We start from the raw sequence: 41,902 nt of genomic DNA on the forward strand, positions 1-41,902 counted from the left end.
CTGTGGGTGGGGTTGTCGTTCCAGCAGCCCCTTTCTCTCGAGTGCGCGGACCACTTGTGAGGTCATCATGGGGTCTGCCTCTCGCGCCGGCCACGCTGATCTCCCCGAGCGTCGCGGCCAGCATGCTGGTGTCCGCTGCTTGCCCCGGTGTCAGGATAAACGCGAGAGCGCGGCCTTTCCCATCACAGACCAGGTGATTCTTGGTCGTCAGCCCGCCACGCGAGCGGCCGATCGCGTGGTCAGGCGGCTCCTCGCCGAACTTCTTGTAGTTCGACGGATCCCCCTGTGGTTCGCGGGAGGGTGGCGCCGTGCTGGTGTACGCGGACGATCGTGGAGTCGATGGACGCGACCCAGTCCAGGTCCCCGGTCTGCTGAGCGAGGGACTGCACTTTCTCCAGCAACCGTGCCCAGACACCCTGATCGGCCCATCGGTTGAAGTTCTTATAGATCGTGTTCCAGTTCCCGAACCGCTCCGGCACATCCCGCCACGGCGCACCCGTACGGAAACGCCACGCCGTCGCCTCGACCACCGTGCGGCGGTCCACCGGCGGACGCCCCGTCGCCTTCACCTTCGGGAACAACGGACCGATCACAGCCCACGCCTCATCCGAGATCACATCACGCGACACCACTCAAGACTCGCCGACCGATCCATCAGAAGGCTTTAGCAACACGGCCTAGTAGAGCAGCGGCGAGCCGCGGCACCGTATCGGGCAGCGTTTGGTTGCCGCGATCAGCGATTTGGGCTGCTCGTTGCGTTTCCGCCATTCGGGTCACTGGATACTGCCCAGCAATCGGGCACGCGGTGGACCGACCGACCCGCGCTCGATGATCGCCTGCGGGAGCGTGTGCCGCACCGCGGGTCGCGCGTCGCCCTCAATCCGCTCGATCAGCAGACGTGCCGCCATCGCGCCAAGTTCGCGCTCCGGTTGCGAGATCACTGTGATCCCGGGTTCTGTGACGGATGTCCAGGGGGCGTTGTCGAAGGCGACGAGAGAGATATCGTCGGGGATGCGCAGCCCAATGTCACGGATCGCGCGGAACGCATGGATCGCAATCACGCTGTCAGAGGCGATGATGGACGTGACGGCAGAGTCGCCGGTGATTAGCTCGGTGACGGTGCGGCCGATGCCGTTGAGTTTCGCTCCGAGCCGTACGAACGCCAGGGGATCCGGGACGCCAGCTGCACGCAGCGCGGTACCGATGCCGCCTACACGATCGTCGATCACCGATGACGCGAGCCCCGGGCTGAACCGTAGGGAGCCATGCTCATCCCATACGGCGCGAGTCTCGACCGGCTCCAGGTCATTGAGAGTCGACACGTACGCGATGCGGCGGTGTCCGGCATCCAGGAGGACCTGGGCGAGACGTCGCGCGCCGGCGCGGTTCGCGGCGATCACGGCTTCGGCGTCGAAGTCGTAGACCACGCGGTCGAAGAACACGACGGGGCGGCCGGCGTCCGTGATGGGCGTGTAGTTCGAGGCGCGCAGCGACGATGCCGGCGCGATGAGCAGTCCGTCGACGCGTTTCGACAGCTGCACCTCGATGGCCGTCTCCTCGGCGTCGGGCTGCTCGCCGGAGTTCGAGAGGATCAGGTCGTAGCCGGCTGCGTCGGCGACGTCGGATGCTCCGCGGGTGGCCTGTGCGAAGGCGGGGTTCTCGATGTCGCCGACGATGATGCCGATGGTGTTCGAGCGTCCGGTGCTCATGCTGCGGGCGACCTCGTTCGGTCGATAGCCCAGTTCAGCCGCGGCATCGCGCACCCGCTGCCGCACCTTCGCGCTCACTGCGCCGTACTCGCCGAGCGCCCGTGCAGCGGTCGCTTTCGCGACTCCTGCCAGCGCTGCGACGTCGGCCACGGTCGCCCCGCGTCGCCCCTCACTCTGCGCACTCACCGAATGCACCCTCCCTCTTGACGCGGACTCTCAGCATATTGACGAGTCCTGCCGACGCGTGTACTCTCCTGGAAACACCCAATTGAGACCGGTCTCAATTTACACCGAGATCCTCTCACCTCCCCCACCCCGACACAGCAGCCCCTTCGAGAGGAGCCACATCGTGGCCATGAAATCCTTCCGCCGTATCGCGGTCGCCGCCGCAGTAGCCGGCGTTCTCGCCCTGACCGGATGCGCCCAGAGCGGCGCCGCCTCGTCCGGCGACGACGCCGGCGAAGAGAACCCGTACGGCCTCGTCACCCCCGGCCAGATCCGCGTGGCGAGCCTTGGCGATGCCAAGCCGTACACCTTCACCGACGAGAGCGGTGAGTTCACCGGCTTCGACGTCGAGCTCTTCACCGACGTCGCCGAGCGCATCGGCATCGACGACGTCGTCTTCACCGGCCAGGACTTCTCCGGCCTGCTGTCGGCCGTCGCGAACGGCCAGTTCGACGTGGGCGTCGCCGCGATCGGCATCACCGAGGAGCGCGAGCAGACGGTCGACTTCTCCGAGGGCTACCTGGCCGGATACCTGACCGTCATGGCCAGCCCCGACAGCGGCATCACCGACGAGGACAGCCTGGCTGGCAAGCGTCTCGGCGTCGTGCAGGGCACTCTGCAGGAGGCGTACGCGGTGAAGAACTTCACCGACACCGAGCTCGTGCGCTTCCCCGACAACAACTCCGCGATCTCGGCCGTCAACAGCGGCTCGGTCGACGCGCACTTCCTCGACTTCGAGGCGGCGAAGGAGTACGCCGAGCAGTACGGCCTGGAGAACGCCATCGACATCCCGTCGTTCGACGCCCCGGCCGGCTTCGCGATCGCGCAGGGCAAGGACGAGTTCCGCGACGCTCTGAACGAGGCGCTGCACGCCGCGATGGAGGACGGCACCTGGAAGGAGCTGTACGAGAAGTGGTTCCCGGGCTCCCCGATGCCCGACCAGTACCTGCCCAGCGACGAGCAGGGCGAGGGCGACGGCGAGTAATCGCCTCGCCGGTGCGGGGCGGATGCCGCAGCATCCGCCCCGCACCCCGAACAGGAGATCCCCATGGACTGGCTCGACAAGATCATCAAGACGTTCCTCGATTTCGAGGCGATGTGGAAGGTGATGCCGCAGCTGCTGGGCACCGGCCTGGTGAACACGCTGATCATCTCGATCGCCGCCACCGTGCTCGGCATCGTGATCGGCATGATCCTCGCCGTGATGGGCGTCGCCCGCACCCCGTGGCTGCGCGTCCCCGCCCGCATCTACACCGACATCTTCCGCGGACTCCCCGCGATCCTCACCATCCTCCTCATCGGGCAGGGCTTCGCCTGGCTGAGCCGGCAGATGTTCGGCCCCTCGCCCTACCCGCTCGGCATCCTCGCCCTCAGCCTCATCGCCGGCGCCTACATCGGCGAGATCTTCCGCGCCGGCATCCAGGCCGTCGACCGCGGCCAGCTCGAGGCCTGCCGCGCCCTGGGCATGACCTACGGCTCCGCCATGCGACTCGTCGTCGTGCCCCAGGGCATCCGCCGCGTGCTGCCCGCCCTGGTGAACCAGTTCATCGCGATCGTCAAGGACTCCTCGCTGGTGTACTTCCTCGGGCTCCTCGTCTCCGAGCGCGAGCTGTTCCGCGTCGGCCAGGACGCCGCGGTGCTCACCGGCAACCTCTCGCCGCTGGTGATGGCGGGCATCTTCTACCTCGTGATCACCGTTCCGCTCACCCACCTGGTGAACTACTTCGACAACCGGTTCCGCACCGGCCGCCGCAAGCCCACTCCGCCCAAGAGCGGCCTCGAGGAGGTCGCCGAGCAGTCCCTCAGCCCGGTCTACACCCGAGGAGAGAACACATGACGTACACCTCGCCCCAGCCCGTCACCGAGGGCCGCTTCTACGAGGGCTCCCGGCTGCAGATCGAGAACCTCCGCATGGCCTACGGCGACATCGACGTCATCAAGGACGTCACGATCACCGTCGAGCCCGGCACGACCACCTGCATCATCGGCCCCTCCGGCTCGGGCAAGTCCACGCTGCTGCGCGGCGTGAACCGCCTCCACGAGCCGAAGGGCGGGCGCGTGCTCCTCGCCGACGACGACGCCCTCACCCTCAAGCCCGACGTGCTGCGCCGCCGGGTCGGGCTCGTCTTCCAGCACTTCAATCTCTTCCCCGACCACACCGCCCAGCAGAACGTGGCCCTCGCGCTGCGCAACGTGAAGCGGATGCCGAAGGGAGAGGCCGAGCGCATCGCCCTGGCCCGCCTCACCGAGGTCGGCCTCGCCGAGCGCGCCGACCACCGCCCCCGCGACCTCTCCGGCGGCCAGCAGCAGCGCGTGGCGATCGCCCGGGCGCTCGCCATGGAGCCCGAGGTCATGCTCTTCGACGAGGCCACGAGCGCCCTCGATCCCGAGCTCGTCAAGGGCGTGCTCAACCTCATGGCCGAGCTCGCCCAGCGCGGAATGACCATGCTCGTGGTCACCCACGAGATGGGCTTCGCCCGCAAGGTCGCCGACCAGGTCGTCTTCATGGACGAGGGGCGCGTGGTCGAGGCCGGCACCCCTGAGCAGATCTTCGACGACCCGCAGAGCGACCGCCTGCGCCTGTTCCTCTCGGAGGTGCTGTGATGACGGATGCCGTCGCGCGGCCGATCCGCGCCGCCGTCGTCGGTTTCGGCGTCTCCGGCCGCGTGTTCCACACGCCGTTCCTCGAGGCCGACCCCGCGTACTCGCTCGACCTCATCGTCACGGGGGACGCGGAGCGCGCGGCCGAGGCGGCGCACCGGCATCCGTCGGCATCCGTCGTCGCGACCGCGGAGGACATGCTCGCGCGCGCCGCCGAGCTCGACCTCGTGGTGATCGGCACCCCGCCGGCCACCCACGCGGGCATCGCGACGGCCGCGCTCGACGCCGGCCTCGACGTCGTCGTCGACAAGCCGTTCGCGGTGACCTCCGCCGAGGGGCGCGCGCTCATCGCGCACGCCGAGCGTCTCGGCCGGCGGATCACCGTGTTCCAGAACCGGCGGTGGGACGGCGACTTCCGCACGATCCGCGAACTCGTGGAGACCGGGCGGCTGGGAGCCGTGCGCCGCTTCGAGTCGCGGTTCGAGTGGTACAAGCCCGAGATCCGCGCCAGCTGGAAGGCGGAGGCGACCGCCGCGGACGGCGGCGGCATCCTGTTCGACCTCGGCACGCACCTCATCGACCAGGCGGTGCAGCTGTTCGGGCCGATCGCCGACGCCCGCGCCGAGCTCGCCGTGAACCGGCCGGGCGGGCTGGCCGACGACGACGCGTTCGTGGCGCTGCGGCACGAGTCCGGCACCATCTCGCACCTGTGGATGAACTCGCTCGCCCCGCAGTTCGGCCCGCGGTTCCACGTGCTCGGCTCCCGCAGCGGGTACACGAGCCACGGACTCGACGGGCAGGAGGCCGCCCTCGCTGCCGGGGCCTCGCCCGCGGACGAGGACTACGGCGTCACGCCGGCGGACCGCTGGGGCGTGTTCGGCGTGGAGGGCTCCCTGGAGCCGCTGCCCACCCTCAGGGGCGACTACGGCGCGTTCTACCGCGCCCTCGCCGACAGCATCCGCGGGGACGCCCCGCTTCCCGTCGACGCGGCCGACGCGGTGGCGGTGCTCGAGCTCATCGAGCGCCTGCACGCCGAGACGCCGCTGCGCCGGGCTGACCACTCCGACACGAATGAAGGACAACGATGACCAACTCTCTCCACGTCGCCGTCATCGGCGCCGGGATCCTCGGCACCTCGACCGCGGCGCACCTCGCGCGCGGCGGCGCCCGGGTGACGCTCGTCACCGCGGGCAAGCCCGCGGACGGCGCCTCCGGCCGCTCGATCGCCTGGCTGAACTCGTCGGGCGCCCGCTCGGTCGAGTACCGGTACCTGCGCCTCATCGGCCTGGACCGCTACCGCACCTGGCGCGAGCGGCACCCGGAGAGCAGCGCCTACCTGCGCTTCGACGGCGCCCTGAAGTGGGGCGGTGAGGACGAGAGCTTCCGCGACACGTTCGACTACGAGCGCGCCGGCGGCTACGACTCGATCTGGCTCTCCCGCGAGCAGGTCGCGGCGCTGACCCCCGACGTGAACGCCGACGCGGTCGCCGCGGAGGGCGCCATCTACAACAGGGGAGAGGGCTGGGTGAACCTGCCCGACCTCGTCGCCGCGCTGCTGGCGCAGGCCACGGCGGACGGCGCCGAGCTCATCGAGGATGCCGGCGACGCGCGCGTCGACGTGCAGGACGGCCGGGCCGTCGGGGTCGTCCTCGGCGACGGCACGCGCATCGCCGCCGACCGCGTCGTGCTGGCCACGGGCGGCCACGTGCCCGCGCAGCTCGCCGCGCTCGGCGTGGAGGTGCCGGACGCCACCCCCGCCGCCTTCGTCGTCATCACCGAGCCCGTCGAGCCGCGCGTGCGCACGGTGCTGAACACCCCGCGGGTGGCCGTGCGCCCGATGCCCGACGGACGGCTGGTGCTCGACGCCGACTGGGCGGAGAAGTCGATCGTCGTCGAACCCGACGGCTCGCTGACCGTGCCCGAGGCCTCTGTGCAGGGCCTGCTCGAGGAGGGGTCGCGCGTGCTGGCCGGGAACCCGGTGCTGCGCGCCGAGCGGGTGGCCGCCGGCCTCAAGCCGATCCCTGGTGACGGCGAGCCGGTCGTCGGCGCGGTCTCCGCGATCGACGGGCTGTACACGCTCTTCACGCACTCGGGTGCGACCCTCGGCCTCATCCTCGGCGAGCTCGTCGCCGAGGAGGTCCTCACCGGCCGCCCGTCTCCCGTGCTGGACGCGTTCCGCCTCGACCGGTTCGAGGCGGGCGCCGAGCTCGGCGAGGTCGGCATCGGCGCCTGGGCGCCGGTCACCCAGTAGCCGCGAAGACCCTGCTCCCGTCGCAGAAAGGCTCGCCATTCTTCCCGAATGGCGAGCCTTTCTGCGACCGGAGCGAGGGGGCGGGGGCCTCAGAGGGCGGCGATCGCGGCGAGGGAGCGCTCGAGAGCGGGGCGCGGGTCGAGCGCGTAGGAGCCGTCGCCGAAGAGCTCGACGGTGGCGAGACCCGCATAGCCGTTGCGGGCGAGGGCGTCCGCGATGTCCCGCAGAGGGAGGATGCCGTCGCCCCAGGCGAGGTGCCCGGTCGGCGCCCCGTCGATGAGGTGCACGTGCCGCACGCGCTCGCCGAGGGCCGCGAAGTACGCGTCGACCGTGTCCCCGGCCGCATGCGCAGCCACCGTGTCGAGAGCCACGCCGAGGTTCGCCGCCCCCACGTCGTCGAGCATCCGCGCCGCGTCGGCGGCGGAGTTCACGAGATTCGACTCGACGCGCTGCAGCGGCTCCAGCACGCAGTCGACCCCCAGGCGGGCGGCGTACGCGGCAATCTCGCCGACGGCATCCACCGCCCTCGTCCATGCGGCCTCCCGCGGCTCGTCCTCCGCGCCGCGCCCCGAGGTGAGGAACAGCATGCCGGCGCCGAGCTCGACCGCGAGCTCGGCGGCCCGGCGGAACATGCTCACGCTCGCCGCGCGCACGCGCGCATCGGGCGACGCGATGTTCACCGGGTACATCACCTGCTCCGGCGTGAGGCAGGCGATCTCCAGGCCCCGGGCGGCCGCGGAGCGACGGATGCCGCGAGCCTCCGCATCCGTCATCCACGGCACGTGCGCGTGCGGGGCGATGCCCCACAGCTCGATCTTCGTCCGCCCGAGCGCGGCCATGTCGTCGAGGCACCGCTCCAGCGCGTGGTGCTGGTAGGAGAAGTTCGAGCCGGTGACCCGATCGATCAGCGGCGGCGCGCTCACTTGCCCATGCCCTCCGCGAGTCCCTTCACGAAGTGCCGCTGGCTGGCGAAGAACAGCACGATCACGGGGAGGGCGGCGACCGCCATGCCCGCGAACACGACCGGATAGTCGGTGCCGTGCTTGCTCATCAGGCTGGTGAGGCCGACGGGCAGCGTCTGGATCGACGTGCCGCTCGTGAACACCATGGCGAACAGGTACTCGTTCCACGCGAACAGCACGTGCAGCAGGATCGTCGAGATGATGATCGGCCGGCACATCGGCAGGATGATCCGCCAGAACGTCGTCCACCGGCTCGCGCCGTCGACCTCGGCCGCCTCGTCGACCTCACGCGGCAGGTCGATCATGTACGAGCGGATGAGGAACGTCGTGAACGGGATCCGGAACGCCGTGTAGAGGACCAGCAGCGCCCAGAACGTGTTGTACAGGCCCATCGACTGGAACATCCGCACGAGCGGGACCAGCGCGACGGCCGGGGCCAGCATGAGGCCGCCGAGGATGATGCCGGAGATCGTGCGCCCGAACGGCATCCGCACCCGGGTCAAGCCGTAGGCCGCCCACGCGCTGATGAACACGGTCGTGATGGTCGACGTGACCGTGACGAGCACGCTCGCCGTGAGGTAATCGCTCACGCCGCGGTTCCACGCGTCGACGTAGTTCTGCCACTCGAAGCTCACCGGGAGCGCGAACGGGTTGCCGAACAGCTCGGCGTTCGTCTTGAAGCCGTTCAGCACCATCCACAGCAGCGGGTAGAGCACGACGAGGACGAGGCCGAGCAGGAACGACCAGATGAAGATGCGCGCGACGGCGCCGACGAATCCGATGCGGTTCATCAGAACTCCACTCTTCTGCGGCGGGTGTACCAGAGCTGGGCGAGGGCGATGAGCATCGTCACGACGAACAGCACGGTGGCGATGGCGGCGGCGTAGCCGAAGTCGTTGCGGACGAATCCGCTGCGGTACAGCCAGCTGGCGAGTACCTGCGTGGAGTTGTTCGGGCCGCCGGAGGTCATCACCATGACCTCGTTGAACACCTGGAACGCCCCGGACATGGTGACGATCATCATGAGGCCCGTCATCTCGCGGACCAGCGGCACGGTGATGTGGAGGAAGCGCCCGAAGGCGCCGACGCCGTCGAGGCTCGCGGCCTCGTAGAGCTCGGAGGGGATCCGCTGGATGGCCACGGCGAACAGGAGCGTCGAGTAGCCGAAGCCCTGCCACTGGCTCATCGCGATGATGGACACCATGGCGGTGGACTCCTGGCCGAGCCACGGCTGGGCGAGGTCGCCGAGCCCGATCGCGCCGAGGGCGTGGTTGAGCAGGCCGAGCTTCGGCTCGTAGATGAAGTAGAACAGCAGGCCTGCGACGGTCAGCGAGATCGCCGAGGGGATGAAGTAGATCGCCCGCAGGGCCTTGCGCCACCGCGTGCTGCGCAGGCTCTCGATCATCGCCGCGAGGATGAGCGCCCCGCCGACCTGGAACACGATGGAGAGCACCGCGTAGAGCACGTTGTTCCCGAACGCCGACCAGAAGATCGGGTCGCCGACGAGCTTCTCGTAGTTCTCCAGCCCGACGAACTCCTGGGTGCCGGTGTAGATGTCGGACTCCTGCGTGGAGAACACGAAGTTCTGCACGAGCGGGAGGTAGACGAACACGCCGAGCACGACGAGGGCGGGCAGCACCCAGGCGAGACCGGCGATCCTGCTCAGGCGCGACCGGCTCCGGTTCGGCACCGGTCGGCGCCCGCGGCGCACGGTGACGACGGCTTCGGTGACCGTCGGGGGCAGGCGGTAGCCCGCCCCCGACCGCGCCTCACTTCGCGTCGTGGTTCGCTGCGCGAACACTCTCGAGCACTTCCTCGGGGGTGGCGCTGCCGCTGATCAGCGCCTCGCCGCCGGCGAGCCAGGCGTCGGCGACCTCGGGAACGGTCACGGTGTCGAGCCAGACCACGAGCTGGGACGCCTCGTTGACCTTCGTGATGCCCTCGAAGACCGCCTTGCTGGAGGTCTCCTCGGTGACCGCGCCGACGACGGCGCTCGGCTGGCCGTAGGGCGGCGAGGAGAGCGTCTGGGCGTTCTCGGTGGACGTGACGAACTTCATGAAATCGACCGCGAGCGCGGCCTGCGGCGACTTCGCGTTGATGAGGTAGCCCTCCGGCGAGCCCACGATCGCATCCGGGTCGCCCGCGGCGTCGGCGGGAGCGGGCAGCGGGAAGATGCCGAAGTCCTCGGCGGTGACCTTCGCGCCCTCGACGGTGATCGAGTCGAACTCCAGCACCTCCTGGTAGTACATCGCCGCGCGGCCTCCCGCGAGCGCCTCCTGTGCGGTGGTGTACAGCACGCCGTTGGTGCCGGTGCCCGAGTCGGTGCAGGTGGTGACCAGCTCGCTGAACTGCTCGAGCGCCGTCACGTAGCCGGGGTCGTCCCAGGTCGCCGTCTCGGGGTCGAAGTCCGCGTGCAGGACGTCGGACGGGACGTTGTAGGCGAACAGCTGCTGCAGGTAGTGCAGCGCCGGCCAGCCGTCCTTGTTGCCGAACGCGATCGGCTCGTAGCCCGCGTCGCGCAGCGGCCCGCAGGACTCGATGAGCTCCTCGAAGGTCGTCGGGACCTCGATGCCGGCCGCCTGGAACGCGGCCTTGCTGTAGCCCATGAACTTGCCGTTGTTGTAGAGCGGGATGCCGTAGTGCTTCCCGTCGAACTCGAACGCCGACAGCGACGCCTCGCCGAAGGTGTCGCCCCACTCGGTTCCCGGGGCGATCACCTCGGAGAGGTCGGCCGCGATGCCGCCGCGCACGAAGTTCTCGGCCCAGTTGCCCGTCCACGTGAAGAAGATGTCGGGGAGGGCCTGGGATGCCGTCAGGGTCTTCGTCTTGTCCTTGATGGACTGATCGGTCTCCTGGATGAGCTCGATCGTGACGTCGGGGTGGAGCTCCTCGTACTCGGCTGCCAGGTCTTCGAAGTACGCCTCGAGCGGCTCGCCGCCGAACTTCGTCAGGATGCTGAGTTCGCCCGAGAACTCGGGCTCCGCCGTGACGTCGGCCGCGGGCGCGGCCGGGGTGCTCGCGCAGCTCGCGAGGGTCAGTGCGGTCGCGGCCGCGGCCACGACGGCGAGGGTGCGTGGAGTGCGCATGTCTTGCCTCTCTTCGAGGGCGATCGAGGCCGCCTTCGGGCGACGACCGATCCGCCGTTGGATTTCGGTGCCTGGATGGCGAGTGTAGCCAAAACCTGATACCGGTACCAGCCCCATTTCGGAATCCGGTCTTCTTTCCGGCGGAAACGCGCTTGATTTTGCGAGGATGTTGACCAAGAGGCGGATGCTGTGCAAGCATGACTGCCACCTGATACCGGTACCACACCCACTCGCCGCGGAAGGCTCGGACGCCGACCCGCGCTGGAAAGGAACTCCTGATGCTCGGCTTCGACGAAACCGCCTTCCGCTCGCAGACGGCCAGTGCCGTCGCCCTCCGTCCCCAGATCGAGCAGCTCGTCGACGACCTGCTCGCGAAGGGCATCGACAACGTGCTGCTGGTCGGCTCCGGCGGCACCTACGCCCAGGCCTGGCCCTACGAGCTGTTCGCCCGCGAGCGCTCGACCCTGCCGGTGCGCGCCGTCATCGCCGCCGAGCTCGTCGTCGCCGGCGACGCCCTGCTCGGCGAGCGCACCGCCGCCGTCTTCACCTCGGTCTCCGGCACCACGGAGGACGTGATCTCGGCGATCGAGTTCGTCCGCGGGGCCGGGGCGACCACGATCGCCTTCACGGGGCACGGCGACTCCCCGATCGCGCTCGGCGTGGACCACGCGCTCATCTCCGAGCCGAAGACCTGGCCGTTCGACATGCAGCTGCTGCTGCTCGTCGGGCGCCTCCTCGAGCGCCGCGGCGAGTTCGCCGGCTACGCCTCCCTCGCCGACGAGCTCGTGAACCTCCCCGACGCGCTGGTCGCCGCCGCCGAGCAGGCGGAGCCCCTGGCCGCCGCGTTCGCCGAGGCGCACAAGGACACCGACTACTACTTCCTCATCGGCGGCGGCCCGCTCTGGGGCTTCACGTACCTGTACTCGATGTGCATCCTCGAGGAGATGCAGTGGCTGCGCACCACCCGCGTGCACAGCGCCGAGTTCTTCCACGGCTCCCTCGAGCTCCTCGAGGAGCACACGTCGGTGCTCGTCTTCCAGGGCGAGGACCGCACGCGTCCGCTGACCGACCGCGCCGAGGCGTTCGCCAAGCGCATCACCGACGACGTCACCGTGTTCGACACCCGGGACTACGCGCTCGAGGGCTTCAGCCCGGAGAATCGCGCCCTGATCGCGCCGATCGTCCTCGACACCGTCATGGGCCGCGTCAGCAAGCACCTCGAGCGCGTGCGCGACCACTCCCTCGACCTGCGCCGGTACTACCGCGTCATGGCGTACTGAGCCGGACGGGAGTGACCATGCGAGTGCTCGGCTTCGGCGACAACATCATCGACCGCTTCCTCGACCGTGGCATCGACTACCCGGGTGGGAACGCCGTCAATGTGGCCGTCTACGCGCGCCGCCGCGGCGCGCACGCCGAGTATCTCGGGGTGTTCGGCGAAGACGACGCGGGCTCGTACCTGCGGGCGTCGATCGAGGACGCCGGCGTGCCGACGCCCCGGAGCGTCGTCCGCAGGGGGGAGTCGGGGGTCTCCTCCCTGCGGGTGGTCGACGGCGATCGCACGTTCCTCGGCTGGAACGGCGGCGGCGTCACCGTGCGCGAGCCCATCGACCTCGACGAGGGGCGGGAGGAGTACGCGGCCGGCTTCGACGTCGTGCACTCCAGCGTGTACTCGCGGGTGGAGACCGAGCTGCCGCGGCTGCGCCGCCACGACGTTCTCGTGAGCTTCGACCTCTCCAGCGAGCCCGAGTTCCGCGCGGCGGAGTACCTCGACCGGGTCGCGCCCTTCGCGGATCTCGTGCTGCTGTCCTGCGCGGACCTCGACGAGGAGGCGTCCTTCGCGCTCCTCGACGAGGCCGTGCGACGAGGGGCCGGGCTCGCCCTGGGCACCCGCGGCGTCGAGGGAGCCGTCGTCACCGACGGGGAGGTGCGGCTCTCCGCACCCGCGAAGCTGCTGGACGGGGGCGCGCCGATGGTGGACACGATGGGATGCGGCGACGCGTTCGTCGCCGGATTCCTGGTGTCGCTGCACGGCGACGGCTGGCGCCGCGACCGCCGCCCGGATGCCGCCGCCCTGCACGCGGCGCTCCGCGCCGGCGCCGACGCCGCGCACGACCAGTGCTTCGTCGAGGGGGCGTTCGGCCGCGGGCGGCCGACCCCGGCCACGGCTAGCATGAGGTGAGCCGATCGAAAGGGGCGAAGCGGGTGACGAACGAGCGTGCCGCGCCGCCCACCATCTCCGAGGTGGCCGCCGAGGCCGGAGTCGGCAGGGCCACGGCCGCACGCACGCTCGGCGGCTACGGCTATGTGAGCCCCGAGCTGCGCGAGCGCGTGCTGGCCGCGGCCGCCCGCATCGGATACCGCGCGAACGCGGTCGCCCGCAGCATGTCCACCGGCGTCACGCACACGATCGGCGTGATCGTCGCCGACATCGCGAACCCGTTCTTCGGCGGGGTCGTCCGCGGCATCTCCGACGCCGCGCGTCCGCGGGGCTTCGACGCCCTCGTGCTCAGCACCTACGAGAAGCTGTCCGAGGAGGTCGCCGCCGCCGACGTGCTCATGGACAAGCGCGTCGACGGGATGATCATCGCCTCGGCCGCCCTCGATCCGGCATCCGCCGACCACATCCTGCAGGCGCGCGCCCGCGGCATCCCGGTGATCCTCGTCGACCGCGTGATCCCGGGGCTCCACCTCGACGCCGTCGTGATCGACAACCGCACGGCCTCGCGCGAGGCCGTGGCCCGGCTGATCGCCGCGGGGCACCGCCGGATCGGGTTCGTGTGGGGACCGCCGGTGGCGGAGCGGCCCACGCGGCGCCGCGACTTCGTCGACGTGGGGGCGGGGAACCTCTCCACCGACGGCGACCGGCTGCAGGGCTACCTCGACGCGCTCGACGACGAGGGCATCGCCTTCGATCCGGAGCTGGTGATGGTCGGCTTCAAGAACGAGGAGCGCGCGGAGGAGGAGGTGCGGCGGATGCTCGCCCTCCCGGATCCGCCCACGGCGCTGTTCTGCACGGAGACGGATGCCGTGACCGGCGCGCTGCGCGCCATCCGCGGCGCGGGGCTGCGCGTGGGGGAGGACGTGTCGCTGATCGGCTTCGACGACAGCTCCTGGGCCGCGGTGATGGAGCCGCCGCTCACGATGATCGAGCAGCCCATGCTCGCCCTCGGCGCGCGGGCCGCGGAGGCCCTGTTCGAGCTCATCGACGGAGAGGCGGACGGGGTGCGCGTGCACACCCTGGAGACCCGGCTGATCGAGCGGGCGTCCGTGACGAGGCCGCCGGCCTCCTGAGCATCCGCGCCGGCGCTCCCGTATGAGTTCCCGCGGTCTGCGGCAGGGGGACGCGCCAGGAACTCATACGGGAGCGGTGAAGCGGCTCAGGCCGCGACGGCGGCGCGGAGCCCCTCGATGAGCGGGGTGGTCGGGCGGCCGATGAGGCGCGCGAGCGTGCCGTCGGTGTCGGCGAGGGCGCCGTCGCGGATGCCGGCGTCCAGGGCCGCCACGAATCCGGCGGTGCCCTCGTCGAGGCCCGCGGCCTGCAGTGCGGCGATCTGCTCCTCGGTGGTGAGCGGGCGGTACTCGACGGGCCGGCCGACGAGCTCGGCGGCCACTGCCGCGAGGTGCGCGTAGTCCCAGGCGACGTCGCCGCCGAGCTCGTAGATCTCGCCGATGTGGCCGTCCTCGAGGGCCACGACCGCGGCGGCATCCGCGAAGTCCCTGCGGCTGGCGGAGGCGACCCGGCCCTCGCCGGCGCCGGCGGCGATCACGCCGGTCTCCGCCGCGCGGGCGACGTCGGCGGCGTAGTTCTCGGAGTACCAGTTGTTGCGGAGGATGACGGCGGGCAGGCCGGACGCCGCGATGAGCTCCTCCGTGGCCTTGTGCTCCGGGGCGAGGACGAGGGCGCTCGTGGTGGCCTTCGGCGCACTCGTGTAGACGAGCTTCGACACGCCGGCGGCCTTCGCGGCGTCGATGACGGCCCGGTGCTGTGCGACGCGCTGTCCCACCTCGGAGCTGGAGACGAGGATGACAGTGTCGACGCCCTCGAGGGCCGCAGCGACGGTGTCGGGCTCGCTGTAGTCGAGGCGCGCCGCGCGCACGCCCAGGTCGGCGGCCTTCGCGACGTCGCGCGCTCCGGCCACGACGGTCTGCGGGTCGGCGCCGCGCTCGATGAGGCTCCGGATGATCAGGCGGCCGAGCTGGCCGGTCGCACCGGTGACGAGGATGGTCATGAGGGTTCCTTTCGACGGGGTCACCCGGCACAACAGCATCCGTCGTCACGAACATTCCGGCCAGCGGGTACCCACTTTGAAGTAAGGTACCTACATGACGGTGAGTTATGCGCAGATAAAGGCCTCCACGCCGATGGTCTTCGAGCCGGGCTGCAGCACGCGCGTCATTCTCGACCACGTCATGAGCAAGTGGGGCGTGCTCGTGCTGTCGTCGCTGTCGGACGGCACCCGTCGCTGGGGCGAGCTGCGCCGGGAGGTCGGGGGCATCAGCGAGAAGATGCTCGCCTCGACGCTGCGCACCCTCGCCGACGACGGTCTCGTGCACCGGGAGTCGTTCCCCACCGTGCCGCCGCACGTCGAGTACAGCCTCACGCCGCTCGGGCGCGACCTCATGGAGCGGATGCTGCCGCTGGTGGAATGGGTCGCCGCGCACGCGGACGGCATGCTGGACCGTTCGGACGACGAGGAAACGGAATCTATCGCGTCTCGCAACTGACACGCACGGATTCCGTCGCAAAACTGCGTAACTTGACCAGGGAATCGCGGCGCTTTACTGTTCACTTCATGTCAACGACGCCTATCCATCTCGAACGACCCGACGGCAAGGGACTGGCGGCCGGCACACTGGGGCTCTGGGGATCCACCGTCATCGGGCTGGCTTCCACGGCGCCGGTGTACTCGCTGGTCGCGACCCTCGGCTGGGTTGGTTCCAGGGGTGTGCCGACCTGGCTGCGAGCGTAGGTTCCGCGTGAAGATGGCAAAATCCACCGCAACATGTCAGTCACTTGGCAGTACTGCCAGATGCGCCCGTGTTCGCGCGGTGGGGTGCGTGGGGTGAGCTGCTAGGCGCGGACGCGCACGAGCTCGTCCCAGTGGGTCGTGGCCCGCGGCGTGAGCATCCCGCGCTTCATCTGCCACGACGGGCCCGGGCGGAACCCGCCGTAGCCGAGGCCGAGTGCCTCCTTGCCGGCCTTCTTCTGGACGCCGTCGACGAGGGCGGCAATGCCGGCGTCCTCATGCTTGCGGCGGAAGGGCTCCAACGGCAGGTGCACGCCGGCGGGCAGCAGATCCGTGAGCATCAGGCCCGCCCGGGCGTACCGGGTGCCGTCCTCGATCTGGGGCAGCAGCTGGTGCGCGGCGCGCGTGAGCTCCACGGGGTCCGCGGTGGGGAAGGGGAGCTGCACGCGCACGCTCGGGTAGTGCTTCTGCTCGGTCCAGTGGCTCGTGCCGGCGAACACGTCGACGCGCCGCGCGACCTGCGAGTGACGCACCAGGCGCGCGGCCGCCTGCTGCGCGTAGATCGACAGCGCCTGGCGGATGCCATCCTGCGTCGTGACCTTCTCGGAGAACGATCTCGAGACGATCAGCTGGTCCTTCTTGCCGGTGCGGTCTTCCTCGGGACCGATGCACGCGACGCCCCGCAGCTCCAAGGCGGTGCGCATCACCACGACGTTGAACCACTTGCGCACCTGGACGGGATCGGCCGTCGCGAGATCCCAGATCGACGTCACCCCGTAGCCGCTCAGGCGCCGCTCGAGTCGGGAGGCGATACCCCACACCTCCGACACCGGCAGCCGCCGCATCAGGTCTTCGCGCCACTGCGGCCGCGTCGCTGGCCAGACGCAGACGCCCTCGAAGACGTCCAGCTTCTTCGCGGTCCGGTTGGCGAGCTTGGCTAGGGTCCGGAACCGTCGCTTGTTGCATCCAATAGAACTGGATACGGATTTGATCGGTGGCCAATGCGGAGCGTGCCCGCGTCGTCCGGCTGCGGTAGTCGCCGGGTCCGGACCCGGTCACGCGGCTCTCGGGACGGGCTGGGCGCGTATCTGCCGCTCTCAGCGCCAGCGACAGGGAGTTCCGCGAGTGGGCGACGGAGGTCGGGGGGCCGGACATCCCGTTGTCGGCAGGTACGGTATGGTCATGCCCGTCGAGCTCCCCGCCCGAGGGGCATGTCGAGGAGGTCAGCATGGCTCTGCGCGAACTCGAGTTCACGTCGCACAACGGCACCGACACCATCCAGGCCTGGGTGTACGAACCGGCGGTCACGCCGGTGGCGGTGGTCCAGCTCATCCACGGTCTCGGCGAGCACTCCCGCCGGTACCTGCACATGACGGCCGCGCTGGTGGATGCGGGGTTCGTCGTGGTCGCGGACGATCACGCGGGTCACGGTCGGACGGCGATGCAGTCGGGGACGTGGGGTGACGCCGGTGACGAGTCGGCGACGGTCATTGTGCAGGACGAGGTGACGCTGTACCGGAAGGCCAAGGAGCTGTTCCCCGATCTGCCGTACGTGGTGTTCGGCCACAGCCTGGGGTCGATGATCGCGCGGGCGCTGGTGCTGCAGCCGGGTGTCGAGGTCGACGGGCTCGCGCTGGGCGGTATCGCCGTGGGCATGCGCGGTGTCGAGTCGACGCTGGATCGCGAGGCCCTGAAGGCTGCCGTGGCGGCCGACGGTTCCGCCCCCGCTGCGGATGCGTTGGTGGGCCAGCTGTTCGACGGCTTCTACGACCGCCTCGGCCCGGACTTCGGCCCGACGGACTGGGTGGCGCGCAACGCGGACGTCGTCCGTGATCACGGCCGCGACCCCTTCAATAACTTCGGCGCCCCCTTGAGCAACCGGTTCCTGCAGGGCTTCGTCGACGTGTACGACCAGGCCAACGGCGACGACTTCTTCGACCGCCTTCCGCAGGTTCCCGTCGCGATCTTCGCGGGCGCGGAGGACCCGGTGACCAACTACGGCGAGGGTGCGCGCGAGGTCGCCCGGCGCCTGGAGGAGAAGGGCCACGACGTCGAACTCCACATCTACCCCGACGTCCGACACGAGGTTCACAACGAGCCCGAGACCCGCGCCGAGATGGAGAACTCCCTCATCGAGTTCGTCCACCGCGCCGCCGGGCGGGACGACGCCTGACCCCCGAGGCGCACCCGGCCGCTCGCGCCCAAGCACCGTGACGGGGCCCTGCCGTGAGGATCGTCTCTCGGCAGGGCCCCGTCGGTGATGTGAGGTCTCAGGCCATGACGGGACGCACGCGTCGCCCAGCGAGGGGCTCGTCCATGGTGACCTCGCGAAGCGGAGGATGTCGCCGGTGGCGCAGCGAGGGCGAGAGGCCTGGCAACGGGTGACCTCGCCGAAGTGAAGGCGAGGATGCCGAGAGCAGGCTCCGCGACGAGTGCCTGAACATCAACAGCTTCTACTCGCTGCTCCACGCCCAGGTCGTGATCGGCGACTGGAAGACCGAATACAACCACGACCGCCGGCCTCCCATCGCGGAGCCGCGGCGCAGCCAGCGGCGGGAGCGGTTCTGATCGACCCGCTGACCCGCGCCGGTAAGGTCACGATTGCGTAACAGGACTTGCCTGACGCAAATGTTTACGTGATCATTTCGGCAATTGCCAGTGACGTGGACGTCGTGGCAGGGCCGAGGAGTAGTTCCGTGGCCACCTGAATCCCACCCGAGAGGACATGCTTCGATGAAGCGCATGACAAAGGCTGCGGCGATGGCCGCCGCGGCGATCCTTCCCCTGTTCGCGCTGACCGCATGCGGCAGCGGTGGCGACGCCGAGGGCTCCGGCGACGGCAACACCCTGACCGTCTGGGCCTGGGACCCCTCCTTCAACATCTATGCGATGAAGGAGGCCGAGAAGGTCTACCAGAAGGACCACCCCGACTTCGAGCTGAAGATCGTGGAGACGCCCTGGGACGACCTGCAGGCCAAGCTCACCACCATCGCCCAGTCGCAGCAGTTCGACGAGCTGCCCGACATCTTCCTCATGCAGAACAGCGCGTTCCAGAAGAACGTCATCAACTATCCCGACGTGTTCGGCGACTACGCCGACGCCGACATCGACTTCTCGGAGTTCCCCCAGAGCGTCACCGCCTACTCCACGATCGACGACGTCAACTACGGTGTGCCCTTCGACTCGGGCACCGCGGTCTCGGCCCTGCGCACCGACGTGCTGGAGCAGGCCGGATACACCATCGACGACTTCACCAGCACCACCTGGGACGACTTCATCACGAAGGGCAAGGACGTGCTGGCCAAGACCGGCAAGCCGCTGCTCTCCGGCATCGCCGGCTCGTCCGACCTGCTGTCGATCATCCTGCAGTCCGCCGGGGGGAGCCTGTTCGACAAGGACGGTCAGCCCACGATCGCCGGCAACGATGTGCTGATCGACGCCATCGAGGTGTACACCGAGCTGGTCAAGTCCGGCGTGTTCGTCGAGGTCAACTCGTGGGACGAGTACATCAGCAGCTTCGTCAACGGCTCTGTCGCCGGCACCATCAACGGCATCTGGATCGCCGGGTCGATCCAGACCGCTAAGGACCAGGCGGGGAAGTGGGCCGTCACCGACCTGCCGAAGCTCGACGGCGTGCCCAACGCCACGAACTACTCGGCCAACGGCGGTTCGTCCTGGGCGATCAGCTCCACCGGCGACGCGACGCTCGCCGCCGACTTCCTGGCATCCACCTTCGCGGGATCGACCGACTTCTACGACACGATCCTGCCGAAGGCCGGCGCGGTCGCGAACTGGATCCCCGCCGGCAAGAGCAGCGTGTACGCCGAGCCGAGCGCGTTCTTCAGCGGGCAGCCGATCTTCCAGAAGGTCGTCGAGTTCGGCGCCAAGGTGCCCAGCAGCAACACCGGCGTCTACTTCTTCGAAGGTCGTGACGCGGTCAGCGCCGCGATGACCAAGGTCATCGCCGGCACCAGCATCGAGGATGCGCTCGACGAGGCCCAGGCCAACGTCGAGTTCGCGATGAACTGACCCTCTCCGCTCGGGCGGGGCACGACGCCCCGCCCGAGCGTCCTGTTCCGAAGCAATGGAAAGCGAGTACGCATCGTGGCGACCCAGGCGATCGTGACCTCCGACGGCTCCCGCCGGCGGGGGCGGAGCACCCCTCCGCCGGACTTCACCCCGCGCGGACCGTGGCTGAACACCGCACGGCGACGCAACCTCACCGGGTGGGGGTTCCTTCTGCCGGCAGCCCTCCTGATCACGCTGCTGAGCTTCGTGCCGATGATCCAGGCATTCGTCCTCTCGTTGCAGACCGGCCGGGGATCACGGCTGAACTGGGCGGAGCCGCTGTGGTCGAACTACGCCCGGCTGCTCGACGACGAGATCTTCAAGCTCACCATGTTCAACACGGTGTTCTACCTGGTGGTCCAGGTGCCGATCATGCTGATCCTGGCGATGGTGCTGGCCAACCTGCTGAACGACCCGAAGCTGAGGGGCAAGGCCCTCTGGCGCACGATGATCTTCCTGCCGTGCGCCGTCTCGCTGGTCTCGTACTCGCTGGTTTTCCGCACCATGTTCGCCACGGACGGACTGGTCAACGACGCCCTCATGGCGGTCGGCCTCATGCACGACCCGCTCAACTGGCTCGGCGAGCCGTGGACCGCGCGGTTCGTGATCGTCATCGGCCTGCTGTGGCGGTGGACCGGCTACAACATGATCTTCTTCCTGGCGGCGCTGCAGAACGTCGACCACTCCACCCTCGAGGCCGCGCGAATCGACGGCGCCGGTGCGTTCAAGACGTTCTGGTTCGTGACTGTGCCGCAGCTGCGGCCGATGATCGTGCTCACCGCGATCATGTCGATCAACGGCACGCTGCAGCTGTTCGACGAGTCCTGGGCGCTCACCAAGGGCGGGCCGTCATACAACTCGATGTCGATGTCGCACTACCTCTACGAGCTCGCATTCCTGAAGAACCCCAACGTCGGCTACGCCTCCGCGATCTCGTACGTGATCCTGATCATGGTCGCGGTGCTGGCTCTCATCCAGATGAAGGTGGGTGACAAGCGTGACTAGTCGACGCTTTCCCTGGCGACGCGTGCCCGGCTACGCGTTCCTGACCGTGTTCGCCCTGTTCTCGGTCTTCCCGCTGTATTTCATGCTGGTCTCATCGACCAACTCGACCCGAGAGGTCCTCGGATCCCGGCTGACCCCGGGCGGCCACTTCATCGACAATCTGGTGGCGCTGACCACGCAGCAGGATCTCGGCGCCGCCATGATCAGCTCGTCCCTCATCGCCATCGGCACGACGGTGCTGTCGCTGATCGTCTGCGCGATCGCGGGCTACGGCTTCGAGATCTACCACTCCCGCGGCAAGGACGTCGTGATGGCGATCCTCATGCTGGCGATGATGATCCCGTTCGCGGCCATCATGATCCCGCTGTTCCGCATCTTCGCGCAGTTCGACATGGTCAACTCGCTGTTCGCGGTGATCATCCCCTCGATCGCCACGCCACTGCTGATCCTGCTGTTCCGGCAGGCGTCGCGCTCGTTCCCGTATGAGGTCATCGAGGCCGCCCGGATCGACGGGCTGAAGGAGCTCTCCATCTTCGCGCGCATCTACGTGCCGACGATGAAGTCCACTTTCGCCGCCGCGGCCGTCATCACCTTCATGGCCTCGTGGAACAACTTCCTCTGGCCGCGTGTGATCCTGCTCGACAACGCGGTGCAGACGATGCCCATGCTCATCGCCAACCTCACGGCCGGATACGTCACCGACTACGGCGTGCTCATGCTCGCCGTGCTGCTGACATCCCTCCCGACCATCCTCATCTTCCTCATCCTGCAGCGCGCCTTCGCACAGGGCATCACCGGAGCCATCAAGTGACATTCGATCCCGTCTTCGCCATCGACCGCATCGCCGACCCGACCTTCGTCTCGGAGAACCGCCGCCCGGCGCACTCGGACCACCGCTGGTTCGCCGACCTCGACGAGGCGCGATCGGGGGTCAGCGCGTTCGAGCAGTCGCTGAACGGCTTGTGGAAGTTCTTCTGCGCCCGCAACCAGGGGCAGGTGCTGCCCGACTTCGCCGATCCGTCGCGGGATGTGTCGGGGTGGGACGACATCCGCGTGCCTTCGCACCTGCAGCTGGAGGGCTACGACCGACCGCAGTACGTCAACGTCGGCTACGCATGGGACGGCCAGGAGGACATCGAGCCGGGGCAGGTCCCCGAGCGCGACAACCCGATCGGATGCTATGTGCGCACCTTCGCGCTCGATTGTCCGCTCGCCGAGGGCGAGCGGCTCAGCGTCACCTTCCACGGCGCGGAGAGCGCGATCGCGCTGTGGGTGAACGGCCGCTACATCGGCTACAGCACCGACAGCTTCACCCCCGCCGAGTTCGATCTCACCGACGCGCTGGTCGAGGGCGAGAACCGCATCGCCGCGCAGGTGTTCAGCTACAGCGCCGGCTCGTGGCTCGAGGACCAGGACTTCTTCCGGTTCTCGGGCATCTTCCGCGACGTCACCCTGTACCGGCGCCCCGGGGTGCACGCCGAGGACATCCGCGTGACCACCGCGGTCGCCGATGACCTGGCATCCGCCCAGGTGCGGGTCCGCGTGGAGCTCGACGGGGCGGGCGGCGCCGTCTCGGCCCGCATCGAGGGCGTCGGCGAGCTCGCGCGGGATGCCGACGGAGCCTTCGTCGTGCAGGTGGAGGAGCCCCGGCTGTGGAGCCCCGAGCATCCGCACCTGTACGACCTCGTGATCGAGGTGCGCGACGCCGCCGGAGCGCTGACCGAGGTCGTCCCGCAGCGAGTCGGCATCCGCCGGTTCGGCATCGAGAACGGCGTGCTGTCGCTCAACGGCGACCGGGTCGTCTTCAACGGCATCAACCGTCACGAGTTCGGCCTGAACGGGCGGGTGCCGTCGCGAGAGCTCACCGAGTCCGACATCCGGATGCTGAAGGCGCACAACGTCAACGCCGTGCGCACCAGCCACTACCCGAACGACTCGGCGTTCTACGCGCTCGCCGACGAGTACGGCCTGATGGTCATCGACGAGATGAACCTCGAGACGCACGCCCGGTGGAGCCGCATCCGCCTGCACGGCGAATCGCTCGACACCGCCCTGCCCGGCGACCACGACGAATGGCGCCCGGCGGCGCTGGATCGTGCCCGCAGCATGCTCGAGCGCGACAAGAACCACGCCAGCGTGGTGATCTGGTCCTGCGGCAACGAGTCCTTCGGCGGCACGGTGCTGCGCGATGTGGCCGACTGGTTCCGGTCGGTCGACGATCGCCCGGTGCACTACGAGGGCGTGCACTGGGACCCGAGGTACCCCGAGACGACCGACATCGCGAGCCAGATGTACACCCCCGCCGCGGCGGTGGAGGACTATCTGCGCACCAACCGCGACAAGCCGTTCATCGTGTGCGAGTACGCGCACGCGATGGGCAACTCCTTCGGCGGGGTCGGCGAGTACATCGAGCTCGCGTATCGTGACGAGCTGTTCCAGGGCGGCTTCATCTGGGACTTCGCCGATCAGGCGATCCTCATGCGCGATCGCTACGGCCGCGAGTACTTCGGCTACGGCGGCGACAACGGCGAGGCGCCGCACGATCAGGACTTCAGCGGCAACGGCATCTTCTTCGCCGACCACACCCCCTCGCCGAAGGCACAGGAGATGAAGCGGCTGTACCAGGGCTTCGTCGTCGACGTGTCGGAGTCGTCGTTCGCGCTGACGAACCGGCTGATGTCGACCTCGTCGGCCGAATACGAGACGCGCGTCTCGATCTCCCGGGAGGGCCGCATCCTGACCGCCGACGTCGTCGACACGGACGTCGCGCCGGGCGGGTCGGCGGTGTACCCGCTGCCGGTCGCGATTCCCGCGGCGGCGGGCGAGTACGCGATCGTCGTCTCGCTGCACCTGCGGACCGAGACGGCGTGGGCACCCGCCGGGCACGAGGTCGCCTTCGGCGAGCACGTGCTCAGGGTCGGCGAGCCGGCCGCAGGCGCGACGGCACCGGCCGCGCAGGTCGCGGCGCCCGCGCCGCGCCTGGTCGAGGGCACGCTGAGCATCGGCGTGCACGGGCCCGGCTTCCACGTGACGTTCTCGCGGATCTTCAACGGGCTGACCTCGTACCGCTTCGGCGAGACGCGCACGGGCGGCCGCGAGCTGCTCTCGGGCGCGGTCACCCCGAACTTCTGGCACGCCCCGACGTCGAACGAGCGCGGCTGGGGCGGCCCGTTCGAAGAGGGGCAGTGGCTGCTCGCCAGCCGTTACGGCCGCGCCAGCGGGTTTCACGAGCCGGCCGACATCTCGGTCGAGCACGTCGACGGCGGGGTGCGCATCGGCTACCGCTACGAGCTGCCGACGACGCCCGTGACGCACTGCGATCTCAGTTATCTCGTCGACGGCGCGGGCCGGGTGGAGGTCACCCAGCGGATGCACGTGCCCGAGGGTCTGCCGCAGATGCCCGAGTTCGCCACGATGCTGGCGATGCCCGCGGATTACGACCGGGTGCGCTGGTACGGCGACGGTCCCGAGGAGTGCTACGTGGACCGGCGGGAGGGTGCCCGGCTGGGCGTCTACGACCGTCACGTCCCCGACATGCTCACCCCGTACATCCGTCCGCAGGAGGCCGGCAACCGCACCGGCGTGCGCTGGGCGGAGATCACGGATGCCCGGGGCGCGGGTCTGCGCTTCGAGGGAGACCCGATCATGGAGTTCTCGGCGCTGAGCTGGACGCCGGCCGAGATCGAGAGCGCACTGCATCCGCACGAGCTGCCGCCGATCCACCGCACGATCGTGCGCCCGGCGCTGATGCGCCGGGGGGTGGCGGGAGACGACTCCTGGGGTTCGCGTCCGCTCGACCGGTACCTGCTGCCGACGGGAGACCTCGAGTTCCGGTTCGCGTTCCGCGGCATCCAGAACCGCTGAGCCCGGCTCAGCCGACCCGCGCCGTCCCCGATCCCGGGGGCGGCGCGGTGCTCGCCCGCACGATCAGCTCGGTGGGCACCGGGTCGGCGGTGGTGCGCTTCTGGTGCTCGATCCGGTCGATGAGCATGCCGACCGCCGCGGTGGCGACACGGTCGAAGTACTGGTGCACCGTGGTCAGCGGCGGCCGGAAGTCGGCGGAGAGCTCCATGTCGTCGAAGCCGACGACGCTGACCGAGCCGGGCACGTCGCGTCCGGCCTCGTGCAGTGCGCGCATGGCTCCCAGCGCCATCGCGTCGTTGGACGCGAAGATCGCCGTCACCGCGGGGTCGGCTGCCAGTCGCTTCCCCGCCGCGTAACCGGATGCCGGGCTCCAGTCACCCGGCATGACCGGGGGCACCACGCGGCCGTGCTCGCGGAGCGTGTCGGCCCAAGCCTGCGCGCGGTCCCTGGCGCCGTGCGAGCGCTCGGGTCCGCGGACGTGCCAGACCGTCTCGTGCCCGAGTGAAAGGAGGTGCTCGGTGGCCAGCCGGGCGCCCTGCGCCTGATCGGTGTCGATCGCGACGTAGGGATGCGAGCGGCCGGCGGTGACGACGACCGTGGGGATCTTGGCGATGCGCTTCAGGTCGGACTTGAGCAGCTCATGCTCTTCGAGCACCACGATGAGCCCGTCGACCGCCTGGTCGGCGATCCGGGTGAGCGCGCCGGTCAGGCCCGCCTGCGCGATGTTCCACAGCGGGGTGAGCGCGAGCGAGTAGCCGGCCTTGGACGCCTCGCTGGCGAACGCCTCCAGCGTTCGGGTGTTGCCGTAGCTGGAGAGCTCGGACATGATCACGCCGAGGGTGCGGAACCTGCCGGTCTTCAGAGCGCGCGCGGCGGAGTTCGGCCGGTAGCCGAGCCGGTCCATGGCCGCGAGCACCTTGTCGCGGGTGACCGGACGCACGATGTCCATGCCGTTGGCGACGCGAGAGACGGTCTGCGCCGAGACCCCGACCTCACGTGCGACGTCGATGATCGACGGCGCGCGCCACACGCGCGCGTCCTCCGGCTGCTCCACCACTGACCCTCCCGGCGTCCCCCTGAACGATACCAATCCGCGGTCGCGCCCCCGTCCCCGGCCTTCCCTCCGGCCCTCACCCACCCACCTCCGGGTTTCGAATCGCTCATATTGCTGTGTTCTGGATCGCCCCCTTCCTTTTCTGCCTCACGTGGGTAGCTGGATGAGTCCGCAGAGCGGGCATCGCCAGACTGGAGTGCGCCTGGGGTCATCGACGGCCTCGAGCTGTACGAGGCATTGGCGGCAGTTGGGGGCGAAGCCAAGCCAGGTGGTGTCCTCGTCGTCGGGGGCCATCGGGTCAGGGTAGGCGTCTGCGAGTGGGCGCGTGGGTGTTTGTCCACAGGCGTGTCGAGGTCACCGCGCCGCAAGTATGCGCGCATGGCCCGACCTTCGAAACATTCACCAGATAGGGTCGAGCGTCCCGGGCGTGCCGTGGTGGGTGTGGGAGGGCAAGAGAAAGGCGCCCGGCCGGAGCTAATCAAGTGTCAAGTCAACTAACTCGAGAGGAGATCCATGAAGGAATTTCCGCTCAACGGCCGGGCGCCAGGTCTTCAATTTATCAGGTGGCTCCACGGCTCACGAGGGGAGCCGAGTAGCCCATCGACGGACTTCGTCGAGCGAGAGGAGCCCATCGCCGTCGGGAACGGCGTTGCCCGAGTCGTCCAGGATCTCCCACCCCCACCCTGGTCCGTTGTCGAGCAGCCAGAAGCGCTCTCCTGCGGGGTCGATGAACCAGCGGGACCGTGCACCGAGCGGTCCAGGCTGCGCCCGGTGGATGACGACGCGGCCGCCATCCAGGCCGCGAGCCTCGCGCCGGGCGCGGCAGGCGCGATCGTTGCTGCACTCCCACCCCTCGGATCCCCACGGGGAGAATCCGCGAGTGCCGAGACGGTGGCACAGCCGGCATTCCATGGTCTTCATGCTGCGACCTGCCGCTTCGTCGACCAGAAAGGCCGGGCGAGATCGAGCCGGTCGTGGCGCTCGGCGAGCTTGGCGATCGCGTCGGGTTTGCGCCCCATGATGATCGCCACCCGCTCGGGTGCCTCGCCCGAGTCGAGCAGGAACTCGACGTCCTCGAGGAACACGTCTGCCTTCGTCATCTGCAGCTGCTCGTCGACGACCGCCGGCGCCGGGTCGGTGTCGATGTCATCCCAGGCGAGCGGCGATCGCCACTCGCGCCGTTCGGCGATCCGCCGCGCATGATCTGCGAAGTAGCCAGTCTGAGGCTGGTCCCACAGCTCGGCGAAGATCTCGATAGCGCGTGCGGCGGTCGCCGCGGTGACGCGAGGCCGCATCCCGCAGACGATCCGCCAGAAGTTCCCTACGCCCATGCTCATCCGCTCCGCCAGCTGGGTCTCCGTCCACCCGATCGCGACGAGCGCCTGCAGACGTCGTGAGGTCCCGACGGAGTCGATCAGTGCACGTTCGATGTCGTCGACGGTGAGCGCGAGCAGCTGATCCGCGTACTCGCGACGCACCGACTGAAGAATTCGGTTGGTGCCCTCCCAGCGCTTCCCGCGGCGGCCGAACTTGAGATCGAGGCACACCGAGCGTGGGATGCCGGCGGCGTCTGCGATCCGCTCGAGCCCGATCCCGTGGCTCAGGAGGAGCACCAGGTGATCGCGAACCGGGCCTGCGGCGACGCGCTCACCGCGGATCTGATCTGCGCGGTCGTAGGCGATGAGGCGGTTGCGCCGACGCTGCCGCTCCATCTGACGATCGTGCCGGCATCGGTCGCACCGGCAGTTGTGCTCGAGCCAGCACGTGTCGTGCGTGTGCGGGTGATCAGACGGGCACTCGTGACGAGTTCGATCGCGCAGCGGGTGATCGTCGAGGGTGCGGGCGCGATGGGCTTGGAGGTAGTGCTTCCGGCACATCCCGCGCGCGACGATCGCGCGATCGCAGTCGTCGACGCTGCAGAGCTTCGTATCGCTCATCGTGGCCTGCCGAGGATCTGGCTCTCGACGAGCGGGAGGAGCGCTGCGCGCTGCGAGTGGTTAAGCCGGGCAAAGTGCCGGGCGAGGGTGTCGACCGCGTCCTTGAACTCGTCCGGGAGGCCGTCGAGGTCCTTCTTGGCGCGCTTGCTGAGGGCGAGGACCTGAGCGTCGGCGAGATCCTGCATCCGCCACTCGGCGACCAGGTCGGCGTCTTCCCAGGCCGCGACGAGCCGCGGCCCGCGAGGACCGGAGGTGTAGAGCCGATCGGGCGCATCGCTCGGTCGGCTGATCTCCACGATGCCGCCGACCGGCAGGCCGGAACGGTACGGCTTGTAGGAGCCGGTCGCCTTGTCGGTGAGCTCGCCGTCGACGAGGGGCAGATACCAGTAGCCGATCCTGTTGTCGCCGGTGAGCCGGCGGCCGATGTAGACGACCTTCTCGACCGTGACGTCGCTGTCGGCGTTCTTGGCGGCCATGATCACTCGCCTCCCGTGCAGCTGCTCAGCTCGCTCTGCAGAGCGGCGTGATCTTCGGTCGTGACGGTCAGGTCGTAGGCGTCGAGCACCTGGACGAAGCGCTCGACGTAGGAGCAGCGGTAACCCTCGCTCGGCGGCATCCACAGCGCCGGCCCCTGGTCGCTTTTGGAGGTGTTCGTGGGCCCGTCGACGGCGAGGAGGTTCAGCGGGTCGTTCGCGAGCTGCTGACGCTTCTCCTCGGTCCAGTCGGCGGCGCCCTGGCGCCATGCCCAGGCGAGGGGCACGATGTGGTCGATCTGCACGAGCTCGCTGGTGCCCTGGCCTCGGGTGAAGTTGATCGTCTGGCCGGTGTACGGATCGTGCAGCACGCCGGTGAGGACGACGCAGTCGCGCGTGCCGGGCTTCAGCGTCGTGTCGACGAGGTCGCGACGAAGAACGTCGTTGCGGGTGTCGCAGCCGTTCCGGTCGACGTCCGCCCAGGCCTGCCCGAACTGGCGGCGGTCGTAGGGGGTCTGATCCGGGAGGGCGATGGTGATCTGCTCGAGCGCGGCGATCGCCTGTCCAGCTTCCGGGGTGACCGGTCCGGCCGCCGCTGCCGGCGTCGGCGCTGCGGTGTCGATCGGCGCCGGAGCGGTGAGGGGCCCGACGATGGCGGTCAGCGTCGGCGCGACCATCCGCATGACGATGAAAAGGGCAGCGATGCCCAGGATGACGAAGGCGATGGACTTCTTGCTCACGGGGATCTCCTCGGTGTTCTCGGAGCCCATAGGTACGAAACCTGGTGCCTGATCGGACATCGGCCCGGCTGCCGGTGGTGCTGGCGCGGGGAGTCGAGATCGTTGATGGACTCTTTTAGTTGACTTGACAGGTACAAATATAGGGCATGAGGAAGCGGGATGCAAGCGCGCTCCGCGACGTGGTCTCGCACCCGGGCCGGGCAAGCGCCGGCGGCCCGGGCGCGAGCGCTTCAGTCGGAGTTGGCCGCGTACTCGAGTCGCGACTCGCTGCGGTCGTGCAGCGGGTAGTACGCCGCCGGGAGACCGAGGGCCGTCGCGAGCTCGCTGCGCACCTGGATGAGCGCGCCGCCGTACATGTAGCCGACGCGGTCCGCGGGGACCTGGTCGACGGGAACGAACTTGTGGGTGACGTCGCCGAGGTACTCGAACCGGTCGTGACGCACGACCGGGAGCTCGAACGAGACGGTCGGGCCGTGGGAGTGCTCGACGAGGACCTGCATCGCCGTGGCGCTCAGGCCCTGCGAGCCGGGTGCGTGAAACTCGGTCCGGATGACGGGGGCGACGAATCCGCGGGCCATGATGATCTCCTCTGATTGGTGATTAGTTGACTTGACATGTACTAATATAGAGCCAAGTTCAGAGGTTGTCAACCCGGTTGGAGAAACTGCCGGGATTCGGCTGCAGACCAGCGCTCAGAGAGGGTCCCCATAAGCGTCGTGGTTGTACCGACGGAGATCCTCGATGAATGCCGGACTGGTCGTGTCGTAGCGGGCGATCGCCGCGGCCGTGCTGCCCTGCGCTTCGAACAGCGTCACGTTGGGGTACACCCGTCCGCAGACAGGGCACACTGCGAACTCTGACGGGTCAGAGGAGCCATCCGCCATCCACGACAGCCGCCCGTCGCTCGTGGCCTGGCACCAGCATTCGGTCTGGGAGTCGTTGCCGCACTCGCACGTCTGGTTCTCGCCCTCCTCGTCGACGGTGATCTCTCCGTCGACGAGAACGGTCGGGTAGGGCCAGCCTGTCGTCGGGGTGCTCATGATGCGGCTCTCGCCCGCCGTTGGCGTGTGGGCTTTGCGGCAATCGCCAGCTCGCCGGCGGTGATGAGCTGCTGATAGTTCGTGAACAGCGCGCGCAACCTCGAATCCTCGGTAGCCGTGCCGCGCAGCCCCAGCGCCTTGTCGATCGCCGTGTCGAGCTGACGGTGGGCGCGCAGGAGATCCGGCGCCATGGCCAGCGGGTTGTAGTGATCGGCGAGAGAGCGTTCGGGATGCAACGCGCGCGCATCCAGCACGGCCTGTCCGCCTGCGATGACCGCAGCTCGCTGCTCATCGCTCAGCGTGGGCAGCGGGAAGGTGTTCCACGTGAGCGTGCTCGAGAACCGCAGGTCGGACTTGATGCGCCCGCCCACGGCCTTCTGCCAGGCAAGGAACGCCGAAGACGACAGCACCGCGAACGCCAGGCCCTCGGGATCCGCGATCGTGAAGTTCGCGTCGCCGCTGATCGACTCGGGCTCGAGGTAAGCCACAGGGAAGAAGGTACGCGCCTCGGAGACGTGCCGGGGCACGCACACGTAGTTGCTCGTCGGCCGCTTCGAGTTGGGGCGGAACAGGTGCGGCGTGAGACGCAGCTTGTAGGCGTCGCCGGTGGGAGTCTGGGCGGACCTCCACTCTCGGCAGCCTTCGACCCGCTCGCGAAGGAACGCCGAGTGGCGCAGATCCGACGGATCGAGATCCTCAAGCCACAGGCACCACCGCGACTTGCCCTGCACGAGCTCCTTCGCGCCGAGGAACGGCCTGACGTACTTCGCGGCGATGGGATCGGCGATCGCGATCGCGTGCGCGTCCTCGTCGATCAGCAGGTTCCCTCCGTCCGCCGGCATGGTGCCGAAGGATGCCACCGGCAGATCCGCGAGCGGCTTCTCCCGGGTGTAGACGTAGACGTTCGGTGCGTCATGCAGGTAGCCGTTGATCTGCTCGGTGACCGGCACCCGGTGAGGCTCGCCACGCGGCTCGTCGTAGTCGAACAGGACCGCCGGCCGACCCTTGGTGATCCGATCGAAGCCAGTCACCACACAATGCACCGCCGCGGCGCTCGGGGCCTCCGACGTCCAGGCGAACGTCCGGTGCGCGAAGGCGACGCGCCAGCCGGCGTCGATGAGCGGCCGGAACAGCGCGGGGACCGGCTGCCCCTGCACGATCGAGTTGGTCGACACGAAGGCGAAGTGCCCGCCGCGGTCGCCGAGGAAGTCGGCAGCCTTCTTGAACCACCCGGTCACGTAATCCAGGTAGCCGTCGAACTGCGCGCCCCACACCACGCGGAGGTCATCGCGCTGCGCCGTGGCCTTGGTCTTGTGCCCGATGAACGGCGGGTTGCCCATGACGTAGAGATCCGCGCTCGGCTCGACGACATCCGCCCAGTCGATCCGCAGCGCATTCCCGACGACGATGCTCTTGATCTTGTCCAGCGGCAGCGAGTCGGGCGCGGCGCCGAGCGCCAGCTCCATCGCCTGGTTCGCCTGATGCTCCACCAGGTGCAGCGCGGTCGCCGCGATCTGCGCCGGCCATTCCTCAAGCTCGATGCCATGGAAGCTGGACAGCTTCACGGCGAGGTGCTCCTCGGTGAAGAACATCGTCCGGGCGGTCTCACCAGACAGCTCCTGGATCCGCAGCAGCACCTCGAGATCCAGCGCGCGCATCTGGCGGTAGCCGACCACCAGGAAGTTCCCACACCCGCACGCCGGGTCGAGGAACCGCATCCGGCTCATGTCCGCGCGAAGCTTCTTGAGCTTGGCGGTGTCGTGATAACCGTCGGTGAATCGCTGGCGGAGCTCGTCGAGGAACATCGGCCCGATGACCTTCATGATGTTGGTCTCGGTCGTGTAGTGCTCGCCGAGCTCACGCCGTGCGGTCTTGTCCTTGACGGCCTGGAAGAGGCTGCCGAAGATCGCCGGCGAGATCGCTGACCAGTTGAACATGGCCGCGTCAGTGAGGCGCTTGCGCATGCCGGCATCGAACGACGGGATGGAGAGCGGCTCTTCGAAGACGCCGCCGTTGACGTAGGGGAAGCGGGCGATCAGCTCGTCGAGGTTCGACTGCCGGCGGCCCGGCTCACGGCCCATCACCTGGTACAGCAGCGACAGCTGCGGGCCGAGGTCTGAGCCGTCCTCGGCTGTGCGGGTCTCGAGGAACTCGAGGAACAGGTCGCGGTCCCAGAGGCCGGCGTCGTCGGCGTAGAGCGCGAACAGCGTGCGCACGAGGAACACGCTGGCCTCGTGATCGTCATACCCGGATCCCTCAAGCGCCTCGTACAGCGACGCCATCAGCTTCGCGGCCTTGATCGACGCCGATTCCTGAGCCTTCGAGCCGAAGGTGCGTTCTCCGTAGCCGGCGAGGAACGCGAGCTTGTCCGCCTGCTCCCGCAGCTCGTTGAGCTCGAACTCGAGCGGCACCGTTCCGGTCTCGGATCGGAGGTTCAGGAGCCGGAATCGGCGGAAGTCGCTCGTGATCACCCATCGGGGCACTTCGGGATCGGGGAGATCGTCGATGTAGTCCAGCGCCTGCTGCTCGGCTGCGGCGAGATCCTTACCGGCCGACTTCATCTCGATCAGCGCGAGGCCCGGGATCAGGGCGTCGATGTAGCCGCGCGATCCGGTCGATGAGCGCTTGACCCGCTTCTCGTAGAAGGCGGCTCGGGTCTCGGTGATCCCGTAGACGCCGAGCAGATCTCGAACGAAGGATTGGGCCTGCTGCCGCTCGTCGCCCGGCTCGTCCTTCCAGTCGCGCGCGAAGCGCGCAGCGCGCGAGCGGATCTCATTCATCGACAGGGTCTTGGCCACATCCACACGTTATCGGGGACATACCATTCGCCCCGGGACGCGGGGTTGTCCCGCGGGGTCTATGTAGTTATGATGAAATGCACTAATATAGGTGTCATTGCATTACCGGATGTCAACTCGGTTGTCCGATCTGAGCTCGTGTTCGTACCTATGGGCATCATGGGCACCGACATCGCAGACAGCCGAGGCATCTTCGACACCACAGCAGCAGCTGCAGCAGAGATTTTGAGAGGAGGTGACAGACAGATGATCACCGTGGAGTTCCGTGAGCGTGACCCGAACAGCGAGGCCCGCCGCGTCGTCGCGACCCTCACTGTGGCCGATGACCGCACGTACACCGTGGCCGGCGCCCTTCCCCTCGAGGAGATCTCGATCCTCGATCGCGCAGCGCCTGGTGGCCGGCTCACCCTGGCCGCGGATCCCGTGCGGTGGGCTCGCAAGAGCCACAAGGCCTTCAGGGCCGGCTACATCGTCCCGGTGATCACCGAGGACACCCTGCCGGTCGACGGCGAGAGCTGAGCGCCGTCATGTGCGACTCGTGCGCCGAGGGCGGGCGCCGTTGCCCCGGCTCGAACAGTCCGGAGGCTCGCGCCGCGCACAACACCCGCCGGCGTGAGAACAGGTCCGCTCGCGCCGCCGTCGTCTCCTGGGCGCGGCAGCGCGATCTTCCCGAGCTCGCGCTCGACGTGCTCGCCGTCGCCCCGCCCACGGTCGCGAAGGAATGGGCGGAGCACGCCGGGGCGCCGACCGCGCAGCACGGCGAGCAGACTCGTCTCAAGCCCACCTCCACCGGTCTGCGGGATGCCAGCTGGGCCAGTGCCGGCATCGTCGACCAGGTCGCGGCGATCGCCCGCGCGCAAGGTGCACACCCGGATGAGGCCGCGCTGTTGAACGTGAACGTGGTCCACGATGACTACGAAGACGAGGGCGTGAACACCACCCGCCGGCTCATCCTCGAGGACGGCAGCGACGCCTACTTCAAGCCGATCGACGGGATCGACGAGGAGACCGCCGAGGATTACGGCCATGAGCAGCCCTGGCAGCCGATCCACGAGGTGGCGGCATGGCACACCGCTCGCGCGCTCGGCCCGGAGTGGGAGCGACTCGTGCCGCCCTGCGTGCTCACCGTCCGCGACGGATCCCTCGGCTCGCTCGCGCTCGGCCAGCCCGGCACCACGGCCGGCCCGGTGCAGGTGCCCGACAGCGACGTGCACGCGGCCGCGTTCTTCGACGCGCTCACCGGCCAGCAGGACCGCCACACCGGGAACTTCCTCACCCACAACAACGGCGAGGAGCTGCACCTGATCGACCATGGGTTCGCGTTCGCTCGCCTGGACGACCCGGTCAACATGTCCGTCTTCCAGCTGCGCCGCTTCAGGACCGCGCCGGAGCTGACGACCTACGAGCTCGACCGGCTCGTGATCCTGCTGCGCACCCCGGATCTGCACGGGCTGCGCCCGATGCTCGCACCCGACCGGGCTGCGGCGCTCGAGGACCGCGCGCGGCTCATGCTCGTCACGGGCAGGATCCTCCCCGAAGGCCACTTCTGACCTGTCGGGGGACATACCGTTTCAACAGAGAGGGCCTGCCGAGCTCGACGCCGGCAGGCCCTCAGCATGGGCCGGGCGGAGATCTCCCGCCCGGCCCACCGTGTCACGTGGTGATCAGCTCGAGCGCCTCCGCGCCGGTCGTGATCACCCGGGCGTCGTACTCGCGCAGGAGCCGGTGGCATCCGGCGCTCGCGGCGCTCGTGACGTTGCCGGGCACCGCGCCGAGCGGACGGCCGAGGCTCGCGGCGTGACCGGCTGTGTTCAGAGATCCGGAGCGAAAGCCTGCCTCGACGATCACGGTCGCCTGCGTCGCGGCCGCGAGCAGACGGTTCCGAGAAAGGAAGCGCCAGCGGGTCGGCGACGAGCCGAGGGCCACCTCGGAGACGAGTGCGGATCCGGCGGAGCTGGCGATCCGGTCGCCGAGCTGCGCGTGCCCGATCGGGTACATCCGATCGACGCCACCGGCGAGCCAGGCGACGGTCGCCCCGCCGCTCATCAGCGCCGCGCGGTGAGCCGCGCCGTCGATGCCGTAAGCGCCGCCGCTGTGCACGACGACCCCGGCCGCGACGACGTCGCCGGTGATGTCCGCGCAGACGCTCTCGCCGTAGCTGGTGGCCGCCCGTGCGCCCGCGATCGCGAGCCGACGCTCGGCGCCGAGGGCGTCGATGTCTCCGCGGACCCAGAGCACGTGCGGGGCGTGCGGGCCGAGGTCGGCGAGGCCAGGGACGGTGGCCGGGTCGACCAGGCGGATCCCGTTCTCCTCGGCCTTGCGCAGCGCCGTGGCGATCGCGTCGGTGCGCAGACGCGGCATCCAGCGCTGCGCCTGCGCGGCCAGGCCGGGGGCGATCTTGTCGAGATCCGCGCGCTTGCCCTCGAGCGCGGCCAGTGCGGCGACGTGGCCGAGCTGCTGGACCAGGGCGCCGGCGTGGCCGTCGCCCGGCTCGGTGATGATCGACCAGGCCGCGCGGGCGAGGCGCTCCTTCGTGTCGGTGATCTCGGCGACCTCGGTGGTGATCGTGGTGGTGGTCATGGCGTCCTCCTCAGAACGGGTTTTAGTTGACTTGACATGTACCAATATAGGGGAGGGGGGTCGGACATTGTCAACCCGGTTGGATTCGGCCCAGCTGCGGCGAGCGCATGAAACCGCCCGTGTCCCCCAAATGGGGGACACGGGCGGGTGTGGTTCGCGCGTGGGTTATGCGGGGTGGTCGATGCGCTTGGGGCGGGTGAGGACGGTCTCCTTGGTGTCGGGAGGATGGGGGAGCGCCCAGACGATCCGAGGAGACCCCGTGACCCTGCCATCCCTTGAGAACCTCGCCTACCCGGCCGGCGACGACGGCGAGCACCCGGGCGGCGGTCACTGCGCCTGGCTCGGCGGCGCAACCCGGGAGGAGGACCGGGTCGCGATCGTCGATCAGTACGCCACCGCGCTGCGCGTGCTCGTCGACGCCGCCGAGGCATCCGGCGACGGATGGAGCCTCAGCCGGCCGATCCTGTTCGCCGTGCACCAGCTCTGCGAGGACGCCCTCGACGTCGCGAACGCTCGCGCCGGCGTGACCGTGCCCCAGAGCGGCAAGCAGCGCCACTCGCTCGCCGTCAAGATGGCCGGCGCCGTCGCCGGCGGCGTCTATGCCGGCCTCACGCTCGAGGAGCGCCAGTGGTGCGAGCGCTTCATCGCGGAGATCGCGCCGCTCACCGGGAACGGCTTCCCCGGTCGGTACGCGGACGGCGCCGTGTCCGGCCGCCGCCAGCTCGATGACGTGTGGTGCTGCATCAACCCGACCGCGCTGCGCGATGCCGCGACCATGTTCGCCGGCCTCACCATCCTCCGCGCCGCCGAGCTCGACGAGCCGGCAGAGGAGATCACCGCGCCCTGACCCCTGCGGCGAGCGCAGCGTGCCGGCGGTGCCGTGCAGGGGCGGGTTGGCCGGTGCTGGTCGCCCGCCCCTGGTCTCTACAGCCGGCCGTCGCTGTCGACGGGGTCCGGAGGGCCGTCGTACTCGCTGGCCGGGACGGTGCTGTCCTCGAGGCAGATGCTCTCGGGGCGGGCGCCGTAGCCGCAGATCTGGCACATGTCTCGTGCTCCTCTCTTTAGTTGACTTGACACTTACCAATATAGGGCAGAGGTCGGACATTGTCAACCCGGTTGGATCAGGTTGTGAGCTGCGGCGAGCGCGGCCCGCTCGAGGAGGATGCCGGGGGAGGGCCCCTGAGCGGTTCTCAGAGGCCCTCGGTGGCTCACTGGATGAAGATCCAAGCCGGGAGGGTTCCGGTCGCCAGGAGGCGGCTCAGGACGTCCACGATGGTCAGATCGGGGTCGGCCTGCGCGGCGTGGTCGAGGTAGTGGCCCGCGTGCGTCGAGCGGCCCAGCGCCCAGGCCAGCCACGCGGCCGCGGCGAGCAGCGCGGCGTGCTCGTGGCCGGTGACGTGCGCCGCTGCGATCCGGCACGCGGCGAGCGCGGCGCCGAGGCGGTCCGGGTCGGGGCGGTGCATCGTGTCGCCGACCATGATGCGGCCGAGGTGCTCGGGGATCGCGGTGCCCGCGGTGGAGTAGGCGGTCTGCGCGGCGACGGCCTCGCGTCCGGTCTGCTCGTCGCTGGCCCACTGGATCAGGGCCGCGTCCCGCAGCGCCGGGATCACCATGACGGCCGCGAGGTGCGCGAGGGTGCTCGGCTCCGGGGCGTCGAGGTCGGCGGTGAGTACGCCTTCCAGCATCGCGGTCAGGCTCGCCTCGTCATCCGTGGGGAACGTCGCCGAGGCGACGGCCGCGGCGAGCGCGGGATCGGTGGCGGGAAGCTCGATCCCGGCGTGCTGGTCTCCCTCGGCGAGCGCGGGGGCGTTGGCGAGCGCGGGGGCCGGCTCGGTGTGCTCCTCGCCGGTGAAGTACTCGCCCCAGGTGGCGGGGGTGGCGTAGAAGATCGCGGCGACGTCGAGGCCGAGCAGGTCGCACATGGTGCGCAGGGTCTCGGCGAGCAGCGCGTGCCGCGTCTGGTCGCCGTCGGTGTAGATCGCCGCGGCGATCATCGTGACGCCGCCGAGGCGGACGACCGTGCCGAGCCATTCGGCGGTGTACGCGGCGAGCGCGTCGGCGTCGGTGGCGGTGGGGAGGTCGACGCGCAGCGCGCCGTGCGAGCGGGTGCCGCGGAACGGGGCGATGACGAGCGACTCGGTCGGGGTGTAGCCGAGCAGCGTGGTGACGGCGGTGAGCAGCTCGCCCTTCTCGACGGCCTTCAGGATGGTGGTCATGGTGTCCTCCTCAGAACATCCGATTAGTTGCCTTGACACTTACCAATATAGGGACGGGGTCGGACATTGTCAACCCGGTTGGATCGGCGGTGCCGGATGCGGCGAGCGCGGGCCGGGGATCTCGCCCCGGCCCGCGCTGCGGATCAGGCCGCGGCGATGTAGCTGCAGGGCACCTGCGCGCCGTGGTGCCAGCCGTCGCACTCGATCCGGCCGAGCTTGCGGGCGTCGTCCCGGCAGGCGCGGCGGGCGTCGGCCTCCTCGGCGTCGAGCCGGGCGGCGTGCAGGGCCTCGATGTGGTCGAGCTTGGCGGCGAACTCGTCGTGATCGGGCAGGCCCGCGGCGATCCACAGCCGCGCGCACAGCCCGAATCCCTCGTGCGAGAGCGGTGCCCGCTCCGCGGCCGCGAGAAGGCCGATGACGACCTCGACGGCGGTGCCGGGGCGGGTGTCCTCGCCCGCGGCGACCCGCTCGAGGATCTCCCGCGCGTGCGCCCGATAGACGGCCTCAACGCTCATCCGCGCGGATGCCTCGCCGCCGCTGAGCAGCGAGAACGAGTGAAAGAGCGTGTCGGCCTGCTCGGGGTGCCGGGCCTGCGCCTGCGCGATCTCATCCTCGGCCCAGCTCATCCGCTCGAAGATGCCGCCGAAGCTCTGCTCGAACCCGGCCAGGATCTCGGCTGCGGTCGTGGTGGTGTCGGTCATGAAGTCCTCCTCAGAACGTCGGTTAGTTGACTTGACATTTACCAATATAGGGAAGGGGTCGGACATTTGGCCCGCGGGCACGAAAATGCGGGGCGAGGGTTGCCCCTCGCCCCGCTAGGGAGGACTGCGGCGAGCGCCGCGGGTGCTACGTGGTGCGTCGGGATCGGGTGGCGGTCACCGCGGCGCGCACGGCGTTCCACACGAGGTTCTGCGGCGGCTCGGGCTTGCCCCGTTCCACGTAGACGGCGAGGGGCGGGAGGTCGAGCGATCGCACCACGGCGGAGGCGATCGCCTCGGGGGATGCGTCGGCGGGGATCGCGCTCGCCGCGGTGCCGCGGGCGTACCCGTTCGCGTAGGCGGCGTGCGCGATCGCGCGGATCAGCTCGAAGGTCTCGAAGTACTCGACGGCCTCGCCCGCGCCGATCTGCCGGGCGAACTGCTCGCCGAGCGGCTCGCCCGGGTCGGGGGCGTGGTCGTCTGGCCAGATGCCCCAGTCGGCGAGCGTGCCGAGCATGACGGTATCGGGGACGGCGAGCGCGGCGGGGTCTCGCCAGCCGTTCGCGTCGGCGAGGTCGGCCGCGGCGAGCGGGGCCGGCTCGGATGTCGGGGTGGGGTGTGCGGTGCTCATGGGCGGGTCTCCTCGTACCAGATTTCGTAGGTGCGGCCGGTGATGGATGCCAGGTGCGCGGCGAGCGCCTCGGCGGCCTCGATGTCGCCCGCGTACTCGCGACAGTCGTCGTGCGCCTCGATGCCGAACTCGCCATTGCACGGGGCGAAGACGCCGGGGAGGATCGCCCACGCGATGCACTCGCAGTCGTCCGCGGCCAGCGATCGCGGCTCGGTCGGTTCGAACGGGCGGAGGTCGACGCGCTCACCGGTGGCGGCATCCTGCAGCCACGGGTCGGTGTCGGCGGCGATGTGCGCGCCCGGCGCCAGCGGGCCGGTGTAGCGCTTCGTGGCGGTGGTCATGGTGTTCCTCTCGGTCGGGGCCGGCGAGGCCGTGCGCCCGGCCTCGCCGTGGTCTGGCTAGGGGCGGAACCGCAGCGCGGTCTCTGCCTTGATCGCGGCGTTGTACTTGCGCCGCAGGGTGCGGAGGGCCTGGTCGCTCTCGCCGGCGGCGATGGCGTGGGCGAGGGTCTCGCCGGTCTCGTTGACGAGATCTCGAGCTGCCACCATTTCGGCGAGGGTTGCGGCGGTCATGGCGTCCTCCTCAGAACGGATTTTAGTTGACTTGACACCTACTAATATAGGGGAGAGGTCGGACATGGTCAACCCGGTTGGATCGGATCGGCTGCGCTCGCCGTGGGTGACGCCGGGAGGGGCGGGCGGCCCGCCCCTCCCGGTCGGTCAGTCCTCGATGATGTCGTGCTCCTCAACGGTCATGTCGCGCCAGCCGGGGCCGTGCAGGATCGTGGCGACCCGCTCGGGGGTGAGCAGGGGCCGGGCGGCCTCCTCGGCGGTCTCCGTGTTGATCGCGGTGACCTCGACCGGCACGTCGACCTCGACCGTCACGCGGTAGGTGACCGTGTACTTCCGGTCACGCTGGACGCCGCCCAGCTCCTCGGCAAGCGTGTCGTAGTAGGTCTCGTAACCGGCGTGGTCGGCGATCCGGCGCACCTTCGCCCAGAGCATCGTCAGGCGCGGGTCGCTCGCCTCGATCTGGTCGTTCTGCAGCCGTGCCAGCTCGGTCTCAAGCGTGGCGACCCGGGCGAGCGCGGCCCGCTCGGACTCCTGCGCCCGTGCGAGCTCGGTCTGACCGGCGACCCGGTTGTCGGTAGTGGCGATGTCAGTCATGATGTCCTCCCTAGAACGTTGAATAGTTGACTTGACATGTACCAATATAGGGGAGGGGTCGGACATTGTCAACCGGGTTGGATCGGATCGGCGCTCGCCGCAGGGCACGAAAGAGGGGCGAGGCAGAAGCCCCGCCCCTCGCGTGATGCCGGATCAGACCGGCTCGGCGCTCGACCCGTTCCAGTCGATGTCATCCCAGCCGTTCTCGCGGATGGCCTCGGCCACGTCGTAGCGGTCGACGTCCTCCTCGGCGGCCTCGATAGCGGCGTCGTAGTTGGTCGCGGTGACCGTCCGGTAGACCCGCAGGCTGATCGTGATGTCCATGCCGACCTCGAACTCGCGCTCGCGGGTGATGCCGTCCACGGCGGCGACCATGCGGTCGTACTCGCCGCACATGTCGTGGTCGGTGGCGACCTCGCCCGCCGCCTCCCAGAAGTCGACGAGACGGGCGTCTGCGCCGTCCGTGATCTCCTCGGCCCGCGCCGTGGCGATCTCCGCCTCGAGCTGCTCGGCGCGGGCGAGCGCGGCGCGCGTGGAAGCCTCGACCCGCGCCAGCTCGCCGATGACAGCCGGGCGGGGGAGGGTGAGACCCTCGAAGCCGGTAACCGCCTGAGTGGTGATGTCAGTCATGATGTCCTCCCTAGAACGTCGAATAGTTGACTTGACACTTACGAATATAGGGGGAGCCTCCGACATTGGGAGGCTCCCCCGTTCTCTAGGGAGAAATCGCGGGTCTCAGGCGGTCTCGTCGGCCTCCTCCCACGCCTCGGGATCGGCCTCGCGGCAGTGCTCGCGGATCATGGCAGCGCGCTCGGGGAGCGCGGCGGCCTCGAACACCTCGGCGAGCCGGGAGCCTTCCAGGTAGGTGAAGTGCTCCCAGAAGTCCTCACCCGGGAACGTCATCATCAGCGCGTCCCCGAGCGAGCCCACGGCCGCCAGGATCGCCGCCAGTGCGGTCTCCGGCGTGCGGCCCAGCGCGTCCACCGGGATCAGCGGCCCGTTCGAATCGCGCTTCGCGACCACGCGGCCGCCCTGCCAGCGCTCGCGGGTGACGCTCGGCTCCTCGCCCGTCCATTCCTCCTTGAGGGTGAGGGACAGACCCGGCAGGGATGCCGTCAGCTGCTCGGCGAGTTCGCGCAGCCCGAAGGTCTGCACCTGGTCGGAGTACTGCACGTAGGCCGATCCGGCCCGGTCGATCCCGATCTGCGCGTCGATCCCGTAGATCCGCGCGCGGCCGGTGTCGATGTCGATCTGGTGCTCGGTGTCCGCGTTCGCATTCCACAGCGCGATCAGCCGGGCGAGCGAGGGCAGCTCGGCGCCCTCCTCGGCATCCACCGATACACACGTCCACATGCTCATGAGAACCTCCACGGTTGTTGAATAGTTGACTTGACATGCACCAATATAGAGATAGCCCCGGACACTGTCAACAGGGTTGGAAATCGCCCCCCCCTCCCGGGCGCAGCCCGGACAGAACCCGCCCCGGAACCCCGGCCACGAGGAACCGCCCCACAGAACGGCCCAGGAAGGCCGCCACGGGCCGCGAGAGAGGCCGGATAGGCAACTACAGCCGAACGGCACCCCAGGCCGGGAGAGAGGCGCACAGGGCCGGGAAGCGCTAATCCGCAGGAAGCCCCAGGAAGCCGCCTAAGCCCCGCAGGGTCGATCCGGCACCCGATAGCCGGCTACCCCGATCCCAGGCCGCCACGCCCCCCCACCGCAGCCCGCCCCGAGGGGTGGCGCGCAGCGCCGCCCCGACCTCGCTCAGGCCCGGCCTGCCGGGCCGCCCGGAGGAGGCGGGCGCAGCCCGCCGGAGGGTCCTAGACGG

44 protein-coding genes and 1 pseudogene (1 of these 45 only partly in view) are annotated in these 41,902 nt (G+C 69.3%); 19 read left to right on the forward strand and 26 right to left on the reverse strand.

The annotated features are described in order from the left end of the window. From WFM69_RS16985 to WFM69_RS16995, 3 genes are all read right to left on the reverse strand, one after another. On the reverse strand, positions 1 to 69 hold the start of the coding sequence (locus tag WFM69_RS16985) for a MarR family winged helix-turn-helix transcriptional regulator (protein ID WP_137772152.1). 177 nt of this gene lie to the left of the window's left edge; only the first 69 of its 246 coding nucleotides appear in the window; it begins with the start codon at positions 67 to 69; its stop codon lies off the left edge, out of view. Positions 70 to 239: 170 nt separating this feature from the next. Further along, entirely contained in the window at positions 240 to 629 is a 390-nt protein-coding gene (locus WFM69_RS16990) for an IS5 family transposase (RefSeq protein ID WP_171011026.1), read from the reverse strand. Between the two features lie 144 nt (positions 630 to 773). Continuing rightward, complete coding sequence (locus tag WFM69_RS16995; RefSeq protein WP_137772154.1) at positions 774 to 1,895, reverse strand: LacI family DNA-binding transcriptional regulator; 1,122 nt, start codon at positions 1,893 to 1,895, stop codon at positions 774 to 776. 169 nt (positions 1,896 to 2,064) lie between these two features. On the opposite strand from WFM69_RS16995, the gene WFM69_RS17000 reads away from it, so the two are divergent. The 5 genes from WFM69_RS17000 to WFM69_RS17020 all read left to right on the forward strand — a co-directional run bounded on the left by WFM69_RS17000 (position 2,065) and on the right by WFM69_RS17020 (position 6,786). Next, positions 2,065 to 2,919, forward strand: a complete 855-nt coding sequence (locus WFM69_RS17000; protein WP_337006819.1) for an ABC transporter substrate-binding protein — start codon at positions 2,065 to 2,067, stop codon at positions 2,917 to 2,919. A 63-nt stretch (positions 2,920 to 2,982) separates the two neighbouring features. After that, the gene (locus WFM69_RS17005; protein WP_337006746.1) at positions 2,983 to 3,771 is read left to right on the forward strand and encodes an amino acid ABC transporter permease; all 789 of its coding nucleotides are present in this window, start codon (positions 2,983 to 2,985) and stop codon (positions 3,769 to 3,771) included. Next, on the forward strand, positions 3,768 to 4,538 hold the full coding sequence (locus WFM69_RS17010) for an amino acid ABC transporter ATP-binding protein (protein ID WP_337006748.1): 771 nt from the start codon (positions 3,768 to 3,770) through the stop codon (positions 4,536 to 4,538). Before WFM69_RS17005 ends, WFM69_RS17010 begins: the two co-directional genes overlap by 4 nt. Continuing rightward, positions 4,538 to 5,623 (forward strand): Gfo/Idh/MocA family protein, encoded by a 1,086-nt coding sequence (locus tag WFM69_RS17015; protein ID WP_337006750.1) that lies wholly within the window; start codon positions 4,538 to 4,540, stop codon positions 5,621 to 5,623. Before WFM69_RS17010 ends, WFM69_RS17015 begins: the two co-directional genes overlap by 1 nt. Then, on the forward strand, positions 5,620 to 6,786 hold the full coding sequence (locus WFM69_RS17020; protein ID WP_337006752.1) for an NAD(P)/FAD-dependent oxidoreductase: 1,167 nt from the start codon (positions 5,620 to 5,622) through the stop codon (positions 6,784 to 6,786). The genes WFM69_RS17015 and WFM69_RS17020 overlap by 4 nt, the downstream gene beginning before the upstream one ends. An 89-nt stretch (positions 6,787 to 6,875) precedes the next feature. Here WFM69_RS17020 and WFM69_RS17025 read toward each other — a convergent pair whose 3' ends face one another. The 4 genes from WFM69_RS17025 to WFM69_RS17040 are packed head-to-tail and all read right to left on the reverse strand — an operon-like array spanning position 6,876 to position 10,834. Further along, a complete protein-coding gene (locus WFM69_RS17025; RefSeq protein WP_337006754.1) occupies positions 6,876 to 7,709 on the reverse strand; it encodes a sugar phosphate isomerase/epimerase family protein in 834 nt (277 codons plus the stop codon). Beyond that, positions 7,706 to 8,539, reverse strand: coding sequence for a carbohydrate ABC transporter permease (locus WFM69_RS17030; protein WP_337006755.1), 834 nt, complete (start codon positions 8,537 to 8,539; stop codon positions 7,706 to 7,708). Before WFM69_RS17030 ends, WFM69_RS17025 begins: the two co-directional genes overlap by 4 nt. Beyond that, positions 8,539 to 9,549 (reverse strand): carbohydrate ABC transporter permease, encoded by a 1,011-nt coding sequence (locus WFM69_RS17035; RefSeq protein WP_337006757.1) that lies wholly within the window; start codon positions 9,547 to 9,549, stop codon positions 8,539 to 8,541. The genes WFM69_RS17030 and WFM69_RS17035 overlap by 1 nt, the downstream gene beginning before the upstream one ends. Further along, positions 9,518 to 10,834: an ABC transporter substrate-binding protein gene (locus WFM69_RS17040; RefSeq protein WP_337006759.1), complete on the reverse strand. Its 1,317-nt coding sequence runs from the start codon at positions 10,832 to 10,834 to the stop codon at positions 9,518 to 9,520. Before WFM69_RS17040 ends, WFM69_RS17035 begins: the two co-directional genes overlap by 32 nt. Positions 10,835 to 11,112: 278 nt before the next feature. On the opposite strand from WFM69_RS17040, the gene WFM69_RS17045 reads away from it, so the two are divergent. The 3 genes from WFM69_RS17045 to WFM69_RS17055 are packed head-to-tail and all read left to right on the forward strand — an operon-like array spanning position 11,113 to position 14,128. Next, a complete protein-coding gene (locus WFM69_RS17045; protein WP_337006761.1) occupies positions 11,113 to 12,114 on the forward strand; it encodes an SIS domain-containing protein in 1,002 nt (333 codons plus the stop codon). A gap of 17 nt (positions 12,115 to 12,131) precedes the next feature. Then, complete coding sequence (locus WFM69_RS17050) at positions 12,132 to 13,016, forward strand: PfkB family carbohydrate kinase (RefSeq protein ID WP_337006820.1); 885 nt, start codon at positions 12,132 to 12,134, stop codon at positions 13,014 to 13,016. 23 nt (positions 13,017 to 13,039) lie between these two features. Then, complete coding sequence (locus WFM69_RS17055) at positions 13,040 to 14,128, forward strand: LacI family DNA-binding transcriptional regulator (RefSeq protein ID WP_337006763.1); 1,089 nt, start codon at positions 13,040 to 13,042, stop codon at positions 14,126 to 14,128. Between the two features lie 86 nt (positions 14,129 to 14,214). On the opposite strand, the gene WFM69_RS17060 is transcribed toward WFM69_RS17055, so the two are convergent. Next, a complete protein-coding gene (locus tag WFM69_RS17060; protein ID WP_337006765.1) occupies positions 14,215 to 15,066 on the reverse strand; it encodes an SDR family oxidoreductase in 852 nt (283 codons plus the stop codon). Positions 15,067 to 15,160: 94 nt separating this feature from the next. Here WFM69_RS17060 and WFM69_RS17065 point away from each other — a divergent pair, with 94 nt between their 5' ends. After that, positions 15,161 to 15,562: a winged helix-turn-helix transcriptional regulator gene (locus tag WFM69_RS17065; RefSeq protein WP_337006767.1), complete on the forward strand. Its 402-nt coding sequence runs from the start codon at positions 15,161 to 15,163 to the stop codon at positions 15,560 to 15,562. A gap of 68 nt (positions 15,563 to 15,630) precedes the next feature. After that, entirely contained in the window at positions 15,631 to 15,807 is a 177-nt protein-coding gene (locus WFM69_RS17070) for a hypothetical protein (protein WP_337006821.1), read from the forward strand. A 101-nt stretch (positions 15,808 to 15,908) separates the two neighbouring features. Here the strand turns inward: WFM69_RS17070 and WFM69_RS17075 are convergent, their stop codons facing one another. Continuing rightward, positions 15,909 to 16,649, reverse strand: coding sequence for a DinB/UmuC family translesion DNA polymerase (locus WFM69_RS17075; protein ID WP_337006769.1), 741 nt, complete (start codon positions 16,647 to 16,649; stop codon positions 15,909 to 15,911). Positions 16,650 to 17,032: 383 nt separating this feature from the next. Between WFM69_RS17075 and WFM69_RS17080 the strand changes: the two genes are divergently transcribed. The 6 genes and pseudogenes from WFM69_RS17080 to WFM69_RS17105 all read left to right on the forward strand — a co-directional run bounded on the left by WFM69_RS17080 (position 17,033) and on the right by WFM69_RS17105 (position 24,741). Next, a complete protein-coding gene (locus tag WFM69_RS17080) occupies positions 17,033 to 17,977 on the forward strand; it encodes an alpha/beta fold hydrolase (RefSeq protein WP_035964342.1) in 945 nt (314 codons plus the stop codon). A gap of 230 nt (positions 17,978 to 18,207) precedes the next feature. Beyond that, positions 18,208 to 18,372 (forward strand): annotated as a pseudogene (locus tag WFM69_RS17085) (integrase core domain-containing protein); the annotation flags it as partial. Between the two features lie 165 nt (positions 18,373 to 18,537). After that, positions 18,538 to 19,833: an ABC transporter substrate-binding protein gene (locus WFM69_RS17090; protein WP_337006776.1), complete on the forward strand. Its 1,296-nt coding sequence runs from the start codon at positions 18,538 to 18,540 to the stop codon at positions 19,831 to 19,833. Positions 19,834 to 19,908: 75 nt separating this feature from the next. Beyond that, positions 19,909 to 20,877, forward strand: a complete 969-nt coding sequence (locus tag WFM69_RS17095) for a carbohydrate ABC transporter permease (RefSeq protein ID WP_337006778.1) — start codon at positions 19,909 to 19,911, stop codon at positions 20,875 to 20,877. Between the two features lie 22 nt (positions 20,878 to 20,899). Then, positions 20,900 to 21,688, forward strand: a complete 789-nt coding sequence (locus WFM69_RS17100) for a carbohydrate ABC transporter permease (protein WP_253035370.1) — start codon at positions 20,900 to 20,902, stop codon at positions 21,686 to 21,688. Then, positions 21,685 to 24,741 (forward strand): glycoside hydrolase family 2 TIM barrel-domain containing protein, encoded by a 3,057-nt coding sequence (locus WFM69_RS17105; protein ID WP_337006782.1) that lies wholly within the window; start codon positions 21,685 to 21,687, stop codon positions 24,739 to 24,741. The genes WFM69_RS17100 and WFM69_RS17105 overlap by 4 nt, the downstream gene beginning before the upstream one ends. Before the next feature lie 7 nt (positions 24,742 to 24,748). Here WFM69_RS17105 and WFM69_RS17110 read toward each other — a convergent pair whose 3' ends face one another. The 8 genes from WFM69_RS17110 to WFM69_RS17145 all read right to left on the reverse strand — a co-directional run bounded on the left by WFM69_RS17110 (position 24,749) and on the right by WFM69_RS17145 (position 32,783). Further along, entirely contained in the window at positions 24,749 to 25,795 is a 1,047-nt protein-coding gene (locus tag WFM69_RS17110) for a LacI family DNA-binding transcriptional regulator (RefSeq protein WP_337006784.1), read from the reverse strand. A 576-nt stretch (positions 25,796 to 26,371) separates the two neighbouring features. Next, positions 26,372 to 26,716 carry a hypothetical protein gene (locus WFM69_RS17115; protein WP_337006786.1) on the reverse strand — a complete coding sequence of 115 codons (345 nt, stop codon included), beginning with the start codon at positions 26,714 to 26,716 and terminating at the stop codon, positions 26,372 to 26,374. Beyond that, complete coding sequence (locus WFM69_RS17120; protein ID WP_337006788.1) at positions 26,713 to 27,507, reverse strand: hypothetical protein; 795 nt, start codon at positions 27,505 to 27,507, stop codon at positions 26,713 to 26,715. Before WFM69_RS17120 ends, WFM69_RS17115 begins: the two co-directional genes overlap by 4 nt. 221 nt (positions 27,508 to 27,728) lie before the next feature. After that, positions 27,729 to 28,208, reverse strand: a complete 480-nt coding sequence (locus WFM69_RS17125; RefSeq protein WP_337006789.1) for a hypothetical protein — start codon at positions 28,206 to 28,208, stop codon at positions 27,729 to 27,731. Between the two features lie 2 nt (positions 28,209 to 28,210). After that, positions 28,211 to 28,945, reverse strand: a complete 735-nt coding sequence (locus WFM69_RS17130) for an HNH endonuclease family protein (RefSeq protein WP_337006790.1) — start codon at positions 28,943 to 28,945, stop codon at positions 28,211 to 28,213. Positions 28,946 to 29,175: 230 nt separating this feature from the next. Then, positions 29,176 to 29,523 carry a hypothetical protein gene (locus tag WFM69_RS17135; RefSeq protein ID WP_337006791.1) on the reverse strand — a complete coding sequence of 116 codons (348 nt, stop codon included), beginning with the start codon at positions 29,521 to 29,523 and terminating at the stop codon, positions 29,176 to 29,178. A 114-nt stretch (positions 29,524 to 29,637) separates the two neighbouring features. Next, complete coding sequence (locus tag WFM69_RS17140) at positions 29,638 to 29,985, reverse strand: hypothetical protein (RefSeq protein ID WP_337006792.1); 348 nt, start codon at positions 29,983 to 29,985, stop codon at positions 29,638 to 29,640. Continuing rightward, a complete protein-coding gene (locus tag WFM69_RS17145) occupies positions 29,982 to 32,783 on the reverse strand; it encodes a DNA methyltransferase (protein WP_337006793.1) in 2,802 nt (933 codons plus the stop codon). The genes WFM69_RS17140 and WFM69_RS17145 overlap by 4 nt, the downstream gene beginning before the upstream one ends. Positions 32,784 to 33,029: 246 nt before the next feature. Here WFM69_RS17145 and WFM69_RS17150 point away from each other — a divergent pair, with 246 nt between their 5' ends. Together WFM69_RS17150 and WFM69_RS17155 are read left to right on the forward strand one after the other, a co-directional pair. After that, entirely contained in the window at positions 33,030 to 33,302 is a 273-nt protein-coding gene (locus WFM69_RS17150; protein WP_337006795.1) for a hypothetical protein, read from the forward strand. Between the two features lie 8 nt (positions 33,303 to 33,310). After that, positions 33,311 to 34,333, forward strand: coding sequence for a hypothetical protein (locus tag WFM69_RS17155; protein WP_337006798.1), 1,023 nt, complete (start codon positions 33,311 to 33,313; stop codon positions 34,331 to 34,333). A gap of 103 nt (positions 34,334 to 34,436) precedes the next feature. Here the strand turns inward: WFM69_RS17155 and WFM69_RS17160 are convergent, their stop codons facing one another. Next, the gene (locus WFM69_RS17160; protein WP_337006800.1) at positions 34,437 to 35,363 is read right to left on the reverse strand and encodes a DNA-processing protein DprA; all 927 of its coding nucleotides are present in this window, start codon (positions 35,361 to 35,363) and stop codon (positions 34,437 to 34,439) included. Between the two features lie 259 nt (positions 35,364 to 35,622). Here WFM69_RS17160 and WFM69_RS17165 point away from each other — a divergent pair, with 259 nt between their 5' ends. Then, positions 35,623 to 36,210, forward strand: coding sequence for a hypothetical protein (locus tag WFM69_RS17165; protein ID WP_337006802.1), 588 nt, complete (start codon positions 35,623 to 35,625; stop codon positions 36,208 to 36,210). Between the two features lie 361 nt (positions 36,211 to 36,571). Here the strand turns inward: WFM69_RS17165 and WFM69_RS17170 are convergent, their stop codons facing one another. The 8 genes from WFM69_RS17170 to WFM69_RS17205 all read right to left on the reverse strand — a co-directional run bounded on the left by WFM69_RS17170 (position 36,572) and on the right by WFM69_RS17205 (position 41,433). Next, the gene (locus WFM69_RS17170) at positions 36,572 to 37,579 is read right to left on the reverse strand and encodes a DUF4192 family protein (RefSeq protein ID WP_337006804.1); all 1,008 of its coding nucleotides are present in this window, start codon (positions 37,577 to 37,579) and stop codon (positions 36,572 to 36,574) included. Positions 37,580 to 37,722: 143 nt separating this feature from the next. Further along, on the reverse strand, positions 37,723 to 38,280 hold the full coding sequence (locus WFM69_RS17175) for a hypothetical protein (RefSeq protein ID WP_337006806.1): 558 nt from the start codon (positions 38,278 to 38,280) through the stop codon (positions 37,723 to 37,725). A gap of 145 nt (positions 38,281 to 38,425) precedes the next feature. Continuing rightward, complete coding sequence (locus WFM69_RS17180; RefSeq protein ID WP_337006808.1) at positions 38,426 to 38,908, reverse strand: hypothetical protein; 483 nt, start codon at positions 38,906 to 38,908, stop codon at positions 38,426 to 38,428. Further along, positions 38,905 to 39,249 carry a hypothetical protein gene (locus WFM69_RS17185; protein ID WP_337006810.1) on the reverse strand — a complete coding sequence of 115 codons (345 nt, stop codon included), beginning with the start codon at positions 39,247 to 39,249 and terminating at the stop codon, positions 38,905 to 38,907. Before WFM69_RS17185 ends, WFM69_RS17180 begins: the two co-directional genes overlap by 4 nt. Before the next feature lie 57 nt (positions 39,250 to 39,306). Further along, entirely contained in the window at positions 39,307 to 39,480 is a 174-nt protein-coding gene (locus tag WFM69_RS17190) for a hypothetical protein (RefSeq protein ID WP_337006812.1), read from the reverse strand. Between the two features lie 147 nt (positions 39,481 to 39,627). Then, positions 39,628 to 40,074 (reverse strand): hypothetical protein, encoded by a 447-nt coding sequence (locus tag WFM69_RS17195; RefSeq protein ID WP_337006814.1) that lies wholly within the window; start codon positions 40,072 to 40,074, stop codon positions 39,628 to 39,630. 153 nt (positions 40,075 to 40,227) lie between these two features. Continuing rightward, complete coding sequence (locus tag WFM69_RS17200) at positions 40,228 to 40,704, reverse strand: hypothetical protein (protein ID WP_337006816.1); 477 nt, start codon at positions 40,702 to 40,704, stop codon at positions 40,228 to 40,230. A gap of 105 nt (positions 40,705 to 40,809) precedes the next feature. Next, a complete protein-coding gene (locus WFM69_RS17205; RefSeq protein WP_337006818.1) occupies positions 40,810 to 41,433 on the reverse strand; it encodes a hypothetical protein in 624 nt (207 codons plus the stop codon). Positions 41,434 to 41,902 lie beyond the last annotated feature (469 nt).

Origin of the sequence: Microbacterium sp. LB12 (assembly GCF_037150835.1) — a bacterium.
GTDB lineage: Bacteria > Actinomycetota > Actinomycetes > Actinomycetales > Microbacteriaceae > Microbacterium.

What these genes read in the sequence shown, in the direction of transcription:
- WFM69_RS17000 (WP_337006819.1), top strand. Translation starts at nt 2,065, where the DNA reads ATGAAATCCTTCCGCCGTATCGCGGTCGCCGCCGCAGTAGCCGGCGTT.
- WFM69_RS17005 (WP_337006746.1), top strand. Translation starts at nt 2,983, where the DNA reads ATGGACTGGCTCGACAAGATCATCAAGACGTTCCTCGATTTCGAGGCG.
- WFM69_RS17010 (WP_337006748.1), top strand. Translation starts at nt 3,768, where the DNA reads ATGACGTACACCTCGCCCCAGCCCGTCACCGAGGGCCGCTTCTACGAG.
- WFM69_RS17015 (WP_337006750.1), top strand. Translation starts at nt 4,538, where the DNA reads ATGACGGATGCCGTCGCGCGGCCGATCCGCGCCGCCGTCGTCGGTTTC.
- WFM69_RS17020 (WP_337006752.1), top strand. Translation starts at nt 5,620, where the DNA reads ATGACCAACTCTCTCCACGTCGCCGTCATCGGCGCCGGGATCCTCGGC.
- WFM69_RS17030 (WP_337006755.1), bottom strand. Translation starts at nt 8,539, where the DNA reads ATGAACCGCATCGGATTCGTCGGCGCCGTCGCGCGCATCTTCATCTGG.
- WFM69_RS17040 (WP_337006759.1), bottom strand. Translation starts at nt 10,834, where the DNA reads ATGCGCACTCCACGCACCCTCGCCGTCGTGGCCGCGGCCGCGACCGCA.
- WFM69_RS17045 (WP_337006761.1), top strand. Translation starts at nt 11,113, where the DNA reads ATGCTCGGCTTCGACGAAACCGCCTTCCGCTCGCAGACGGCCAGTGCC.
- WFM69_RS17050 (WP_337006820.1), top strand. Translation starts at nt 12,132, where the DNA reads ATGCGAGTGCTCGGCTTCGGCGACAACATCATCGACCGCTTCCTCGAC.
- WFM69_RS17060 (WP_337006765.1), bottom strand. Translation starts at nt 15,066, where the DNA reads ATGACCATCCTCGTCACCGGTGCGACCGGCCAGCTCGGCCGCCTGATC.
- WFM69_RS17065 (WP_337006767.1), top strand. Translation starts at nt 15,161, where the DNA reads ATGACGGTGAGTTATGCGCAGATAAAGGCCTCCACGCCGATGGTCTTC.
- WFM69_RS17070 (WP_337006821.1), top strand. Translation starts at nt 15,631, where the DNA reads ATGTCAACGACGCCTATCCATCTCGAACGACCCGACGGCAAGGGACTG.
- WFM69_RS17075 (WP_337006769.1), bottom strand. Translation starts at nt 16,649, where the DNA reads ATGCGGCGGCTGCCGGTGTCGGAGGTGTGGGGTATCGCCTCCCGACTC.
- WFM69_RS17080 (WP_035964342.1), top strand. Translation starts at nt 17,033, where the DNA reads ATGGCTCTGCGCGAACTCGAGTTCACGTCGCACAACGGCACCGACACC.
- WFM69_RS17090 (WP_337006776.1), top strand. Translation starts at nt 18,538, where the DNA reads ATGAAGCGCATGACAAAGGCTGCGGCGATGGCCGCCGCGGCGATCCTT.
- WFM69_RS17115 (WP_337006786.1), bottom strand. Translation starts at nt 26,716, where the DNA reads ATGAAGACCATGGAATGCCGGCTGTGCCACCGTCTCGGCACTCGCGGA.
- WFM69_RS17120 (WP_337006788.1), bottom strand. Translation starts at nt 27,507, where the DNA reads ATGGAGCGGCAGCGTCGGCGCAACCGCCTCATCGCCTACGACCGCGCA.
- WFM69_RS17125 (WP_337006789.1), bottom strand. Translation starts at nt 28,208, where the DNA reads ATGGCCGCCAAGAACGCCGACAGCGACGTCACGGTCGAGAAGGTCGTC.
- WFM69_RS17135 (WP_337006791.1), bottom strand. Translation starts at nt 29,523, where the DNA reads ATGGCCCGCGGATTCGTCGCCCCCGTCATCCGGACCGAGTTTCACGCA.
- WFM69_RS17140 (WP_337006792.1), bottom strand. Translation starts at nt 29,985, where the DNA reads ATGAGCACCCCGACGACAGGCTGGCCCTACCCGACCGTTCTCGTCGAC.
- WFM69_RS17150 (WP_337006795.1), top strand. Translation starts at nt 33,030, where the DNA reads ATGATCACCGTGGAGTTCCGTGAGCGTGACCCGAACAGCGAGGCCCGC.
- WFM69_RS17155 (WP_337006798.1), top strand. Translation starts at nt 33,311, where the DNA reads ATGTGCGACTCGTGCGCCGAGGGCGGGCGCCGTTGCCCCGGCTCGAAC.
- WFM69_RS17160 (WP_337006800.1), bottom strand. Translation starts at nt 35,363, where the DNA reads ATGACCACCACCACGATCACCACCGAGGTCGCCGAGATCACCGACACG.
- WFM69_RS17170 (WP_337006804.1), bottom strand. Translation starts at nt 37,579, where the DNA reads ATGACCACCATCCTGAAGGCCGTCGAGAAGGGCGAGCTGCTCACCGCC.
- WFM69_RS17175 (WP_337006806.1), bottom strand. Translation starts at nt 38,280, where the DNA reads ATGACCGACACCACCACGACCGCAGCCGAGATCCTGGCCGGGTTCGAG.
- WFM69_RS17180 (WP_337006808.1), bottom strand. Translation starts at nt 38,908, where the DNA reads ATGAGCACCGCACACCCCACCCCGACATCCGAGCCGGCCCCGCTCGCC.
- WFM69_RS17185 (WP_337006810.1), bottom strand. Translation starts at nt 39,249, where the DNA reads ATGACCACCGCCACGAAGCGCTACACCGGCCCGCTGGCGCCGGGCGCG.
- WFM69_RS17190 (WP_337006812.1), bottom strand. Translation starts at nt 39,480, where the DNA reads ATGACCGCCGCAACCCTCGCCGAAATGGTGGCAGCTCGAGATCTCGTC.
- WFM69_RS17195 (WP_337006814.1), bottom strand. Translation starts at nt 40,074, where the DNA reads ATGACTGACATCGCCACTACCGACAACCGGGTCGCCGGTCAGACCGAG.
- WFM69_RS17200 (WP_337006816.1), bottom strand. Translation starts at nt 40,704, where the DNA reads ATGACTGACATCACCACTCAGGCGGTTACCGGCTTCGAGGGTCTCACC.
- WFM69_RS17205 (WP_337006818.1), bottom strand. Translation starts at nt 41,433, where the DNA reads ATGAGCATGTGGACGTGTGTATCGGTGGATGCCGAGGAGGGCGCCGAG.